The 57,671-nt window shown below is 72.2% G+C and carries 51 protein-coding genes and 2 pseudogenes (2 of these 53 cut by a window edge); 26 read left to right on the top strand and 27 right to left on the bottom strand.

Features of this window, described 5'->3' with window-relative positions:
* Positions 1-1,015 carry the 5' portion of a diacylglycerol/lipid kinase family protein gene (locus ACFV4P_RS17645; RefSeq protein ID WP_380472000.1) on the bottom strand. 314 nt of this gene lie to the left of the window's left edge, so the window shows 1,015 of its 1,329 coding nt (coding positions 1-1,015); the start codon lies at positions 1,013-1,015; the stop codon falls past the left edge of the window.
* Between the two features lie 69 nt (positions 1,016-1,084).
* Here ACFV4P_RS17645 and ACFV4P_RS17640 point away from each other — a divergent pair, with 69 nt between their 5' ends.
* Positions 1,085-1,744, top strand: coding sequence for a response regulator (locus ACFV4P_RS17640; protein ID WP_380471998.1), 660 nt, complete (start codon positions 1,085-1,087; stop codon positions 1,742-1,744).
* A complete protein-coding gene (locus ACFV4P_RS17635; protein WP_380471996.1) occupies positions 1,741-2,835 on the top strand; it encodes a sensor histidine kinase in 1,095 nt (364 codons plus the stop codon). The genes ACFV4P_RS17640 and ACFV4P_RS17635 overlap by 4 nt, the downstream gene beginning before the upstream one ends.
* A gap of 64 nt (positions 2,836-2,899) precedes the next feature.
* Here the strand turns inward: ACFV4P_RS17635 and serS are convergent, their stop codons facing one another.
* The 3 genes from serS to ACFV4P_RS17620 form a co-directional block, all read right to left on the bottom strand.
* Entirely contained in the window at positions 2,900-4,195 is a 1,296-nt protein-coding gene (gene serS / locus ACFV4P_RS17630) for a serine--tRNA ligase (protein ID WP_380471994.1), read from the bottom strand.
* A gap of 110 nt (positions 4,196-4,305) precedes the next feature.
* Positions 4,306-5,100 (bottom strand): alpha/beta fold hydrolase, encoded by a 795-nt coding sequence (locus ACFV4P_RS17625; protein ID WP_380471992.1) that lies wholly within the window; start codon positions 5,098-5,100, stop codon positions 4,306-4,308.
* Between the two features lie 34 nt (positions 5,101-5,134).
* A complete protein-coding gene (locus ACFV4P_RS17620; RefSeq protein ID WP_380471990.1) occupies positions 5,135-5,338 on the bottom strand; it encodes a DUF4287 domain-containing protein in 204 nt (67 codons plus the stop codon).
* A 152-nt stretch (positions 5,339-5,490) separates the two neighbouring features.
* Between ACFV4P_RS17620 and ACFV4P_RS17615 the strand changes: the two genes are divergently transcribed.
* Positions 5,491-6,393 carry a hypothetical protein gene (locus ACFV4P_RS17615; RefSeq protein ID WP_083646429.1) on the top strand — a complete coding sequence of 301 codons (903 nt, stop codon included), beginning with the start codon at positions 5,491-5,493 and terminating at the stop codon, positions 6,391-6,393.
* 4 nt (positions 6,394-6,397) lie between these two features.
* On the opposite strand, the gene ACFV4P_RS17610 is transcribed toward ACFV4P_RS17615, so the two are convergent.
* The 3 genes from ACFV4P_RS17610 to ACFV4P_RS17600 form a co-directional block, all read right to left on the bottom strand.
* On the bottom strand, positions 6,398-6,841 hold the full coding sequence (locus tag ACFV4P_RS17610) for an iron chaperone (RefSeq protein ID WP_380471988.1): 444 nt from the start codon (positions 6,839-6,841) through the stop codon (positions 6,398-6,400).
* 178 nt (positions 6,842-7,019) lie between these two features.
* Positions 7,020-9,272, bottom strand: coding sequence for a heavy metal translocating P-type ATPase (locus ACFV4P_RS17605; RefSeq protein ID WP_380471986.1), 2,253 nt, complete (start codon positions 9,270-9,272; stop codon positions 7,020-7,022).
* A 53-nt stretch (positions 9,273-9,325) separates the two neighbouring features.
* Positions 9,326-9,598, bottom strand: a complete 273-nt coding sequence (locus ACFV4P_RS17600) for a heavy-metal-associated domain-containing protein (RefSeq protein ID WP_073807462.1) — start codon at positions 9,596-9,598, stop codon at positions 9,326-9,328.
* A gap of 444 nt (positions 9,599-10,042) precedes the next feature.
* On the opposite strand from ACFV4P_RS17600, the gene ACFV4P_RS17595 reads away from it, so the two are divergent.
* The 4 genes from ACFV4P_RS17595 (at position 10,043) to ACFV4P_RS17580 (ending at position 14,214) form a co-directional block, all read left to right on the top strand.
* Positions 10,043-11,017: a hypothetical protein gene (locus ACFV4P_RS17595; RefSeq protein ID WP_380471984.1), complete on the top strand. Its 975-nt coding sequence runs from the start codon at positions 10,043-10,045 to the stop codon at positions 11,015-11,017.
* A gap of 92 nt (positions 11,018-11,109) precedes the next feature.
* Entirely contained in the window at positions 11,110-12,537 is a 1,428-nt protein-coding gene (locus ACFV4P_RS17590; RefSeq protein ID WP_380471982.1) for an MFS transporter, read from the top strand.
* Between the two features lie 109 nt (positions 12,538-12,646).
* A complete protein-coding gene (gene nth, locus ACFV4P_RS17585; RefSeq protein WP_380471980.1) occupies positions 12,647-13,522 on the top strand; it encodes an endonuclease III in 876 nt (291 codons plus the stop codon).
* Positions 13,519-14,214 carry an NUDIX hydrolase gene (locus ACFV4P_RS17580; protein ID WP_380471978.1) on the top strand — a complete coding sequence of 232 codons (696 nt, stop codon included), beginning with the start codon at positions 13,519-13,521 and terminating at the stop codon, positions 14,212-14,214. The genes nth and ACFV4P_RS17580 overlap by 4 nt, the downstream gene beginning before the upstream one ends.
* Before the next feature lie 7 nt (positions 14,215-14,221).
* On the opposite strand, the gene ACFV4P_RS17575 is transcribed toward ACFV4P_RS17580, so the two are convergent.
* Positions 14,222-15,028, bottom strand: a complete 807-nt coding sequence (locus ACFV4P_RS17575; RefSeq protein WP_380471976.1) for a DUF4389 domain-containing protein — start codon at positions 15,026-15,028, stop codon at positions 14,222-14,224.
* A 145-nt stretch (positions 15,029-15,173) separates the two neighbouring features.
* Here ACFV4P_RS17575 and ACFV4P_RS17570 point away from each other — a divergent pair, with 145 nt between their 5' ends.
* Positions 15,174-16,358 (top strand): MarP family serine protease, encoded by a 1,185-nt coding sequence (locus ACFV4P_RS17570; RefSeq protein WP_380471974.1) that lies wholly within the window; start codon positions 15,174-15,176, stop codon positions 16,356-16,358.
* A gap of 125 nt (positions 16,359-16,483) precedes the next feature.
* A complete protein-coding gene (locus ACFV4P_RS17565) occupies positions 16,484-17,185 on the top strand; it encodes a metal-dependent hydrolase (RefSeq protein WP_380471972.1) in 702 nt (233 codons plus the stop codon).
* A 427-nt stretch (positions 17,186-17,612) separates the two neighbouring features.
* On the opposite strand, the gene ACFV4P_RS17560 is transcribed toward ACFV4P_RS17565, so the two are convergent.
* The 4 genes from ACFV4P_RS17560 to acs form a co-directional block, all read right to left on the bottom strand.
* Entirely contained in the window at positions 17,613-18,560 is a 948-nt protein-coding gene (locus tag ACFV4P_RS17560) for an alpha/beta fold hydrolase (RefSeq protein WP_380472070.1), read from the bottom strand.
* 99 nt (positions 18,561-18,659) lie between these two features.
* Positions 18,660-19,136: a phage holin family protein gene (locus ACFV4P_RS17555; RefSeq protein ID WP_380471970.1), complete on the bottom strand. Its 477-nt coding sequence runs from the start codon at positions 19,134-19,136 to the stop codon at positions 18,660-18,662.
* A 125-nt stretch (positions 19,137-19,261) separates the two neighbouring features.
* Positions 19,262-20,551 (bottom strand): Na+/H+ antiporter NhaA, encoded by a 1,290-nt coding sequence (nhaA, locus tag ACFV4P_RS17550; RefSeq protein WP_380471968.1) that lies wholly within the window; start codon positions 20,549-20,551, stop codon positions 19,262-19,264.
* A 228-nt stretch (positions 20,552-20,779) separates the two neighbouring features.
* Positions 20,780-22,732 carry an acetate--CoA ligase gene (acs, locus tag ACFV4P_RS17545; protein WP_380471966.1) on the bottom strand — a complete coding sequence of 651 codons (1,953 nt, stop codon included), beginning with the start codon at positions 22,730-22,732 and terminating at the stop codon, positions 20,780-20,782.
* 308 nt (positions 22,733-23,040) lie between these two features.
* Here acs and ACFV4P_RS17540 point away from each other — a divergent pair, with 308 nt between their 5' ends.
* The gene (locus ACFV4P_RS17540; protein WP_380471965.1) at positions 23,041-23,562 is read left to right on the top strand and encodes a hypothetical protein; all 522 of its coding nucleotides are present in this window, start codon (positions 23,041-23,043) and stop codon (positions 23,560-23,562) included.
* 96 nt (positions 23,563-23,658) lie between these two features.
* On the opposite strand, the gene ACFV4P_RS17535 is transcribed toward ACFV4P_RS17540, so the two are convergent.
* Both ACFV4P_RS17535 and ACFV4P_RS17530 read right to left on the bottom strand, forming a co-directional pair.
* Positions 23,659-26,013, bottom strand: a complete 2,355-nt coding sequence (locus ACFV4P_RS17535) for a SulP family inorganic anion transporter (RefSeq protein WP_380471963.1) — start codon at positions 26,011-26,013, stop codon at positions 23,659-23,661.
* A gap of 371 nt (positions 26,014-26,384) precedes the next feature.
* A complete protein-coding gene (locus ACFV4P_RS17530; protein WP_380471961.1) occupies positions 26,385-27,371 on the bottom strand; it encodes an ATP-binding protein in 987 nt (328 codons plus the stop codon).
* Positions 27,372-27,616: 245 nt separating this feature from the next.
* Here ACFV4P_RS17530 and ACFV4P_RS17525 point away from each other — a divergent pair, with 245 nt between their 5' ends.
* Positions 27,617-28,498: an oxidoreductase gene (locus tag ACFV4P_RS17525; RefSeq protein ID WP_380471959.1), complete on the top strand. Its 882-nt coding sequence runs from the start codon at positions 27,617-27,619 to the stop codon at positions 28,496-28,498.
* Between the two features lie 519 nt (positions 28,499-29,017).
* Here ACFV4P_RS17525 and ACFV4P_RS17520 read toward each other — a convergent pair.
* Positions 29,018-29,818: an HAD family hydrolase gene (locus tag ACFV4P_RS17520; protein WP_380472068.1), complete on the bottom strand. Its 801-nt coding sequence runs from the start codon at positions 29,816-29,818 to the stop codon at positions 29,018-29,020.
* A 678-nt stretch (positions 29,819-30,496) separates the two neighbouring features.
* On the opposite strand from ACFV4P_RS17520, the gene ssd reads away from it, so the two are divergent.
* The gene (gene ssd / locus ACFV4P_RS17515) at positions 30,497-31,597 is read left to right on the top strand and encodes a septum site-determining protein Ssd (protein ID WP_380471957.1); all 1,101 of its coding nucleotides are present in this window, start codon (positions 30,497-30,499) and stop codon (positions 31,595-31,597) included.
* Positions 31,598-31,822: 225 nt separating this feature from the next.
* A pseudogene (locus ACFV4P_RS17510) lies at positions 31,823-32,731 on the top strand (TadA family conjugal transfer-associated ATPase); the annotation flags it as partial.
* A 116-nt stretch (positions 32,732-32,847) separates the two neighbouring features.
* Here ACFV4P_RS17510 and ACFV4P_RS17505 read toward each other — a convergent pair.
* From ACFV4P_RS17505 to ACFV4P_RS17455, 11 genes are all read right to left on the bottom strand, one after another.
* Positions 32,848-34,047, bottom strand: a complete 1,200-nt coding sequence (locus ACFV4P_RS17505) for a methyltransferase domain-containing protein (protein WP_380471955.1) — start codon at positions 34,045-34,047, stop codon at positions 32,848-32,850.
* A gap of 3 nt (positions 34,048-34,050) precedes the next feature.
* The gene (locus tag ACFV4P_RS17500; protein ID WP_380471953.1) at positions 34,051-34,194 is read right to left on the bottom strand and encodes a hypothetical protein; all 144 of its coding nucleotides are present in this window, start codon (positions 34,192-34,194) and stop codon (positions 34,051-34,053) included.
* Between the two features lie 351 nt (positions 34,195-34,545).
* Positions 34,546-34,746 carry a hypothetical protein gene (locus tag ACFV4P_RS17495; protein WP_380471951.1) on the bottom strand — a complete coding sequence of 67 codons (201 nt, stop codon included), beginning with the start codon at positions 34,744-34,746 and terminating at the stop codon, positions 34,546-34,548.
* Complete coding sequence (locus ACFV4P_RS17490) at positions 34,743-34,925, bottom strand: hypothetical protein (protein ID WP_380471949.1); 183 nt, start codon at positions 34,923-34,925, stop codon at positions 34,743-34,745. The genes ACFV4P_RS17495 and ACFV4P_RS17490 overlap by 4 nt, the downstream gene beginning before the upstream one ends.
* The gene (locus tag ACFV4P_RS17485; protein WP_380471947.1) at positions 34,922-35,122 is read right to left on the bottom strand and encodes a hypothetical protein; all 201 of its coding nucleotides are present in this window, start codon (positions 35,120-35,122) and stop codon (positions 34,922-34,924) included. The genes ACFV4P_RS17490 and ACFV4P_RS17485 overlap by 4 nt, the downstream gene beginning before the upstream one ends.
* Positions 35,123-35,216: 94 nt before the next feature.
* Entirely contained in the window at positions 35,217-36,065 is an 849-nt protein-coding gene (locus tag ACFV4P_RS17480; RefSeq protein WP_380471945.1) for a helix-turn-helix domain-containing protein, read from the bottom strand.
* A gap of 6 nt (positions 36,066-36,071) precedes the next feature.
* Positions 36,072-36,590, bottom strand: coding sequence for a DUF6879 family protein (locus ACFV4P_RS17475; protein ID WP_380471943.1), 519 nt, complete (start codon positions 36,588-36,590; stop codon positions 36,072-36,074).
* Entirely contained in the window at positions 36,571-36,834 is a 264-nt protein-coding gene (locus tag ACFV4P_RS17470; protein ID WP_380472066.1) for a hypothetical protein, read from the bottom strand. Before ACFV4P_RS17470 ends, ACFV4P_RS17475 begins: the two co-directional genes overlap by 20 nt.
* 1,492 nt (positions 36,835-38,326) lie before the next feature.
* Positions 38,327-39,085, bottom strand: coding sequence for a hypothetical protein (locus tag ACFV4P_RS17465; RefSeq protein WP_380471941.1), 759 nt, complete (start codon positions 39,083-39,085; stop codon positions 38,327-38,329).
* Positions 39,086-39,139: 54 nt separating this feature from the next.
* Entirely contained in the window at positions 39,140-39,508 is a 369-nt protein-coding gene (locus ACFV4P_RS17460) for a hypothetical protein (protein WP_380471939.1), read from the bottom strand.
* 862 nt (positions 39,509-40,370) lie between these two features.
* Complete coding sequence (locus tag ACFV4P_RS17455) at positions 40,371-41,903, bottom strand: recombinase family protein (RefSeq protein ID WP_380471937.1); 1,533 nt, start codon at positions 41,901-41,903, stop codon at positions 40,371-40,373.
* Positions 41,904-41,963: 60 nt separating this feature from the next.
* Between ACFV4P_RS17455 and ACFV4P_RS17450 the strand changes: the two genes are divergently transcribed.
* The 6 genes and pseudogenes from ACFV4P_RS17450 to ACFV4P_RS17425 form a co-directional block, all read left to right on the top strand.
* Positions 41,964-42,386, top strand: coding sequence for a hypothetical protein (locus ACFV4P_RS17450; protein WP_380471935.1), 423 nt, complete (start codon positions 41,964-41,966; stop codon positions 42,384-42,386).
* A 97-nt stretch (positions 42,387-42,483) separates the two neighbouring features.
* Positions 42,484-43,578, top strand: a complete 1,095-nt coding sequence (locus ACFV4P_RS17445; protein WP_380471933.1) for a type II secretion system F family protein — start codon at positions 42,484-42,486, stop codon at positions 43,576-43,578.
* A gap of 140 nt (positions 43,579-43,718) precedes the next feature.
* Entirely contained in the window at positions 43,719-44,501 is a 783-nt protein-coding gene (locus ACFV4P_RS17440; protein WP_380471931.1) for a type II secretion system F family protein, read from the top strand.
* A gap of 44 nt (positions 44,502-44,545) precedes the next feature.
* A complete protein-coding gene (locus ACFV4P_RS17435) occupies positions 44,546-44,794 on the top strand; it encodes a DUF4244 domain-containing protein (protein WP_380472064.1) in 249 nt (82 codons plus the stop codon).
* Positions 44,775-45,170 (top strand): TadE family type IV pilus minor pilin, encoded by a 396-nt coding sequence (locus ACFV4P_RS17430; RefSeq protein ID WP_380471929.1) that lies wholly within the window; start codon positions 44,775-44,777, stop codon positions 45,168-45,170. Before ACFV4P_RS17435 ends, ACFV4P_RS17430 begins: the two co-directional genes overlap by 20 nt.
* A 23-nt stretch (positions 45,171-45,193) precedes the next feature.
* Positions 45,194-45,511 (top strand): annotated as a pseudogene (locus ACFV4P_RS17425) (Rv3654c family TadE-like protein); the annotation flags it as partial.
* Positions 45,512-45,613: 102 nt separating this feature from the next.
* Here the strand turns inward: ACFV4P_RS17425 and ACFV4P_RS17420 are convergent.
* A complete protein-coding gene (locus ACFV4P_RS17420; RefSeq protein WP_380471927.1) occupies positions 45,614-47,980 on the bottom strand; it encodes a DEAD/DEAH box helicase in 2,367 nt (788 codons plus the stop codon).
* Between the two features lie 222 nt (positions 47,981-48,202).
* On the opposite strand from ACFV4P_RS17420, the gene bldG reads away from it, so the two are divergent.
* From bldG to tmk, 7 genes are all read left to right on the top strand, one after another.
* Entirely contained in the window at positions 48,203-48,544 is a 342-nt protein-coding gene (gene bldG, locus ACFV4P_RS17415) for an anti-sigma factor antagonist BldG (protein ID WP_073807489.1), read from the top strand.
* Between the two features lie 155 nt (positions 48,545-48,699).
* A complete protein-coding gene (locus ACFV4P_RS17410) occupies positions 48,700-49,116 on the top strand; it encodes an ATP-binding protein (protein WP_380471925.1) in 417 nt (138 codons plus the stop codon).
* 253 nt (positions 49,117-49,369) lie between these two features.
* Positions 49,370-50,086 (top strand): small secreted protein, encoded by a 717-nt coding sequence (locus ACFV4P_RS17405; protein ID WP_380471924.1) that lies wholly within the window; start codon positions 49,370-49,372, stop codon positions 50,084-50,086.
* Positions 50,087-50,171: 85 nt separating this feature from the next.
* Entirely contained in the window at positions 50,172-51,698 is a 1,527-nt protein-coding gene (locus ACFV4P_RS17400; RefSeq protein WP_380471922.1) for a methyltransferase, read from the top strand.
* A 268-nt stretch (positions 51,699-51,966) separates the two neighbouring features.
* Entirely contained in the window at positions 51,967-52,455 is a 489-nt protein-coding gene (locus ACFV4P_RS17395) for a DUF3592 domain-containing protein (protein ID WP_380471920.1), read from the top strand.
* A 498-nt stretch (positions 52,456-52,953) separates the two neighbouring features.
* Positions 52,954-55,863, top strand: a complete 2,910-nt coding sequence (topA, locus tag ACFV4P_RS17390; RefSeq protein WP_380471918.1) for a type I DNA topoisomerase — start codon at positions 52,954-52,956, stop codon at positions 55,861-55,863.
* 78 nt (positions 55,864-55,941) lie between these two features.
* Positions 55,942-57,671 carry the 5' portion of a dTMP kinase gene (gene tmk, locus ACFV4P_RS17385; RefSeq protein WP_380471916.1) on the top strand. Its footprint extends 1,390 nt past the window's final position, so 1,730 of the gene's 3,120 nt are visible here — the first part of the coding sequence; it begins with the start codon at positions 55,942-55,944; its stop codon lies beyond the right edge, outside the window.

Here is a 57,671-nt window from a genome sequence, read left to right as displayed (position 1 = left end):
CCCCCAGCCGGCCCAGATCCAGCCGCGAACGCCGCCCCGGATCCAGCAGGTCCCCGGCGTCGTACGGGTTGTTGCTGACCAGCACCGCCTGCGGCCGCTCCAGCACCTCCCCGCCCACCTCGGCCCGCAGCTCCGCGCCCGCGTACCCCACCAGCAGGTCCGGCAGCATCGCCAGCGCCGTCGACGCCTTCGCGTCCCGGTAGTCCGGATTCCGCACCACCTCCGCGTACGTGCCGAACGACACGTTGTTCACGAAGGCCCGGCCCGCCACCTCGCCCAGGTCCACCCGCAGCTCCACGCCGTCCGTCAGCGCGTCCAGGCCGCTCGCCGGATCGTCCCGGTCCAGGCCCAGATCCAGCGCGAAGTGGTTGCGGGTGCCCGCCGCCACCACCAGGAACGGCAGCCCGTGCCGGGCCGCGACCTGCGCCACCAGCGCCTGCGTGCCGTCCCCGCCGGCCACCCCCAGCAGATCCGCGCCGTCGGCCACCGCCCGCTCCGCCAGCAGCGCCACGTCCTGCTCCGGCCCGGCCGAGGGGTCGAGCAGCACCACCTCGGCCCCCAACTCCCGTGCCCGGTCGGCCAGCCGGAACTCCCGCACCTTCCCGCCGCCGGACTCCGGATTCATGATCAGCACCGGCCTGCGCGGCCCCGGCGCCTCCCGCTCCCGCACCTCGCGCGGCCCCCGGGCCGACCGCAGCGCCGACCGCCCCAGCGACAGACCCGCCGACCACAGCGCCACCGCGCCCAGCACCCACGGCCACGTCCCCGCCCCGACGACCAGCGCCACCGCACCCGCCGGCGCCGCCACCGCCAGCAGCGCCCCGAGCCAGCGCACCGGCCCGCGCCGCGACAGCGCCCACCACACCCCCGCCGCGATCAGCGCCAACGCCGCCACCCCGACCGCCACCACCAGCGCCCCGCGCAGCCCCGCCCCCGCCGCCAGCACCCCGACCGCCGCCGCGCCGCATCCGATCGCGGCCCGCGCCAGCCACTTCGCCCGCACCACCTCAGCCATCCCCCGACCGTAACGCCCCGTCAACCATCGCGCCCGGCGCGACAATCGGGCTGTGGCAGAATCCGCCGGGTGACCATCCGGGTACTGCTCGCCGACGACCAGGAGATGGTGCGCCGCGGACTGCGCCGCATCCTCGAAACCCAACCCGACATCGAGGTGGTCGGCGAGGCCGCCGACGGCGTCGCCACCGTCGAGGCCGCCCGCGCGCTGCGGCCCGACGTCGCCCTGGTGGACGTCCGGATGCCCCGGATGGACGGCCTCGAAGTCGTCCGGCAGCTCTGCGGGCCCACCGCCGACCCGCAGGTCAAGGTGGTCGTGGTGACCACCTTCGACCTCGACGAGTACGTGTACCCGGCGCTGCGCGGCGGCGCCTCCGGCTTCCTGCTCAAGCGCTCCGGACCGGCCCTGCTGATCGAGGCCGTCCGCGCCGCGACGGCCGGCGACAGCCTGATCAGCCCGTCCGTCACCGTCCGCCTGCTCCAGCACGTCACCGGCCGCCGCCCCGAGACCGCGCCGCTCGCCGAACCGCTCACCACCCGCGAACAGGAGATCGCCCGCGAGGTCGCCGCCGGGCGCACCAACGCCGACATCGCCGCCGCCCTGTTCATCTCGGCCGGCACCGTGAAGACCCACGTCGCGCACATCCAGCGCAAACTCGGCGTCCGCAACCGGGTCGGCATCGCCATGCGCGCCTTCGAACTCGGCTACCTCACCGACCTGCCCGCATGACCGGCGCCCGCCCCGCCCTGACCGCCGTCGCGGCCGCACTGCTGCTCCTGCCCGCCGCGTTCGCCCACGGCTCGGCCTGGCTGCCCGCCGCCACCGCCGCCCTGGTCCTCGCCCTCACCGGGCTCCGCCTGCCGCCCGTCCTCGCACCCGTCGCCGCCGCGCTGCTCTCGCTCGCCGTCGACGCCGGCTACTTCGGCGACCACGGCCTCGAACTGGTCTGGATGCCCGTCGAGTTCGCCACCCTGCTGGTCCTGGTGGTGCGCACGGTCCGACGGCTGCCGGCCCGCCCGGCCTGGGCCGCCGGCACGCTCACCACCGCCGCCGCGCTGGCCCTGCCGCTGCGCTTCGCGCTGCGCCAACCCGTGCCGCTGGACGCCTCCGTGGCCGGGCTGCTGCTCGCCGTCGTCCCCGTCGCCGCCGCCCTCGGCGCCGCCCTCTACCTGCGCGGCCAGGACGACCGCCGGGTCCGCGCCGTCCGCGACGCCCGCCGTGAACAGCGCCTCGCCGTCGCCCGCGACCTGCACGACTACGTCGCCCACGAGCTCACCGGCATCCTGCTGGAGGTGCAGGCAGCCCAGGTCAGCGGCTACGACGAGGCCGAGAACGCCCGGCTGCTGGCCCGCCTGGAGGCCGCCGGGCAGCGCGCCCTCACCTCCATGGACCACACCCTGGACACCCTGCGCGCCCCCGACGACGCCGCCCCGCGCCGCCACACCCTCACCGAACTCCCCGCCCTGCTCGACCACTTCCCCGACCGGCCGGCCCTGCACGGCCGCGCCGAACTGCCCGCCCTGCCGCCCGCCGTCGAGGACGCCGCCTACCGGGTCGCGCTGGAGGCCCTCACCAACATCCGCCGCCACGCTCCCGCCGCCGACCTGATCACCGTCGCCCTCGTCCACCACCCCGGCGCAGGGCTCACCGTCACCGTCACCGACGCCGGCCCCGCCCATCCCCACGCCCACGCCCGACCCGGCGGCGGCACCGGCCTCGCCGCGCTGCGCAGCCGGATCGCCGACCTCGGCGGCGAACTCACCGCCGGCCCGCACGGCACCGGCTGGCAGGTCGCGGCGACCCTCCCCACCGGGGCCTGAACACGCCGACGGCGCGCGGCCCCCCGGCCGCGCGCCGTCAACTCGACTGTCTAGAACGGAAGTTCTACTCCTCGACCGGGGTGCCGTCGGCCGCGATCCGGGCGAAGCCGAGGTACTTGTGCAGCGCCTTCGGCAGCAGCACCGAACCGTCGGCCTGCTGGTGCTGCTCCAGCACCGCCGCGATGGTCCGGCCCAGCGGCAGACCCGAACCGTTCACCGTCGCCGCGGGCGTCGGCTTCCCGTTCTCGTCCCGGGTGCGGATGCCCGCCCGGCGGCCCTGGAAGGTGCCGAAGTCCGACACCGAGGAGATCTCCCGGTAGGTGTCCTGGCTGGGCAGCCACACCTCCAGGTCGTACGTCAGCTGCGACGAGAACCCGGTGTCACCGGCCGCCAACGTGACGACGCGGTACGAGAGTTCGAGCTCCTGGAGGCACGCCTCGGCGTGCGACACCATCAGCAGCGCCTGCTCGCCCGACTCGCCGGGGGCGCAGATCCGCACCATCTCCACCTTCGAGAACTGGTGCAGCCGGATCAGCCCCCGGGTGTCCCGCCCGTACGAGCCGGCCTCCGAACGGAAGCACGGCGTGTGCGCGGTCAGCGCCAGCGGCAGCTCGGCCGGCGGCACGATCTCGTCCGCGTACAGGTTGGTCAGCGGCACCTCGGCGGTCGGGATCAGGAACAGGTCCCGGTCGGCGACCCCCGTCCGGAACAGGTCCTCCTCGAACTTCGGCAGCTGCCCGGTGCCGGTCATGGAGCGCCGGTTCACCAGGTACGGCACCGCGTGCTCGACGTAGCCGTGCCGGCGGGTGTGCAGGTCCAGCAGCAGCGCGACGATCGCCCGCTCCAGCGCCGCGCCGGTGCCGCGCAGCACGCTGAACCGCGAACCCGAGAGCTTGGTGGCCCGGGCGAAGTCCATGATGCCCATGGTCTCGCCCAGGTCGACGTGGTCCTTCGGCGCGAAGTCGAACGACTGCGGCTCGCCGACCCGGCGCACCTCACGGGCGTCCGCGTCCGAGAAGCCGTCCGGCGACCCGTCCAGCGGCAGGTTCGGGATCGTCAGCAGCAGCTCGGTCAACTCCTGCTGGACGGCTTCGAGTTCGGCCTCGTTCCGCTGGATCTGCTCCTTCAGCGAACGGGCGCTCTCCTTCAGCTCCGAGACGTCCCCGCCCTGCTTCGCCGTCCGCTGCACCTCCTGCGCGACCTGCTTCGACCGCGCCCGCAGCTCGTCGCCGCTCTGGATGCCCGCGTTGCGCCGGGACTGCAGGCCCTCCAGCGCGGACAGGTCGAGCCGGTAGCCGCGACGTGCGAGCCGCCGGACGGCTTCGTCCCCCAGGTCGATCAGGGCGCGGGCATCATGCATCGGAGTCTGCTCCTCGGGACAGCCAGGTGAAGTTCCCCGACGGTAGCAGGGGCGCGGATCGCACGGCATCGCGTTTGCCGCGGGCCCGGCGGCCCGCCGGCTCGCGGCGATCAGCCCTTGGCGACGAACTCCGCGAGCACCGGCGCCAGCGCCTCCGGCGCCACCTCGTGGGTCTGGCCCTCCAGGGTGCGGTACTCGGCGTGCGCGGCGGCGGCCGTCTCCCGGGCCGCGTCCCGCAGCGATTCCGGGCTGAGCCCGCCGTCCAGCACCAGCACCGGCACGGTCAGCGCGGCCAGCCGCTCGACCGGCACCGGCGCGCCGCCCGCGCCGTCCAGCGCCTCCGCGTCCGTGACCAGCGTCGGCGCGACCGACTCGAACACCGGCCAGCCGGGCGACTGCCGCATCCCGTCGATCATCGGCTCGGGCATCCCGACGAACGCCATGAAGCGCGCGACCGCCGCCCCCCGCTCACCGGCCGCGACATCCTCGCCCACACCCGCCCGGTACGCCGAGAACCGGGCCCGCTGCTCCTCGGTGGTGCTGAACGGCGGCTCGTACACCGCGACCCGCTCCACGCCGATGCCCGCACCGGCCGCCCGCAGCGCCAGCGCCCCGCCGGAGGACAGGCCGAACAGCGTCGCCGAGCCGCCGGCCGCCGCGACCAGCGCCGCCAGGTCCTCGATCTCCCGCTCGACGGCGTACCCGGCGCCCACCCCGCTCTCCCCGCGCCCGCGCCGGTCGTAGCCGAACACCCGGTGCCCGTCGGCCAGCCGGTCGGCGATCCCGGTGGACGGGCCGAACGCGCGGTGGCAGAGCGCCCCGTCCACGATCACCACGGCGGGGCCCTCGCCCACCGCCCGGTACGCGATGCGGGTGCCGTCGGCGGACGTCACGAACTCGGTCATCTTCGAACTCCTGAGGTGAGGTGCGGTGCGATGGTCAGCGGGCGAGCGTGGCGAGCGTGTGGACGACGAGCGCGTTGGCGTGGCCGTGGCCCAGCCCGTGCTCGCTCTTCAACCAGCCGACCAGCTCCATGTGCTTGGTCAGCGGCGAACTGCGGATCAGCTCCTGCCAGTCCGCGATCGGACGCCCGTACTTCTGCTCGATCGAGGGGAAGTAGCTCGCCGGTCCCTTGACGCTCATTCCGAGGTCCTCCGCACTGTCGTCGTTGCCGTCGTCGCCGTCACAGGAAAGGACGACCGGCCCCGGCGGAACTCATCGGTCCCCGCGAAACTTTTTCCGCGCCACCCCGCAAAGACCGCCCGCCGCCCGCCGCGGCCGCCTACGGTCGGCACATGGCATGGATCGACGACAGCACGATCGAGCGCGCCGGCGACTACCTGTGGACCGCGGGCCGGGTCCTGGAACAACGGCGCTTCACCCACCTGTTCGACGCCCCCGACCCGGCGGGCGTCCTCGCCGCCCTGGACGCCTACCGCACCCCCGACGGCGGCTGGGCGTACGGCCTGGAGCCCGACGTCCGCGGCCCCGCCGCCCAACCGCTGGCGGCCGGCGCCGCCGCCCGCATCCTCGGCGAGGCCGGCGCACTGAACGGCCCGCGCGGACGCGAACTCTGCGACTGGGTCGCCACCTTGACCACCCCCGACGGCGGCGTGCCGGCCGTCCTGCCCAGCCTGCGCCGCTACCCGCACCCGCCGTTCCTGCCGATCGCCGACGACCCGCCCGCCGAACTCCTCTCCACCGGCCAGATCGCCGCCCCGCTGCTGCGCCACGGCGTCCGGCACGCCTGGCTGAAGGGCGCCGAGGAGTTCTGCCGCCGCGCCGTCGAGGCGATCGACACCACCCATCCGTACGAGGTGTTCACCGCCGTCGGCATCCTGGACGCCGCTCCCGACCGCGCCTGGGCCGCCGAACAGGCCGCCCGCCTCGGCGAACTGGTGCGCCGCCGGCAGCTGGTGCTGCTGGACCCGGCCCACCCCGAGCAGGTCCGGATCGCCCCCGGGTACGCACCGCGCGAGTACCACCTGCCGCACGACTTCGCGCCCCGCCCGGACAGCCTGGCCCGCGCCTGGTTCACCGACGCCGAACTGGAACGCGGCCTCGTCCACCTGGTCTCCGCCCAACTCCCCGACGGCGGCTGGCCGATCAACTGGGCCCGCTGGTCCGAGTCCACCGAGCACGAAGCCCGCCCGGGCGTCACCCTGGCCGCCCTGCTCGCCCTGCGCGCCTACTCCTGAGGAGTCAGCCGACGGCGCGCTTCACCAGTTCGGCGATGCGCGCCGCCTCGGCCTCGCCCAGCTCGGCGACCGCGTAGTACACCGGCCACAGGTCGCCGTCGTCGAGCCGGGCGTGGTCGCTGAAGCCGATCGTCGCGTACCGGGACTTGAACTTGGCGGCGCTCTGGAAGAAGCACACCGGCTTGCCGTCCTTGTTGTTGTACGCCGGCATCCCGTACCAGGTCTTCGGGGCCAGCTCCGGCGCGACCTCGGTGACGATCGCGTGGAAGCGCTCGGCCAGCACCCGGTCCTCGGCCGGCATCTCGGCGATCTTCTCCAGCAGGTCCCGCTCCGCCTCGGCCGCCTTCGCGGCGGACGACGCCCGCTTCGACTCCGCCTTCAACTCCTTGGCGCGCTCCTTCATCGCCGCGCGCTCGTCCGCCGTGAAACCCTCGTGCTTCTCCGCCATGACCGGCTCTCCCGTTCCGCTGCCTCGCTGACGTTCCTCATCGTAGGAACGGGGCCGCCCACCCGGCTTCTCGGAAACTGATCGCTTGCGCCCACGCGAAGCGGCCCGGTCCGGGAGACTCCCGGACCGGGCCGCTTCGCGTGCTGCCCCGTGCTCCCGTGGTGCTCGGCGGGCCTGGTCAGCGGGCCTTGAAGGTCCGCAGCCGCAGGCTGTTGCCGACCACGAAGACCGAGGAGAAGGCCATCGCGGCACCCGCGATCATCGGGTTGAGCAGGCCGGTCGCCGCCAGCGGCAGGGCCGCCACGTTGTAGGCGAAGGCCCAGAACAGGTTGCCCTTGATGGTGGCCAGCGTCCGCCGCGACAGCCGGATCGCGTCCGCCGCCGAGCGCAGGTCGCCCCGCACCAGGGTCAGGTCCGCCGCCTCGATCGCCGCGTCGGTGCCGGTGCCGATCGCCAGGCCCAGGTCGGCCTGGGCGAGCGCCGCCGCGTCGTTGACGCCGTCGCCGACCATCGCGACCGTCCGACCCTCGGCCTGCAACCGCTGCACGGTCGCCACCTTGTCCTCCGGCAGCACCTCGGCGATCACGTCCTCGGCGGGGATGCCGACCTCGGCCGCCACCGACTCCGCCACCAGCCTGTTGTCACCGGTCAGCAGCACCGGACGCAGACCCAGCGCCCGCAGCTCGGCGATCGCCTCCGCACTGGTCGGCTTCACCGCGTCCGCCACCTCCAGCACGGCCCGCGCCGCACCGTCCCAGCCGACCGCGATCGCGGTCCGGCCGGCCCGCTCGGCCTCGGCCTTCGCGGCCAACAGCTCCGCCGGCAGCTGCTGCGCCCAGTCGGCCAGCAGCGCCTCCCGTCCGGCGACCACCGCGTGGCCGTCGACCACGCCCTGTACGCCCAGACCCGGGACGTTCTCGAAACCCTCGACCGGCTCCAGCTCGCCGAACCTCTCCTGCGCGGCGGTCGCCACGGCCTGCGCGATCGGGTGCTCGGAGGCGTGCTCCAGCGCGCCGGCCAGCCGCAGCGCCTCCTCCTCGGTGGTGCCGGCGGCGGTGTGCACGCCGACCAGGGTCATCCGGCCGGTGGTCACGGTGCCGGTCTTGTCCAGCACGACGGTGTCGACCTTGCGGGTGTTCTCCAGCACCTCGGGGCCCTTGATCAGGATGCCCAGCTGGGCGCCGCGACCGGTGCCGACCAGCAGCGCGGTCGGCGTGGCCAGACCCAGGGCGCACGGGCAGGCGATGATCAGCACGGCGACGGCGGCGGTGAAGGCGGCGGTCCAGCCCTCGCCGGTGCCCAGCCAGTAGCCCAGGGTGGCCAGCGCCAGGGTGATCACGACCGGCACGAACACGCCGGAGATCCGGTCCGCCAGCCGCTGCGCGGCGGCCTTGCCGTTCTGCGCGTCCTCGACCAGCTTCGCCATCCGCGCCAGCTGGGTGTCCGCACCCACCCGGGTCGCCTCGATCACTAGCCGGCCGCCCGCGTTCACGGTCGCCCCGGTCACCGCGTCGCCCGGACCGACCTCCACCGGCACCGACTCGCCGGTCAGCATCGACGCGTCCACCGCGGAGCTGCCCTCGACCACCGTGCCGTCCGTGGCGATCTTCTCGCCCGGCCGGACCACGAACCGGTCCCCGACGGCCAGCTGCCCGATCGGCAGCCGCACCTCGCGGCCGTCCCGCAGCACCGTCACGTCCTTCGCGCCCAGCTCCAGCAGCGCCTTCAGCGCCGCGCCCGCCGTCCGCTTCGACCGGGCCTCGAAGTACCGGCCGGCCAGGATGAACGCGGTGACGCCGGCCGCCGCCTCCAGGTAGATGTTCGACGCGCCGTCGGAGCGGGCGATGGTGAACTCGAAGCCGTGCCGCATGCCCGGCATGCCCGCGTCGCCGAAGAACAGCGCCCACAGCGACCACAGGAACGCGGCGCCGGTGCCCAACGAGACCAGGGTGTCCATGGTCGCCGCGCCGTGCTTGGCGTTGGTCCACGCGGCCCGGTGGAACGGCCACGCCGCGTACGTCACCACCGGCGCGGCCAGCGTCAGCGACAGCCACTGCCAGTTGTCGAACTGCAGCGCCGGCACCATCGCCATCGCGATCACCGGCACGGCCAGCGCCAGCGCCGTGATCAGCCGCTGCCGCAGCGGCGCCAGCTCGTCGACCGTCTCCTCGGCCGCCCCGCCCCGCTCCTCGGCCGGCGGCTCCGGCAGGGCCGCCGTGTAACCGGTGGCCTCCACGGTGGCGATCAGGTCGGAGACCTCGACGGGCCCGTCGATGACCACCTTGGCCTTCTCGGTGGCGTAGTTGACGCTGGCCTGCACGCCGTCCATGCGGTTGAGCTTCTTCTCGATCCGCGCGGCGCAGGAGGCACAGGTCATGCCGCCGATGCGGAGTTCCACCTCGGTGGAGGCGGGTGCTGCCTGGGTGGTCATCAGAGGCTCCTCGTGGTCTCGAACATCCCGGCCGTCGGCCGGGCTCATCTCTCTCAGGCGCGGCCGGTCAGCTCGTAGCCGGCCTCGTCGACGGCGGCACGCACCGTCTCGTCGTCGAGCTCGACCGTCGACCCGACGGTGACGAGCCCGCTCTTCACGTCCACCTGTACGGCCCGGACGCCCTCAAGGGCCCCGATCGCCTTGCCGACGCTCTTCTCGCAGTGCCCACAGGTCATCCCCGACACCGCGAACACGCTGGTCACGGCCGCCGGCGCGTCGACGGTCACGGTGGTGGAGCAGGTGCCGTCGCTGGAGCAGCAGGACATGGGATTCCTCCGTTGTCGTTCTCGATACCCAGAGGGGGTATCCCTCCCGGTGACTCCATTTATACCCCCAGGGGGTATGTAGTGCAAGCACCCACCGCCCCCTCTCGCTCTCCCGTGCGCCAGGGGCGCGGGGAACTCCGCGAGGCGGAAGGCGAAGTCCCAGGCCTCGCGGCACCTCAATGGCCTGCATGCGGCTGCGCCCCTCCCGGCGGGTGTGAGACCTCCCCGGCCCGCCTGCGTCCTGGCCTGCGGTTTCCCTCTCCTCGGCGGCCTGCGCGCGGCGGCGCCCCTCTCGAAGGGCGCGAGATTTTTCCGCCCGTCCTGACCTCGCCTTTCCCCCCGGCTGCCCCTGTGAGAGGACTCTGCTGCGCTTGACACATACCCCCAGGGGGTATCTACTCCGTCGTGTCGCCAGGTACCCCACCCACCCAAAGGGAGTCCGCCATGAACACCGCACTCAAGGTCGCCGTCTTCGCCTCGGGCCTCGCCCTCGCGTTCGGCACCGCCTACGGAGTCGGCCACGCGGTCGGCCGCACCCCGACCCCGGCCGCGGGACACGCCCACGACACCGCCGGTCACGCCGCGCACGACGAGCGCGCCGCGCAGGACGAGCACGCCGGCCACGACGACCACCCCGTCGGCGGCCTGCAGATCTCCGACCGCGGCTACACCCTGAGCCTCGACCGCACGATCGTCCCGGCCGCCGGCCCGACCGAACTGAGCTTCCGCGTGCTGGCCCCGGACGGGCGCCCGCTCACCGCCTACAAGCCGGCGCACGAGAAGGAACTGCACCTGATCGTCGCCAGCCGCGACCTGACTTCGGTCCAGCACCTCCACCCGGTCCGCGCGGCCGACGGCACCTGGACCGTCCCGGCGGACATCGCCAAGGCCGGCGACTACCGCCTGTTCGCCGACTTCGTCCCGGCCGCCGAGACCGAGTCGCTGACCCTCGGCGCGGACCTGCACGCCACCGGCGACTACCGGCCCGCCGCCCTCCCGCAGACCGGCCACTCGGTGACCGTCGACGGCTACACCGTGACCCTCACCGGCGACCTGGCGGCCGGAAAGGCGGGCCGTCTCGCCTTCGCGGTGTCGAAGGACGGCCGTCCGGTCGACGACCTCGACCCGTACCTCGCCGCCTACGGCCACCTGGTGGTGCTGCGCGCCGGCGACCTCGGCTACCTGCACGTCCACCCGGACGGCGAGCCCGGCGACGGCGTCACCAAGCCCGGCCCGGAGGTCGACTTCACGGCCACCGCGCCCAGCGCCGGCGACTACCGCCTGTTCCTGGACTTCCAGCACGCGGGCACCGTCCACACCGCCGCCTTCACCCTCACCGCAGGCGCAGGCGCAGACGCAGGCGCAGGCGCGGACAACGCCCCGACCCCCGCGCCCACCGAGCCCGCGCACCACCACTGATCCGCCGCTCCGCCCCCCGCGCGGGAAATCCCCGCGCACACCCACGTGCCCCACATACCCCCTCCCGGTATATGCCCAAGGAGTCCCCGGCCATGTCCGACCTCAGCGCACCACCCGCACCGCGCCGTTGGACGGCGCTCGCCCTGATCGCCCTCGCCCAGTTCATGGTCATCATGGACACCTCGATCATCGGCGTGGCCCTGCCGAAGATGCAGTCCGCGCTCGGGTTCTCGCAGGAGAACCTGTCCTGGGTGTTCAACGCCTACGTGATCGCCTTCGGCGGCCTGCTGCTGCTCGGCGGACGCCTGTCCGACCTGCTCGGCGCGAAGCGCGTCTTCGCGGCCGGCTGGACGGTCCTCGCCGCCGGCTCCCTGGTGGCGGGCCTGGCCGGCACCGCCTGGGTCGAACTGGTCGGCCGCGCCGCCCAGGGCGCCGGCTCGGCACTGATCGCCCCGGCCGCGCTCACCCTGCTGATGACCCTGTTCGGCGGACGTCCCACCGAACTGCCCAAGGCCTTCGCCCTGTACGGCGCGGCCGCCCCGGCCGGCGGCACCGCGGGCGTCTTCCTCGGCGGCCTGATCACCCAGTACGCCAGCTGGGAGTGGGTGTTCTGGGTCAACCTCCCGGTGGCGCTGCTGGTGCTCGCGATGAGCCCGTCCGTGATGCCCGCCGCCGCGGCCCGCCGGGGCTCGATCGACTGGCTGGGCGCGATCACCGTCACCGCCGGCCTCGCCGTCACCGTGTTCGCGATCGTCCGGGCCCCCGAGATCGGCTGGGGCTCCGCGCAGACCTGGCTGGTGCTGGCCGCCGGCCTGCTGCTGATCGCCGCGTTCGTCGCGGTCCAGTCCCGCCGCAGTGAGCCGCTGATGCGGCTCGGCATCTGGCGCAGCCCGAACCTGGCCGGCGCCAACCTGGCGCAGTTGCTGATGGCGGCGGCCTGGATCCCGATGTGGTTCTTCCTCAACCTCTACCTGCAGCAGGTGCTCGGCCTGAAGGCCTTCGCCTCCGGTGCGGCGCTGCTGCCGATGACCGCCGCGATCATGGTGATGATGATCGTCCTGGCGCCCCGCCTGATCGCCCGCTTCGGCCCGAAGCCGCTGATCGTCACCGGCCTGGCCGCGCTCGCCGCCGGCATGTACTGGCTGTCGCTGGCCCGCCCGAACGGCAGCTTCGCGGTCGACGTCCTGCCGGCCTCGCTGCTCGCCGCCGTCGGCATGGCACTCGCCTTCATCCCGTCGCTGGGCACCGCGCTCGCCGTCCCGAACCCCGCCGAGGGCGGCCTCGCCTCCGGCATCGTCAACACCTCGTACCAGGTCGGCTCCGCCCTCGGCCTGGCCGCCATGACCGCCGTCGCCGCCGCCAACGGCTCCCGCGAACTCGGCGACCCGGTCGCCCTGACCCACGGCTTCTCCGCCGCCTTCGTCGGCGCCGCCGCGCTGGCCCTGCTCGGCGCCCTGGCCTCGCTGCTCACCCTGCGCACTCCGGCCCCCGCCGCCGAGCCCGCGGAGGCCGCCGCCTGACCCGTCCCGCCGCACCGACCGCCCGACGCTCCCCGACGGAGCGCCGGGCAGTGCGTCGTCCCCCGGGCAAAGCGGCCGTGGGCCCCGCGGATCGGCGTAGCCTTCGTGCATGGCAGAGAGCAAGGTCGCGAAGGCCGGGCGGAAGAAGCCCGAGACGCACCTGGGGATGGTGCGCCGGGCCCGGAAGATCAACCGTGAACTGGCGGAGCTGTACCCGTACGCGCACCCCGAGTTGGACTTCGACGGGCCGTTCCAGCTGCTGGTGGCGACCGTGCTGTCGGCGCAGACCACCGACCTGAGGGTCAATCAGACCACCCCGGCGCTGTTCGCGAAGTACCCGACGCCGGAGGACCTCGCGGCGGCCGTCCCCGAGGAGCTGGAGGAGATCATCCGGCCCACCGGCTTCTTCCGCGCCAAGGCGAAGTCGCTGATCGGCCTGTCGATCGCCCTGCGCGACCGCTACGACGGCGAGGTCCCGCGCAAACTGGAGGACCTCGTCACCCTCCCCGGCGTCGGCCGCAAGACCGCCAACGTGGTGATCGGCAACGCGTTCGGCGGGGCCGGCATCACCGTCGACACCCACTTCGGACGCCTCGCCCGCCGCTTCGGCTGGACCACCGCCGAGGACCCGGAGCAGGTCGAGGCCGACGTCATGGCGATCTTCCCGAAGTCGGAGTGGACGATGCTCTCGCACCGGGTGGTCTTCCACGGCCGCCGCGTCTGCCACGCCCGCAAGCCCGCCTGCGGGGCCTGCCCGATCGCACCGCTCTGCCCCTCGTACGGCATCGGCGAGACCGACCCCGACCAGGCCCGCAAGCTGCTCAAGTACGAGCTCGCCGGGCAGCCGGGCCAGCGCCTGCGCCCCCCGGCCGACTTCCCGGGCGAGGTCGCGGCCCGCGCCGAGGTCGCGGCCGGACACCCACTGCCCGACACCGCCCCGGACGCGGTCCGGGCGGCCCGGAAGAACGCCGGAGGCCAGGAATGACGGAACCCGCGGTGCTCCGGGACGGCCTGCCCGACTGGCTGCTGCCGGTGCGCGACGCCGCCGAACGCGCCGTGCCGGAACAGCTCAGCCGCTTCCTGCCGCCCGCCGAGGGCGGCCGCCCGTCCGCCGTGCTGATGCTGTTCGGCGAGGGCCCGACCGGCCCCGACCTGCTGCTGATCGAACGGGCCCGCAGCCTGCGCTCGCACGCCGGCCAGCCGTCCTTCCCCGGCGGCGCGCTGGACCCGGAGGACGGCGACCCGGCCACCACCGGCCCGCTGGCCGCGGCGCTCCGCGAGGCCACCGAGGAGACCGGCCTCGACCCGTCCGGCGTGCAGCTGTTCGCCCGCCTGCCCGCGCTGTACATCCCGGTCAGCGGCTTCGTGGTGACGCCGGTGCTCGGCTGGTGGCGGCGCGAGTCGCCGGTCGCGGTGGTCGACCCGGCGGAGACCGGCGCGGTCTTCCGGGTGCCGCTGGCGGAGCTCACCGACCCGGCGAACCGGGCCCGGCTGCGCCACCCGTCGGGGTTCACCGGCCCCGCCTTCCAGGTGGCCGGCCGACTGGTGTGGGGCTTCACCGCCGGGGTGATCGACCGGGTGCTGCACTTCAGCGGCCTGGAACGCCCCTGGGACGGCGGCCGCACCGTCGAACTCTCCGAGGAGGCCGTGGCCCTGTCGCTGCGCTCCGGCTCCTGACCGCCGCTCAGCGCCCGACGGGCAGCGGGGCGAGCGTCGAGACCACGTCCCCGGTGTAGGGGTTGTCGTCCTCGGACTGCCACTGGTCGCTCGCCGAGCCCGCCGCCCAGGACGCCGCCCCGAGCACCAGGTAGATCACCAGCAGCGCCTTCGCGGCCCCGGTCAGCACCAGCGGCCGGGTCGCGGAGCGCTCCGGCTCGGCGTTCGGCGGGTCGCCGAACACGCCCTTCGGGTAGGTGGAGGTGAGCATCAGCAGGTACGCCTGGAACCGCATCCGGTACCGCAGCACCGCGGCGGTGGCCTCGAACAGCGCCTGCGGCATCCGCCCCATGATCAGCACCACCAGCCAGTGGATCACCGACACCGTCCACCAGCCGGCCTGCAACAGCCCCTGGACGATCGCCGCCGGAGCGACCAGCACCAGCCGGAAGAACACCGCGAGCCGGTTCAGCGGCTCGCCGGGCCGCAGCTCGATCCGCACCGGGTGCTCGGGCGCCTGGAAGCGGAACGGCGGATAGCGGTCGACGATCAGCAGCATCGAGGCGTAGACCCTGGTGTCGTACGCGACGAATCCGGCGAGCCACTCGGCGGCGAACCGGGGGAGCCGACCGCCGAACAGCGCCCCGAACCAGCCGATCACCGCGACCACGAACGCGACGATCGACAGCAGCCACAGCACGATGAACTGCGGGATCAGCAGCAGCAGTCGCAGCAGCACGGTCAACCGGTTCTGGCGTGCCGACGGCGGGAGGTCCAGGGCGGGCCGGAATTCGGTGCGGTCCACGACCGGCACGTCCCACCTGGGCTGTTCCATGACACGACTCCCTGATCCCTCGTCAGCTGTCCGGATGGTCAGACAGTCGCAACCTTCCCGGGCGCGGTGCCTGCCGGGCTGACCCGATCGGGCGACCACCGGCGGCCGGTGTCCCCCGCCCGGTGGGACGTGGGAGGGTATCCGGGTGAATGTCCTGGATCTCCTGCTGATCGCCGCCGCACTGGGCTTCGCCGTCTCCGGCTATCGGCAGGGCTTCGTGGTGGGCGTGCTCTCCGTGCTCGGCTTCCTCGGCGGCGGCCTGATCGCCGTCCAGCTGCTGCCGCTGCTCCTGCGTCACCTCTCCCAGGGCACCACGGCCTCGGTGGTCGCGGTCGTGGGGGTGGTCCTGCTCGCCGCGGTCGGCCAGGCGATCACCACCCACTTCGGCTGGAAGCTGCGCGGACGGATCGGCCGCGGCAAGGTCAAGATCCTGGACGCCGTCGGCGGCTCGCTGGTGAACGTGCTGTCCATGCTGCTGGTGGCCTGGCTGATCGGCCTGCTGCTGGCGGGCACCTCGCTGCCCACCGTCTCCAAGCAGGTGCGCAACTCCGCGGTGCTCGGTTCGGTGCAGGCGGCGCTGCCGCCCGACGCCCCGAACTGGTTCTCCGACTTCAGCAAGGAACTCGCCCGCAACGGCTTCCCGCAGGTGTTCAATCCGTTCGAGCAGGAGCCGATCACCGAGGTGGAGCCGCCCGACCCGGCCCTGGCCGGCAGCGCCGGCGTCCGCCGGGCCATGGGTTCCCTGGTGAAGGTGCTGGGCACCGCCCCCTCCTGCGGCAAGACCCTCGAAGGCTCCGGCTTCGTGTTCGCCCCGCACCGGGTGATGACCAACGCGCACGTGGTCGGCGGCGTCGACGAGCCGACCGTGCAGATCGGCGGCATCGGCCAGCTCTACGACGCCACCGTCGTCCGCTACGACTGGCAGCGCGACATCGCCGTGCTGGACGTCCCCCGGCTGAACGCCCCGCCGCTGACCTTCGCCGGCGAGGCCCGGAGCAACGACTCGGCGATCGTCGCGGGCTTCCCCGAGAACGGCGCGTTCAACGTCCAGCCCGCCCGCATCCGCGGCCGCATCCAGGCCAACGGCCCGGACATCTACCACCGGGGCCAGGTGGTCCGCGACGTCTACTCGATCCGCTCACTGGTCCGCCAGGGCAACAGCGGCGGCCCGCTGCTCACCCCCGACGGCCAGGTGTACGGCGTGGTGTTCGCCAAGTCCCTGGACAGCCCCGACACCGGCTACGTGCTGACCGCCGACGAGGTGAAGGACGACGTCGCCCAGGGCGCCACCGCCTCCGGCAAGGTCGACACCGAGGGCTGCGCGCTCTGACCGGCCGCCCGCCGCGCAGCCTCTGACGACCCGTCGGCCTCGCCTGGTAGCGTCGGCCGAGCTCACCCGAACGGCCCAGCCGGGCCGCCCCGGCGGAGCTCCACGGGAGAGGTTCGACACACGTCATGATGGGTCACTCGCACGCGGTCAGCGGCGCGCTGCTGTTCGCGGCCACCGCGCCGTTCGTCCCACCGCTGATGGGGATGCACCTGACGCCCGCCGACGTGCTGATGGGCACCGTGCTGTGCGCCGGCGCGGCACTGCTGCCGGACCTCGACCACCACGACGGGACGATCGCCAACTTCCTCGGCCCGGTCTCCAAGATGCTGTGCCGCTTCGTCGCCTGGGCCTCCGGCGGCCACCGGCACGCCACCCACTCACTGCTGTTCGTGGCCCTGATGGGCGGCGGCAGCTGGGCCGGCATCACCTTCCTGGGCCGGTACTTCACCATCGGGCTGAGCTTCTTCCTGCTCGCCATGGCGATCAAGGCGCTGCGCATGCACCCGCCGGGCCACGGAGCGGTGTCCTGGATCACCGTGGTCGGCCTGGCCGCGCTCGGCACCTTCGGCATGCTCACCTGGCTGCCCAACGCCCCGGGCTGGCTGCCCTACGCGGTGGCCCTGGGCACCCTGGCGCACCTGCTCGGCGACTGCCTGACCAAGCAGGGCTCGCCACTGCTGTGGCCGCACAAGGAGCGCTACGAGATCGTCCTGATCAAGCGCACCGGCAACGACATGGAGACGAAGATCCTCGTCCCGGTGATGACGGTGGCGACCTTCGGCCTGCTGCTCTGGTCCACCGCGATCTCGCCGACCGTGCTGGGCTGAGACCTCTTCGCCGACACGGGAGGGAGCACCACCGGGGTGGTGCTCCCTCTGCTTTGCGCCGGTCCGTTCGATTCCGCCCGGGTTCCGTGCCGACAGGCTCTGTCAGCCCTCCCGGCGCAACCTCGCGCCGACCCAGCGGGCGCGCCGTCCGATGATCTTTGGAATGCCGAGCCGGTACCCCGTGCTGCGTGGCGTCCGCTCGGCGGGCTGGTAGGGCCACTCCGGCTGCGGAACGTGCTGCTGCGAGCTGCTGCTGCCACGGCGGCCTCGGCGCGGCTGGGCTTCTCGATCGGGCATCCAGGTCATACCGGAGGGATTCCCTGGGGCCGCCCGGAGTAACCGCCCTGGCGGCATGCGACTGGCTTATGCGCTTGTCATATGAACGCTGTCAAGTCTCAGGAAGCACACCGGTGTTGACGCCGAGAAGTCAGCCGTCCTTGTGCTGCCTGACCCACCCGATCAGCTCCGCCGCGAACTCCTCCGGCACCTCCTCGTGCGGGAAGTGCCCCACCCCCGGCAGCAGCCGCCACCGGTACGGCGCGGAGACGAACTCGCCCGCCCCCAACGCCGTCCGCGACAGCAGCACCGGATCGGACGCGCCCTGCACGTGCAGGACCGGCGCGGTGATCTGCTTCTTCATCCGGCGCGCGAACTGGATGCCGTCCGGCCGCGCCATCGAGCGCATCAGCCAGCGGTACGGCTCGATCGAGCAGTGCGCGGTGCTCGGCACCTGGATCGCCCGGCGGTAGGAGGCCACCGCCTCCTCGGACAGCATGTTCGGCCCCGTCCAGGCCCGCAGGTAGTCGCCCACCAGCGCCCCGTCGTCCGCGACCAGCCGGCGCTCCGGGATCCACGGCCGCTGGAAGCCCAGCACGTGCTCGAACGCGGCGATCTGCTTCCGGTCCGTCAGCAGCGCCCGCCGCAGGTGCCGCGGGTGCGCGGCCGACACCACCGTCAGGCTGCGGATCACCGAGGGACGCATCACCGCGGCCACCCAGGCCAGCGTGCCGCCGGTGCCGTGCCCCACCAGGTGCGCCTGCCGCTCGCCCAGCGAACGGATCACGCCGGTGACGTCCAGCGCCAGGTTGCCGGGGTCGTAGCCGCGCGGGGTGCGGTCCGAGCCGCCCATCCCGCGCAGGTCCAGCGCCACCGCCCGGAAGCCCGCCTCGGCGAGCGCCGTCAGCTGGTGCCGCCACGCCCACCAGTACTCCGGCCAGCCGTGCACCAGCAGCACCAGCGGCCCTTCGCCGATCTCGGCGATGTGGAAACGCGCGCCGTTCGCGGCCAGATCGCGGTGCGTCCACGGCCCGGCCGAGCGGACGCTCCACGGCTCCCCGGCAGCCGGCCGGACGGGAACGGAGGCGGGCTCATCCACGGGCTTCTGGTCCAACGACATACCCGCAGCCTGTCATACCCGCGCCCTCCGTACCTGCCCGGCACTCGCACCCGGGCGCAAACCGTTACCGGCCGTAGGTCACTGGATCCGGCCCAGTGCCCGGTCGATCTCCTCCTTGGTGGCCGGTCGCGGCCTGGCGTTCTTCAGCACCTGCGCGGTGGCCTGCGCACCGGCGATGGTGCGCTCCGGCTTCCGGACCTTCTTGAAGTACCGGATCATCATGAACGCCAGCAGCAGCGCGATCAGCACGTACGCGCCGCCGACGATGGCGAAGGACCAGCCGGTGGTGATGCCCAGCGCCTGCAGGCCCCAGGCGAAGGCGAACGAGAACATCGGGATCGACGCCAGGGCCACCACGCCGGCCACCACGCCGGCCGCGGTGCCGATGCCGCCGCGCACGACGTCCGCCTTGATCTCGGCCTTGGCCAGCGCGATCTCGTCGTGCACCAGGCTGGACAGTTCGGCGGAGGCCGCGGCGAACAGCTCGCCGACGGTGCGCTCGCCCTCGTGCGGGATGCGGCCGTTGCCGTTCGGGTTGGTGGCTCCTGCGGCCATCGGCGTCTCCATTTCGGGGGCTGGGCGTGCGGCGTGCTGAGGGTGCGTCACGCACCGGTGTCAGCTCAGCATCATGCCCCTACCGGTGAGTCGGGCACCACTCCGGGTCCCCGCCGGACGGCGTGTCACCGCCTGCGTTGGTACACATCGGGGATGCCGTCGCCGTCCGAATCGCGGTCCTCGTCCTCGCACAGCTGCCGGTAGTACCGGTTGCGGCGCTTGAGCAGCAGGGTGCCGACCACCGCACAGGTCAGCGAACCCACCAGGACGGCCTCCTTGCACAGCTCCGCCAGATGCGGGTCGTCGACGAACGCCAGATCGCTGATCAGCAGCGACACCGTGAAGCCGATGCCCGCCACGGTGGACAGCGCGAACATGTCCGACCAGGTCAGCTGCGGGTTCAGGGTGGCCCTGGTGTAGCGGGCGGCCAACCAGGTGCCGCCGAAGATGCCCACCGACTTGCCGATCAGCAGGCCGATCACGATGCCCAGCGGCGCCGCCTCGGTGAACACCTCGCCCAGCACCTTCGCGGACACCGGCACACCCGCCGCGAACAGCGCGAACATCGGCACCGCGAACCCCGCCGACAGCGGCCGCACCAGGTGTTCGACGTGCTCGCCGGGGGAGTGCTCCTCGCCCTCCTCGCGGTGGCAGCGCAGGATCAGGCCCATCGCCACACCGGCCACCGTCGCGTGGACGCCGCTCTCGTGCATCAGCGCCCAGATCACCACGCCCAGCGGCACCATCACCCACCAACGGCCCAGCCCGCGCCGGTGCAGGAACCAGAACAGCACCAGCCCCGCCAGCGCCGCGCCCAGCGCCCAGAAGGTGATCCCGGACGAGTAGAAGACCGCGATGATCAGGATCGCGATCAGGTCGTCCACCACCGCCAGGGTCAGCAGGAACGCCCGCAGCGCGGACGGCAGATGGCTGCCCACCACGGCCAGCACGCCCAGCGCGAACGCGATGTCGGTGGCCGTCGGGATCGCCCAGCCCGCCGGATGCCCGCCGCCGACCACGTTCACCACCGTGTACAGCACCGCCGGCAGCACCACGCCGCACACCGCCGCCACCACCGGCAGCAGCGCCGCACTCGGCGTCCGCAGTTCCCCGGCCACGAATTCGCGTTTCAGCTCGATGCCCGCGACGAAGAAGAAGATCGTCAGCAGCCCGTCCTGTGCCCAGGCCTCCAGCGGCAGGTCCAGGTGGAGCGGCGCGGACGGGCCGAAGGTCAGCCCCCGCACCGTCTCGTAGGCGTGCGGCCAGACGTTCGCCCAGATCAGCGCGACGATGGCGGCGCCCAGCAGCAGGATTCCGCCGACCGTCTCGGTGCGCAGGGCGTCCGCGAGGAAGCGGCGTTCGGGCAGCGGGAGCAGGCCGAGGAACTGACGGCGCTCGTTGGACGGGCTGGCCACGGGGGACCTCCTGAGGCGGGCGGCATGCGGACACACGGGTGGTGCAGTGCCGACCAGACTTCCCGGCGCGCCTCAGAACCTTGATGGTTCCTTGACATCCTACGGGGCGCGGCAAGAGGTATGTCGTTCTGTCTTACTTTATGAGGATTCGTTCCCGGGGGAACGACAACGGGCCGGGCCCGCTCCGATGTCTCACGGAGCGGGCCCGGCCCGGTGGCTGAGGGAAGGTCAGCTCTCGTTGCTCGCCGACTGCTGGGACTGGATCAGGTTCATCACCGAGGAGTCGGCCAGCGTGGTGGTGTCGCCCACCTCGCGGCCCTCGGCGATGTCGCGCAGCAGACGGCGCATGATCTTGCCCGAGCGGGTCTTCGGCAGCTCGGAGACCACGTTGATCTGCTTCGGCTTGGCGATCGGGCCGAGCGTCTTGCCCACGTGGTTGCGCAGCTCGGCGACCAGGTCGGCGCTGTCGGAGGCCGACCCGCGCAGGATCACGAACGCCACGATCGCCTGGCCGGTGGTGGCGTCGGTCGCGCCGACCACCGCCGACTCGGCCACCGCCGGGTGGCCGACCAGCGCCGACTCGACCTCGGTGGTCGAGATGTTGTGGCCGGACACCAGCATCACGTCGTCCACCCGGCCGAGCAGCCAGATGTCGCCGTCCTCGTCCTTCTTCGCACCGTCACCGGCGAAGTAGCGGCCCTCGAACCGCGACCAGTAGGTGTCGATGTAGCGCTGGTCGTCGCCCCAGATGGTGCGCAGCATGGACGGCCACGGCTCGGTCAGCACCAGGTAGCCGCCGGAGCCGTTCGGCACCTCGCGGGCCTCGTCGTCCACCACGGTGGCGGAGATGCCCGGCAGCGCGCGCTGGGCGGAGCCCGGCTTGGTCTCGGTGACGCCCGGCAGCGGGCTGATCATCATGGCGCCGGTCTCGGTCTGCCACCAGGTGTCGACGATCGGGGTCTTGCCCGCGCCGATGTGCTCCCGGTACCAGACCCACGCCTCCGGGTTGATCGGCTCGCCGACCGAACCCAGCACCCGCAGGCTCGACAGGTCGAAGCGGGCCGGGATGTCGTCGCCCCACTTCATGAAGGTGCGGATCGCGGTGGGCGCCGTGTAGAGGATGGTGACGCCGTACTTCTGCACGATCTCCCAGAACCGGCCCTGGTGCGGGGTGTCCGGGGTGCCCTCGTAGATCACCTGGGTCGCGCCGTTGGAGAGCGGGCCGTAGGTGATGTACGAGTGGCCGGTGACCCAGCCGATGTCGGCGGTGCACCAGTAGACGTCGGTCTCCGGCTTCAGGTCGAACACCGCGTGGTGGGTGTAGCTGGCCTGGGTCAGGTAGCCGCCCGAGGTGTGCAGGATGCCCTTGGGCTTACCGGTGGTGCCCGAGGTGTACAGGATGAACAGCGGCTGCTCGGCGTCGTGCGCCTCGGGGGTGTGCTCGGCGGACTGCGCGTCGACCAGCTCGTGCCACCAGACGTCGCGGCCCTCGGTCCAGGCCACCTCCTCGCCGGTGCGGCGCACGACCAGGACGTTCTCCACGCCGTCGACCTTGGTCAGCGCCTCGTCGATGGCCGGCTTCAGCGCGGACGGCTTGCCGCGGCGGTAGCCGCCGTCGGCGGTGATCACCACCTTGGCGTCCGCGTCCGTGATGCGGGAGGCCACCGCGTCGGCCGAGAAGCCGCCGAAGACCACCGAGTGGGCGGCGCCGATGCGGGCGCAGGCGAGCATCGAGACCACCGCCTCGGGGATCATCGGCAGGTAGATCGCGACCCGGTCGCCCTTGGCCACGCCGAGCGCCTGCAGGGCGTTGGCCGCCTTGGAGACCTCGTCCTTCAGCTGCGCGTAGGTGATCGCCCGGCTGTCGCCCGGCTCGCCCTCGAAGTGGATCGCGACCCGGTCGCCGTTGCCTGCCTCGACGTGGCGGTCGACGCAGTTGTACGCCACGTTGAGCTTGCCGTCCGCGAACCACTTGGCGAACGGTGGGTTCGACCAGTCCAGGGTCTCGGTGGGCTCGACCGCCCAGCTCAGCCGCCGGGCCTGCTCGGCCCAGAAGGCCAGCCGGTCCTCGGAGGCCTGGGCGTAGGCGTCGGCGGTGACGTTGGCGGAGGCGGCGAGCTCCGCGGGCGGGGCGAAGCGCCGCTCCTCCTTGAGCAGGTTGGCCAGGCTCTCGTTGCTCAACGCGCACTCCTCATCGAGTCTCAAATACCGGGAACCTCGTGCGGAGGATGGTCCCGTGTGTCCCAGCGCACAGCTCACCAGGCCAAGAGCCGTGTTGACAAGAGGCTCCGGAAAATTGGTGTAGACCTTTGATCGGCAGCAGGCCGCGCCCCCGATGGACGCCTCCGGTGTCGCTCGCCCGGTCCTCCCGACGCCTTCCCGCCCCCGGGTCGGATCAATCCCGCACAGCACCTTGACGACCCCCCGCCCCGGTACTCCACTGACGGTACGCAACCCATCACCGTACGCGACAGTGACGGGGGTTCTGCATGACCGACACCTCACCCCGGCCCGGCGACTTCGCGGTCGTCCGCATGGACGGACGCACCGGCCGCCTGATCCGGATCGGCCAATTCCTCAACGGCGACGGATTCTCCGACTACGAACACGCCTTCGTCCTCGTCGGCGACGGCCTCCTGGTCGAGGCCCAACCCGGCGGCGCGGCACTCAATCCGCTCGGCAACTACGACGGGCGACACGTGCTCTGGTCCACCGACCGCATACCGCTCACCGACGACCAGCGCACTGCCGTCACCACCGCTGCCCGCTCCTACATAGGCACCCCCTACTCCTTCGCCGACTACCTCGCCCTCGGCGCGCACCGCCTGCACCTTCCCGCGGGCCCGCCGCTGCGCAAGTACGTCGCCTCCACCAAGCACATGATCTGCTCGCAACTCGTCGATCAGTGCTACCGGGACGCCGGCGTCCACCTGTTCGACGACCACCGCTGGTCCGGCTACGTCACCCCTGCGGACCTGGCCAACCTGCTCACCCGCCGCACCGGCGGCTGACGCACAACCAGGGGCGCTGGAGAACTCTCCACGCGCCCCTGTTCCTTCTTCACGACCGTCGGTCGGCCGTCCCCGGTTCGCCCTTCGGGCGGCCGGTTACGCCGCCAGCTCGGTCTCCGGTCCCGGCGTCTGCCCGGCCTCCGCGTGCACCGGCGCGAAGCGGTTGGATTGACGGTCCATCACATAGGCCTGGGCGGCGGCCAGATCGAAGTACATGCCGACCAGCCGCAGCGACCCGTCCGCGACCCGGCGTTCCACGGCCGGGTTGGCCATCAGCTGGTCGAGCTGCTGCACCACATTCGTGATGCACAGCTGCTCGACCACGTCTGACGCCGCGCGGCCCTCGAACTCCGCCGGGGCCCGCCGCAGTCGGGCCAGCGAGCCGCGCCCGTTGCGCAGCCACCGGGCCAGGGCGGTGGGCGGCCCGGGCTGCTCTGTCACGCCGTCCAGCAGGGCCTTCATCGCGCCGCACCCGGAGTGCCCGCAGATCGTGATCGAGGTGACCTCCAGCACCTCCACCGCGTACTGCACGGCCGCGGCCACCGAGTCGTCCGCCGCGCCCGGCTCGTAGGGGGCGGGTACCAGGTTGCCGACATTGCGGACGGTGAAGAGGTCTCCCGGGCCGGAGCTGGTGATCATGCTGGTGACCATCCGGGAGTCCGCGCAGGTGAGGAAGAGCTGTGAGGGCGCCTGACCGTCGCGGGCCAGCCGGGCCAGCTCCTGGCGGACCAGCGGGGCGGTGTGCTGCTGGAAGCCGCGCACGCCGTGCAGCAGCCGGCCGTGCGGATCGTCCGCGCTCGGCTCGATGCAGTGGTGGCCGACCCAGGGCGTCCACGCGCTGCAGCGGTGCGCGCCGGGGGCATCGTCGACCAGGACGGTGCCGTCGGGATCGAGCACCTCCTGCGCCTGATGGTCCGTCGACATGGAGACCTGGGCCCCCGTGGCCTGGTGGTCGGCGCGCCAGGCGTGCAGCGCCTCGAACGCGGCGTGGTCGAGGAAGGAGCCGTCGTGCCGGACCGTCACCCGGGTACCGGCGGGGATCCGGGCGAACGCCCGGCTCAGCCGGGGGATGGCCACGAACGTCAGCGGGCCGTGGGTGCGGACGGTGCAGGAGCCGTCCGGCTCGGCGACCACCTCGACATGGGCCTGCGTCAGCCGGTACAGGGCGAGCAGCACGGCGACCGAACCGCCGAGGACCACCCCGAGCGGGACGCCGAGCAGCACCACGCCGAGCACGGTGGCCAGGTAGACCGGGAACTCGCGGTGCCGGTGCACCCGCCGGATGTGCGCGAAGCTCACCATCTGCACGCCGACCACCAGCACCAGCGCGGCGAGCGCGGCCAGGGGGATCCGGCGCAGCCCGGCCGTCAGCACCAGCGCCGCGACCGCCACCCAGCAGCCGTGCAGCACCGCGGACGCCCGGGTGGCCGCGCCGGCCTGCACATTGGCAGTGGAGCGCACCGCGCCGCCGGCCACCGGGAGGCCGCCGAGCAGCCCGGAGAGCAGGTTGGAGACGCCCTGGGCGCGCAGTTCACGATCCAGGTCGCCGACCCGGCGGGTCATCCGGTCGACGGCGACGGAGGACAGCAGGGACTCGACGCCGGCCACCGCGGCGACCGTGAGCACCAGGCCGAGCAGCGCCGCCCAGTGACCGGCCAGCACGCCCGGCGAGGGCGGGGAGAAGAACTGGTGGTGCTCCCAGACCGGGAGTTCGACCCGGGCCAGCCGCAGTTCGGCGATCAGCGAGAGCGTGGTGGCGGCGGCGATCGCCACCAGTGCGGCGGGCAGCCGGGCCAGTCGGGCGCCGACCCGGCCGACCGGGCCCGGCAGCCGGCCGAGCTTCGGCCAGCCGAACAGCACGGCGAGCGCGAGCAGGCCGACCATCAGCGCGGGCGGGTGCGGGCCGGCCAGCTCGGCGGGCAGCGAGCGCAGGTCGGCCAGGGCCGAACTCTGCGGCGAGCCACCGAGGATGACGTGCAGTTGGGCGATCGCGACGGTGAGGCCCACCCCGGCCAGCAGGCCGTGCACCACGGCGGGGGAGACCGCGAGCGCGGCGCGGGCCACCCGCAGTGAGCCGAGCAGCAGTTGCAGCAGCCCGGCGGCGACCGTCACCAGGCAGGCGATCTGCCAGCCGTACTGGGCGATCACCCCGGCGGTGACCACGGTGAGCGCGGCCGAGGGCCCGCTGACCTGCAGGTGGGTGCCGCCGAGCAGTCCGGCCACCAACCCGCCGACGGCGGCGGCGACCAGACCGGCCGTCAGCGGCGCGCCGGTGGCCAGCGCGATGCCGAGCGAGAACGGCACCGCGATCAGGAACACCGCGAGCGAGGCCGGCAGGTCGTGCACCAGCAGGGCGCGCACCCGCCGCCCGGCCAGCGCGGCCACCCCGGGCGGCGGGGCGTGGTCCGTGGTGTCGGAGGCGATGGGGGCGCTGGAGATGTCGAGGGGCATGTCTCTTCCCGTCTTCTTCCGGTGGTTTCCGGGGGAGCGGACGCAGCCGCGCCCGCTGGTGGGGTCTCTCTGATCTCTCGGGTCTCTTGGCCGGATCGGCTGTCGCGGGTCGCAGGGGGCGTGTCGGCGGCGACCGGGCGATGGGTGGCTGCGCGAGGCCCGGACGGCGCGGCGACGGCCAGTGGCGATCCGGGTTCAAGACTTGGTAAACCGAGAGTAATGAGACCTTTGCACAGCGTGTGTGTCGGGTGGTAGCGCAAAAAGGGCTTTTCACCACATCGTGTGGTACCCGAACCGACCGGGAATGCGATGAAACGCCGAGGGGCCGACCCGTCCAGCTGGACGGGTCGGCCCCTCGGGGCGGGTGCGATTCAGACTCCGGCGGTCCGGGCCTGTTCGACGCCCAGCACGTAGGCCGGGTCCACCTGGGTGGCCAGGTCCGCGCCGATCTTGGCGTTGCCCCAGCTCTCCGCGTTGCGCAGGTGGAAGCGGACCGCCTGGGCGCTGTAGCGGCCGGGGTCGCGCAGCTGGTGGGCGGCGTCCGCGGCGGTGCGCAGCCGGCCCAGCACCTCGCGGTTGGCCGGCTCCAGCGCGCGCAGTGGCGGCTCGTCCCCGCGCTCCAGCCGCCGCACCCAGTCGGAGTGCCCGAACACGGCGTACAGGTCGTCGCCGACCTCCCGGCGCAGGAACTCGAGGTCGTCCGGGCTCTGCACCTTGTTGCCGATCACCCGCAGGTGGACGTCGAAGTCCTGGGCGTACTCCTTGTACTGGCGGTACACCGAGACGCCCTTGCGGGTCGGCTCGGCGACCAGGAAGGTCAGGTCGAAGCGGGTGAACAGGCCGGAGGCGAACGAGTCGGAGCCGGCCGTCATGTCGGTGACCAGGTACTCGTCCGGGCCGTCCAGCAGGTGGTTGAGCAGCAGCTCCACCGCGCCCACCTTGGAGTGGTAGCAGGCCACCCCGAGGTCCTCCTCGGTGAACGCGCCGGTCGCCATCAGCCGTACCGAGCCCTCGTCCAGCGCGATCGGCCGGGCGCAGGCCGCGTAGACCGGGTTCTCCTCGACGATCCGCAGCAGCCGGGAGCCGGGGCCGGGCGGGGTGGTCTTGATCATCTCCTCGGCGGAGCGGATCAGCGGGTTGGCACCGCGCAGGTACTCCTTGATCTCCGGCAGGTGCGCGCCGAGCGAGGGCAGTGCCGCGGCCTGGGCGTCCGTCAGGCCCAGGGCCGGGCCCAGATGTTGGTTGATGTCCGCGTCGACGGCGACCACCGGACAGCCGGCGGCGGCCAGATGGCGGATGAACAGTGCGGACAGGGTGGTCTTGCCGCTGCCGCCCTTGCCGACGAAGGCGATCTTCATCTGAGTCTCCGGCTCTGTGGCTCTGTAGCTCTGTGGTGCATGGCTCTGTTCGCCGCGCGCTGCCGCGGGGGTGCGGTGGCACCACTGTCGCGGTTGACGCTTGTTGGAAATCGTTATCGTCACCGATTGCGGCTCATGCTAGCGGTGGTTTGGGGTGTCGCACATGGGGGAAGGGCGGATTGCCACGAAAGGGTGACCCGGGGGTTGCTGCCCGGTCGCCCCGTCGATTCATTACTCTCGGGTAGGTGACCACAGGAACAGACCCGCTCGCCCCGCTGGCCCAGCTGTCCGGGGTCCCCGAGGCCGTCGCAGAGGTGCGCAAGAACGTCGACCGCCTCTACGGACACCGCGTGATGCGACGCCGGGCGGGCGAGGTGACGTCCGAGTCCGCACTGCGCGGCGCGCGCGCCTCCGCCGCCCTGGAAGGCGCCGACTGGCCGCTCGAAGAAGTCCGCCGCCGCACCGACTTCGGCGCCGACCCCGAGGCCCGCACGATCGGCGCGGCCCTGCGCCTCTCCGCCGAGGCCGGCCAACTGCTCAGCGTCTGGCGCACCTCCCCGCTCCAGGTGCTGGCCCGCCTCCACCTGCTCGCCGTCGGCGACGCCGACCCGTCCGCCGGCCGCCCGCGCCACCCCGGGGAGAGCACCGCACCGCTGTTTCCGCGCGAACTCGCCGCCACCGAGGGCGCCGCGCCCGACGGCCCGGTCGGCGAACTCCCGCCGCCGCCACCCGCCGACGAGGCGGCCGCCCGCCTCGACCAGCTCGCCGGGCTGCTGGCCGCCCGCGCCGAACGCCCCACCGGCGGCGCGCCCGCCCTGGTGGTCGCCGCAGTCGTGCATGGCGAACTGCTCGCGCTGCGCCCCTTCGGCACCTACAACGGCCTGGTCGCCCGCGCCGCCCAGCGGATCGTGCTGACCGCCGAGGGCCTCGACCCGAAGGCGATCTGCCCCGCCGAGGTCGGCCTCGCCGAACTCGGCACCGCCGCCTACCGGCAGGCGCTGCTGGGCTACCTGGAGGGCACCCCCGAGGGCATGGCCCGCTGGCTCCGCCACTGCGCCACCGGGCTCGGCCTGGGCGTCCGGGAGAGCACCGCGGTGTGCGAGGCGATGCAGCGCGGCATGGTCTGAACCGGCAGGGGCCCCGGCGCGGTTGCGCCGACTCCGCGCACGCGGTCGGGGCTCATGCGGTCGAGGCTCATGCGGTCGGGGCTCATGCGGTCGGGGCTCACGCAGTCGGGTCGCACGCGGTTGCGGCGCACGCGGTTGTGGCGAACGCGGTTGCGGCGACGTCCGAGACTTCCGGGCGTCGCCGCTGGCACGGAGACCGGGTTACCAGTGCATGCACCGTTCATTGCCCATCAGGCGGGATCCTGTTGCCCTTCGCCTGGTGCGGCGGCCCGACAGCGGGTCGGCTGCATGTGGGTGCCCGATTGTCCGCGCAAGGGTCCGTGGGGCCTGAACTGCGTTGTCGGAACGACCCTGTTGGGTCCTGACCGGGTCTCGCGGGCCTAATCCATTTCTACCGCAGATCAGACGGAAGGGGAACCCGGAAAATATAGGTTTGCCGGGTTCCCGTATGGTTTGTCCGATTTAGTGAACCGCTGCCCCGTGCAGGACCGTTCCGCCCGGCACTGCGCGGCTCGCGGCTCAGGCCGTCGGGCGGCGCCGCCGTGCGCTGTACCAGAGCACCCCGGCCGTCAGCGCCGCCGCGCCGACCGCCACCGCGGCCAGCACCGAACGGCTCGGCGCGCGGAACTCCGGGAGCCGACGCGTCAGTTCGACCGGCCGGCTGAACACCAGCACCGGCCACTCGCGCGCCACCGCCTCCTTGCGCAGCGCCCGGTCCGGATTCACCGCAGCCGGGTGGCCGACCGTCTCCAGCATCGGCAGATCGGTCGACGAGTCGCTGTACGCATAGCAGTTGGCGAGGTCGTAGCCCTCCCGCTCGGCCAGCTCGCGGATCGCGGCGGCCTTGTTCTCGGCGTACGCGTAGTACTCGATCTCGCCGGTGTAGCGGCCGTCCTCGACGTGCAGACGGGTGGCGATCACGTGGTCGGCGCCCAGCAGTTGGCCGATCGGCTCGACCACCTCGGAGCCCGAGCTGCTGACGATCACCACGTCCCGCCCGGCCGCGTGGTGCTGCTCGATCAGCGAGGCCGCCTCGTCGTAGATGATCGGGTCGATCATGCCGTGCAGGGTCTCCGCGACGATCTCCCGTACCTGCTGGACGTTCCAGCCCCGGGTGAGCGCCGACAGGTAGGCCCGCATCTTCTCCATCTGGTCGTGATCGGCGCCGCCGACCAGGAAGACGAATTGGGCGTAGGCGCTCTTCACCACCGAGCGGCGGTTGATCAGGCCGCCCTGGTAGAACGGGCGGCTGAAGGCGAGTGCGCTCGACTTGGCGATGATCGTCTTGTCGAGGTCGAAGAAGGCGGCGGTCCGCGGCACGCCGTACCCGGGTCGGGCGGGCGCTGTGGTGTCCGTTACGGGCTCGGTGGAGTCCGGTGCGTCGGAGTCGGCACCGCGGTCGGCGAAGTCGGCGTTCTCGGTGGTGTCCACGGGAACCGAGGATAGAGGGACCGGCAAAACAGGCGGCCATTCGGTGGACCCGGAGGCGTGCGGGTTTGTGTTTCTGGGCGGTCGGGTACACCATGGAAGTCACGGATCGTTCGCGCGACCGTGCTAACCCGGTCCGGCTCCTCCCCCCCGAGCCGGGCCGTGGATAGACGACCCCCGCTCTCCCCCCCGGCGGGGGTCGTCGCATGTCCGGGGCCATTTTCCTAGGCAATTGAGCCCCCAGGGAGTGGCGTGACGGGCGGTTCAGGGGGGCGCTCCAGCGGTTTCCGAGTCGCTGTCGAGGGTTCTCTGCACCCCATCGATTTGTCACTCTCCGTAGTGGATCGAACGTCATATCGGTATACCCGATGCGTCAATTCCGAACTGATTTGACCCCCGTCCGAGTGAGCCTGGTTATCCACAGGGGCGGGTTATCCACAGGCATTGCGAACTCCGCTGACACATTCCGCGCCGTCCCCCACCGTGGTGTCCGCGACGCCGCGCCGGCCCACCCGGGCTGACGCGTCCGACGCGCCGTCAGACCCGTCCCGCACCACGCGGAGGCCCGCCTTGTCCGCATTCCTCACCGACCCGCACGCCACCGGCCCCGAGCCCCCGCTCGGCCCGCTGATCCTCACCGCCGACGAGAACCTCGCCGAGCAACTCACCCGCCTGTGCGCCGCCGCCGGAGCCGAACCACGGCTGCTCAGCGGCGCCCCACCGCCCGCCCGGCTGTGGGAGAACGCCCCTCTGGTGCTGGTCGGCGACGACCTCGCCGAACGGTGCGCCGATCTGCCCCGCCGCCCCGGCGTGCTGCTGCTCGGGCTCGACCTCGACGACGGCGAGATCTGGGTCCGCGCCGTCCGGCTCGGCGCGGAGCACGTGCTGTTCCTGCCCGACGCGCAGTCCTGGCTGTTCGACCGGATCGCCGACGCCACCGAAGGCGTCGGGCCGCCCGCGCTCACCGTCGCCGTGCTCGGCGGGCGCGGCGGCGCCGGGGCCTCCACGCTGGCCTGCGCGCTCGCGGTCCGCGCCGCCCGGGCCGGGCACCGTACGATGCTGATCGACGGCGACCCGCTCGGCGGCGGACTCGACGTCCTGCTCGGCGCCGAACAGACCGGCGGCCTGCGCTGGCCCGACCTGGCCGCCTCGCGCGGCCGGATCAGCGGCACCGAGCTCGCCAAGGCACTGCCCGAACTGCACCGGCTCAGCGCCCTGTCCTGGGACCGCTCGGACACCCTGACCATCCCCGCCGAAGCCATGTGCAGCGTCCTGGCCGCCGCCCGCAGACGCGGCGGGCTGGTCGTCCTCGACCTGCCCAGACACCTCGACGCGGCGGCTGCCCAGGCGCTCGAACAGGCCGACACCGGGCTGCTCGTGGTCCCCGCCGAGCTGCGCGCGCTGGCGGCCGCCGACCGGGTCGCCGCAGCCGTCCGGATACGGCTCGCCGACCTGCGGGCCGTCGTCCGCACCCCCGGGCCGTCCGGTCTCACCGCCGCCGACATCGCCCGCGGCCTGCAACTGCGCCTGGCCGGGGAGCTCGCCCCCGAGCCCGGCCTCGCCCTGGACGCCGAACGCGGCGCCCCGCCCGGCCTGCGGGACGGCGGGCCGCTGGCCCGGTTCTGCGGGCGATTCCTGACCGAAGCGATGCCGCCCGTCGTGGCGGCCTGAGGAGAACCCATGGCCAACCGCCTGCACGCCGTCGACACCCACCCCGTCGACGCCGGCGCCGCCGGGCACACCGGGCAGCCGAGGCCCGCCCGGCACCCGATCACCCGCACCCACCGGCGCATCGCCGTACCCCGCGCCCGAGCCCTGCTCGGCGCCCCGCCGGGGCCCGCCGAGGACGTCGCCCCGGCCGAAGCCGGCCCGCGCACCGGTCCGACGGTGCGCCACCTGGTCCGCCGACGACCGCCGGCCGCACCCGAACGGGACGGGCCGCCGACGGCCGACGGGGGCGCCGAACTCGTCGACGCCGTCCGGCTCCGGCTCGTCGAATCCGGAGCCGCGCCCACCACCGGCTCGGTCGCCGCCGCGCTGCGCGCCACCCGGCCACCGCTCGGCGGGGCCGACCTGCTCAACACCGTCCGCAGCCTGCGCGCCGAGATCGTCGGCGCCGGGCCGCTCGACCCGCTGCTGGCCGAACCCGGCGTCACCGACGTCCTGGTCAACGGGCCCGACCAGATCTGGATCGACCGAGGCAAGGGCCTGGAACGCGCACCCCAGGTGCGCTTCCCGAACACCGACGCTGTCCGCCGGCTCGCCCACCGACTGGCCACCGCCGCCGGTCGCCGCCTGGACGACGCCCGCCCCTGGGTGGATGCCAGGCTGTCCGACGGCACCCGGCTGCACGCCGTCCTCCCGCCGATCGCCGCCGACTGCACCCACATCTCGCTGCGCACCTGCCGCAGCACGCCGTTCACGCTCGCCGAACTGGTGGCCGCCGGGGCCCTGCCCCCGTCCGGTGCCGACCTGCTGGGCGCCGTGCTCCGGGCCCGGCTGTCGCTGCTGATCTCCGGTGGCACCGGCAGCGGCAAGACCACGCTGCTCGCCGCGTTGCTCGGGCTCGTCCCGGTCGACGAACGCATCGTGCTGGCCGAGGACTCGGCCGAGCTGCGGCCGGACCATCCGCACGTCGTCCGGCTCCAGTCCCGCCCGCCCAACCAGGAGTCGCTGGGCGAACTGACGCTGCGCGACCTGGTCCGGCAGGCGCTGCGGATGCGGCCCGACCGGCTGGTCGTCGGCGAGGTCCGCGGTGCCGAGGTGGTCGACCTGCTGGCCGCCCTCAACACCGGCCACGAAGGCGCGTGACTATGCAAACCGTACACGGAGTGCCCGGCCACGGAGAAGCCCCGCCCGTACGCCACGGGGGAAGCGCACAGACGGGGCCGCTCAAAGGGGCTGGTCGCCCCGCGAGGGGTCTACGACGGCTGGGCCGGTTGTCCGGTTAGCCCCCGGAGTGGCACCGGGTTCTCTGGGCTGTCCAGCCACACCGTGTGGCCGTCCGGGGCCACGGTGAGTCCGAATCGATCGAAGCCGGGGTGGCCCTGTTCGTCCCACCAGCGCCACGCCGCTTCGACCTCGTCCCAGAGGTTCCGGGGCCCGGACTGCACCACCTCATAGGCCGTCCGGTCGGGCTCCCAGTCGGCGGTAGCCCACGACGTGACGGCTGTGTCATGCAGCCACAGCGTGTACGTGCCGTCGTCGTACCGCTCGGTCAGCGGGAACGCGCCGGGCACCTGCACGCCAATGGCGAACATCTCAAGCCATCCGCCAACGTCGTCCGGTGAAAGCCGAGTTGACGACTTCGAGCCGTCCGCCGGCCACGGCCCGGACAGGTACTCAAGGCTGTTCGGTCGGGGGGTGCGCTGCTGCCTCAGCCGCATGAAGGCGGACGACCCGACGAACCGGCCGCTTGCCGTGCCGTCGTTACCGACCGTGAGCCGCACCACGGCTTCCCCGCCGTACTCCGGCCCCCACGGGGCGACGATCAGCCCGCCCGGCCGGGTCTGGGTCACCCATCCGTGCGGCACCTGCCCGACCGAACAGGTGGCGATCACCCGATCGAAGGGGAGGCCGTCCGGGTGGCCCTTCGTTCCGTCGCCGACCACGGGCGTGGGGAAGTACCCAGCCCGAGCGAGACGGCGTTGCGCGTCGGCGGCGCTGTCCTGGTCGACCTCGATGGTGACCACGTTCCCGGACCCGAGCCGGTGGGACAACAGGGCGGCGTTCCAGCCGGTCCCGGTGCCAATCTCCAACACCCGGTTGCCGTCCTGCACATCCAGGGCGGCGAGCATCGAGAACACCATGGTGGGCATCGAGTTGGACGACGTGGGCGTCGTGCCCCGTGCGTCCCCGGTGTGGTTGCCGTCGTCGAACTGCGTAGTGAGCGGCACGTCCGAGTAGACGGCGTTCCACCACCCGGCAGGATCGGTGTACCGGTGTACAGCCTCCCCCTGGCGCACGCCGTCGGCCTGGCCGGGCCAGATCGTGTCAGGCACGAACAGGTGGCGCGGCACGGCGTTGTACGGCCCGAGCCAGTCCGAGGCGAGAGACCCGTTAGCGATGAGCGCGGAGGCCAGCCGGGTCCGACCGGCCTCCGCATCGTGCTTGGTGCTCACTGGCTACTTGCCGTCCGCCGGGCCCTGGCCGTCGCTGGTGTTCCCACCCTCGGAGGACCCGCCACCACCGTGCTTGTTGCCGCTGTTGCTGTCGTCCTGCTGCCCGCCGCCCTTGCCGTCGCCGGACCCGCCGCCGTGCTTGCTCATGGGTGTTGCCCCTCCGTTGTCACCTCAGGCCGAGAGGGTTCTCACGGCCCGTCGTGCACCTTGCTGGCCCGTCCCGGCCAGATCCTTCCCCAGGCGGCCGGGACGGGAGTCTGTTGGGCGCGTCAGCGCCTCGGGTGGTTGGCTTCCCGTACCCGTGCGAGCAGCGCCGCCCGCCGTCGTCGCTCCTCCGCCGTCAAGGGCATTTCGGTGTGCTCCTCCGGGGTGAGAACCGGCCGAGGCCCGACGGGCCGTTTGCGGGGCCATGGGTGGGCCCTGAGCCACTCATACGGGTCCACGGGCGCAGCACCCCCGGGGAGGTCACCCACGGCCGTCTGCGGGTCGTCCTGGCCGTCACTCATCCGGTCCCGCCTCGGGGGTGTCGCACTCCCCGTCGTCGGCATGCTGCTGCCGCCACCGGACCAGGTGCCGCGCAATGGTCGGGTTCGTCTCGGCCGAGTACTGCCGCTCGATCCCATCGAAGTAGGCGCACCCCACACAGGGGTTCTCCGGCGCGCCGTCGGCCAGCACCGGGGGTTCAGAGAGCGTCGTCACGGCGCACACCCCCTGACGCACTCCGCGTTGTGCTTGTCGCGGAGCGCCTGAATGTCGCTCTCGGCGTCCGCGTCCTGATGCCCCTCGGGGGCCTCTGCGAAGACCTTGGCCATGCGGTCGAACGACCGGGCCACCGGGCAGGCTGCGGGGGCCGTGGTGGGCGTTTCGGGCAGCGTCATGCGGCCCCCTTGTCGGGGCACATGTCCGCGTCGCAGGTGCACAGCGGCCAGTCCTGCGGGATGCCCCGCCCCATGGCCTTGGCGGCGTACGCCGGGTCGTAGTCGGCCAGCGCATCCCCGGCGGGGGCGCGCTTCCGCTGCTCCGCCCGGTACTCCTCGCGGGTCTTGATCTTGCGGGCGTTGGTGCTCACCGCCATGCGGGCCACTCCCTCGGCGTCGCTGGAACCGATGGCAACACGCTAGGAAGTCAGGCAAGTTGGGAGCTACGAAATTCTACGAGATTGCACGCCATCACCCGAGAGCATGAATGGCGGCTGTGATCAGCGCACGTGCCTTCGGGCCATAGGCCGCCATGTCAGCCAGCGTCGCGAAGGTGTCGGCGTACATCGCCACCTCACTGGGCTGCGTCAGGGTGAGATGCCCGGAGACAAGCTCGACGTTCACCTGCGCCGTATCGAAGATCCAGAACCCTTCGACCGGCATCCGCGTACGGTGCAGCCGGGCGGGGACGATCCCAACACTGACGTTGGGCAGCGTGCTCACGGTGATCAGCCGCTCAAGCTGTTCGGCCTGGGTATCAGCGTCGCCGAGCCCGTTGAAAAGTACGGACTCCTCAAGCAGGAACGCGAAGCGTCGTTGCCCCTCGCGGAGCACCCGTTGGCGTTCCATCCGCACGGCCACGGCATCGGCCACGTCATCGACCGTTACCCGCCTCTGCTGGACGGCGCGCAACACGTCCTCGGTATAGCCGTGAGTCTGAAGAAGTCCGGGCACAAGCCACGACGAGTAGGCCCGGAACCAGTGGGTTCGTTCGAACAGGGGTAGAACGGCCTGCTGCGCCCTTCTCAGCCCTGCACGCTCCATGCGGCGCCACTCAACCCACATGCCTTCCACGGCCCGCAGGGAGGCGACCAGATCCGCCGCTTCGCCCTCCCTGCCGCACGCACTGCACCACGCGCGGAGGTCATCGGCGGACGGGGATGTTCTGCCGGTGGAGATCCGGGAAACCTTGGACGGGTGCCAGCCGCACAGCACCGCCAGTTGCTTGCCGTCCAACCCGGCGTCCTTGCACATCTCCCGCAGGCGATCTGCAAGGACCTGCCGGGCTGCTTGGACGTGAGAGGAACCAGACACGGACATGATCGGTCAGGCCAGCTTGTAATCCTCGTGCGGCGTGGCCCGCTCCCACACCGCTTCGAAGGCAGAACTGACCAACTCCACAACGGCCGGCTCGGTGCGCCATTCCCGGTCCACTACCTCGCCCGCACCGGAGAAGTACGTGAACAGCACCGCCGACCCGTCGAACATCCACAGGTCCGTTCCCGGCAAGGCGATGTCGGCAGCCTTCCGCCGGGGCAGCCAGCGGACAAGCTCACCCGCTGCGACGTTGGCGAACGTCAGGTCATGCTCATATCGGATGTAGTCCGTCACCGGCTCCGAGACGATCCGGGCACGCCGCATGACCACTCCGCGCCCGATGGTCTCGGCCGCTAGGTCAGCCCAAGAGCCCCACCAGTCAGGCAAGTTCGCCGGATCATTGTCATACCGGTGACCCGCCCGCCAGCGAGTGAACTCCGGATCGTCAGGCGTATAGCTGTCACGCATCTCCAAGTGCACGGCGGAGCGCTGTGCACTGGCCAGGCCCTCACGTACGGGGTACTTCACCGTTTCCGCCCTCCGGTCGCGGGATGTACTGCAGCATCACAGCCGGGAGCCGGATGATCGTCTCGTGTGCGGGAACGTCCGTGCTGTGACCGGGAATTGACCCGATCTCCTGGCACGCCTTCACCTCGTCGTCGGTGGCCTTGTAGGACTGGATCAGGAGATCACCAGTGGCCTCATCCAGCCAGATCGTCGGCGAGTCGTCGACGGGGGTGTTCGGAATGATCCCGAGGAAACGCAACCTCATGACATCTCCCTGTGTCGAGCCGATTGCAGTCAGTTGCACGACTATCGCTCCGTCAGTCGATCAGCACAAGAGGGCGTCAGGGCAAACGACAGAAGGCCCCCGCCCGACCCTGTGAAGGGTCAGACGGGGGTGCGGGACCACTCAGCAGTCTCGGTACGGCTTGCGATGCCAGAGGCCCCGAGCGTCCTCCCAGAGACCGGCCGTGGCCGGTGGCAGGCACCTGCGGGCACCGTACGGGCCTGAACGGTGGGCGTCACCGGCCCTGGTACTGGCGAAGGTCTCGCAGCAGGCGGGACAGTGCTGGGCACGCAAGCCGGACCACTCCCGGCCGCAGGGTGGATGGACGATCTTCAAAAGGGGCCTTTCGCTGGGCTTCAGAACTGATATTTGAGGGCTCCAAATGGTTGGGTTGACCCATTTCCCCAGACCTCACCTGAAAAGCCGCCCATGGTCTGCCCTGGCATTGATTAGATGGCATTCTGACGTTCGGCCTCCCTCGCGTGCGCGCGCCCACGTGCACCCGCATGTGCACCCGCGCGTCAGGCCCGCTGTTTCTGGGCAGCGAAATGCGGTCTGACTAGGCATTTCACGGAGAAGGCGGCTCAACCCGAAAGTCCCAGACCCGTACAGAGGCCGATTCCTGCTAAGGCGCTGCGGTACAGAGATAGGGGGGAGGGGGACACCCCCCAGGGGGAGGCGCGAGTTTAGATCTCACGCGGCAGCAGGCACGCCCTTTCGGCGAAGGCGGTAAGCCTTGGCCTTATGGGCATCCGAGCAAAAGGACCGAGCCCTGCCCATTCCTGTCCAGCCAGCCTCATTGGAGCAGTCGGGAAGCTGGCAGGTAGCCGACCAGCGCGCGTCTTCTCTCCCCTCCTCCTGCTCTGCCTTCGACTCTATGCAGTCGGTGCAGAAAACCCCGTGCTGATTCCTGAATTCAGGATGACTTTGCCCGCAGCGCGAGCAGACTCCCTGCCCCTCGCACTGCTTGGGCTGTGACGCTCGGTAGTCAGCTTGCCTGCAAGCGCCGTTGCAGTATCGCTTATTCCTCCTACCGTTAAGGGACTTGTCGCACCAGTTGCAGGCGTGGCCAATGGTCAGCACGTATCGCGCTCCATGTGTTGATAATCATCATGACACTCTCTCCTTTTTCAGTTCTCTCTGACTTTTGGTGCGGCAAAGGGCCCGGCGAATATGCCGGGCCCAACCATTGCGCTTGACTGTTATGCGCCCGCTAGCGCGAAGTGTGCTGGCTCAACACACCGGGCGTCGCGGCAAGTGCGACGCAGTTCCTCATTGGCAGCGAGCGGCCGGTAAAGGACTCGGTAGATCGCGCGGTGTGCAAGTTCCCGCTTTGTGTTCCCCTCCACGTAGTACCGGACCGTCGCGCGCCCCTTTCGGTCCAGTCTTCCCGAAATGAGGCAGCCAGTTTCGAAATCCCGGGTTACGTGGCTTAGCGCCTTGAGTCCGATCTCTCGGTCAGTCAGTACGTAACTCACCGGTTCCACGGCTCCATTTCGTTTGCGGGCGACGACGGGCCGGCCGCCGGGTCCCATGCCGATTCGGGGTCGGCATTCTGGTCCAGTCGGCCGGGAAGTCCACCGAAATAGCTGCCGCTGTACTCCAGCCGGTCAGTCACAATTCGGTCCAGGGCATCACGGTCCGCACGCCAATTGATGCCCCCGCGCGGCGCCATGTGCCGCCACTGCTGCTCGTTCGCGTTCCACGGATTGCCCAGGTCCGCGTCAAGGTCCTCGACGGTGTCGGCCAGGGCCGTCAACTCATCCATGAGACAGGCAAGTTGAGTTGCTGCGACTACAGCGGCAGCGCGCTTCTCCTCGGCCAGGCCGGTCACGTCAGAGCGCCACTCAGCACGCACGGCGACCGCAGCAGCACGAATCTCCGAAGCGGCCTCAGCGGCAAGCTCATAGGCGGCCATCTGGACGCGCTGAGCCTCCGCAAGGCGGGCCTCCAGCGGGCCCCGATTGGTCGGCTTGGGAAGCGGCTTTCCCTGCGCAAGGGCCACCTTGACAGCGAGCTGATCCCTACCCTCCACGTTGGCAAGGTCAGCCTCGGCGAAGGACACGGCGTCGTCAGATTCCGCACGCTTGCGCAGCATTTCGTCAAAGTGAGCAAGAGCGTGCTCCACGCTCTCTGGCGTGCACGTGTAGGTGTAGCGCGGGACATCCCGAGACGCCTGGTCGTACAGCGAATTGAGGCGAGCAGATCGGGCATCGGGGGCAACGTAAGGCATTGATCACATTCCTTTTCGGCGAGAAGTTGGCGTGATTGGATTTGACGTCATGGCCTAGCTAGCCATTCGGCGCTGAAGGATTCGGGCGGCGAGCTTCACCGGGTCGATTTCTCCGCTATCAGGATTGGGCTCGGAAGCGCCTCCACCCTTTACCAGCGAGCTAGGCTGAGTCCGGAGACTAGAGCGGAAGTGTCCCGCGAGATTCTGAGCGTCAGCCGTGATTTCCTCGACAGTCGAGCCGTTAAGCCGGTCGCGCAGCGTCTCGGGAATGGAGAACTTCGCACCGATCTGCTGACGCAGCGCGGATAGGTCGGTGGCCGGCTGCGGGGACTCACCTTCGTGCTTGGCGTTGGCGGCGCTCTCCGCCTCCACTTCGGCACGGGCGTTGTTGACATGCTTGGCAATTTCGGACCGTCGGTCCATTGGTCAGCTCCTAGTCGGATTTGGGTACAAAAAATGGCCCCGCATCACGAGTGCTGCACGTCCATCGGTCTCCGACATGACCGTTGGGAAAGCAGCACCCGAAACACGGGGCCTACCGACAGGCGACGAAATCCCTATCGGCGAGTGTCCGGCGGGACGACAGCGTGTCGCCATGCCGGGGCTCAATATTCAGTTGATCAATTGTTGGGGCGCGTCGGAACGCTCCCGGGCCGTTGGTTCGCTGGGCTGACATTCAGCGCCTATCCGGCCTAGTGCTCGGGGTGAGTCTCCCTCGCAGTTGGAGTAACCGGGGAAAGTTAATGAGCACTCCGGGCCTCCACATGTATCTACGGCGGCTAGTTAAGAAACCTCCGCAGTGATCTACGCGGAGCGGCTAACACTTCGCCCTGTTCCCACCTTGATTGACTTGGAGTGGTGAACGGCTGCACACCGAGGGGCCAGAGCGCCGCGTAAGGGCCTTGGTGGGGTCGAGTGGCGCAGCACCCCACCCCGCTGCCCTACGGGCCTCCTAGGCCCCCTCCTGCGCCTCTCGCACCCCTGCTGGGGCAGCGCATGAGCGGACCGTCCGTGAGCCCGTCACGAAACTCCATGGTCACGTTACGGTTCCCGTAGTTCCCTTATAGGGCCAGATGAGAAGTGCTTAGTGTGGTTCTCAATGTGTAACTACCCCTCAGAGAAACGTGACAGATGTGCTCTGACCTGGTGTTTTGCGCTCTCGCGCTGGCGACCAAACTGCATGCCGGGGCCACAGCCGGCCAGCCTGTCGAACCGCTAGCACGCACAGCGAAGCCCCGCCCGACCAACGAGGGTCGAACGGGGCTGTGCACGGACCTGAGAGGCGCTAGGGGAGCAGTTCTTCTCCAGCGATCGCCGCCAATGCGGCTGCCGCCGGATCAACGTCACGCACCCATGCCGGGCCTTCGAAGTCGACGGACACCCGCAAGGGGTTGAACCGCTTGGGTGCCCCCGGTACCGGGGGCGATATCACCACCCGTGTGCCCAGATCGGTGAGCAAGCCCCGTCGCCCTTCCTCGCTTGCCCGCCGGTTCCACTCCTCCGCCACGCTGCCGCCGGTGTCCACCCAACGTCCCTCGGCGTGCTCTGCCTCAGCACGTAGCTCTGCCTGTCGGCGCTCAAGCGCGTTCAGCTGCGTGATCGCCAGCCGTGCTGCCGCTCCACCGGGCTCAAGGTGCACCAGGTTTCCGGCCAAGCGCTCAATCTGTCCCGTCACCTCCGAGAGCTGGAGCACCGCGCTGCCGTCGGGCTCGGCCCAATGCATGAACGTGCCACGCCCGAACCTCTTGAGGAAGTCAGCAGTCACCATGGCCTCAACTGGAGCGGCAACGATCACGTTCGGTCGGTGGATGCCTTGCTTACCGACACCGCTTCGGCACACGTATGTGCTGTAGTCCTTCCCGCGTTCCTCGCGACGCTGCCGATACATCGGCCCGTCGCACTCGGAGCAGCGCGCCACGTGCAGCAACAGGGCCTTCCCGCTTCGCTCCACGCCTCGCCCCTTGGCTTTCTCATCCAGGATCGCCCGTACCGCAGACCAGGATTCGGCGTCCAGGATTGCTGGGCCAGCAGACAGCGGGCGGCCCTCAGCGTCAAGGACCGGCTGATTGGTCAGCGCCCCCCGCTTCTCGCCCGGAACGGCCTGTACGAGCCAGCCACGGAGCGCAGGTGTGTAGAGCACGTCCCGCACCGTCGTCGTGTGCCAGCGCTGCCCCCTCACCTTGCGTCCGTCGCGCTGTCGCGCGTGATCGGCAGGGGGCAGTACGCCCCGCTCGTTCAGGCTCCGGGCCAGACCAGCCATCGAAGCGCCGTGCTGCGTCACCTGCTCCGCACACTCGCGGACTATGGAAGCGGCGGTCTCGTCGATGGTCCACCGCTTGTTGTTCACCGGCCCATCGACCGCGTAGCCGTAGGGCGCGAGACCGCCCAAGTGGTTTCCGCGAGCCTTGAAGTGATCTTTCGATGCCTGGATGCGGGCCGTGATCATGTCCCGCTCGTACTCGGCGAACGCAGCCAGGACGTTGATGGTGATCGAAGCGTTCTCCGGCGACACCACGCCGTCGGCGGTGACCACAGTGGCGTGGGTGGAGTCCGCTGCCTTCAACAAGCGCTGGAACTCCAAGACGCTGCGGGCGTACCGGTCCAGCTTTGCGGCGAGCACGTAGTCAGCGCGCGGGAGCCAGGACAGGACCTCCCGCATACCGGGGCGGTCTTCCAACTTCGTAGCGCCGGACACGTTGGTGTCGGTGGCTATGTGGATCACCTGCCACCCGCGCTGCTCGGCGTACGCCTTGCATGCGTTGATGCGATGGTCGGGAGCCTCTTCCGCGAACAAGCGGGACAAGCGGTCGTAGATCACAACGGTTGGCACAGTGGCCCTCTCTCTTGATCGGGTGGGCCACGGCCCGGCACAGCATACGTGGATGGTTATGCCAGTCATCCGGGCGGCTGCGGCACCGTCCACGCCAACACCGCCGCCGATGTGCCCGCCCGGCTGGAGGCCCTCGGCGCGCTCGCCGGACTCGACCGGCAGTCGCTGCACAGCCAGCTCCGGGCCGGGCTCGACGCCGTCGTCCACCTCGGTCGTGACCGTGCCGACGGCCGCCGCCGGGTCACCGGCCTGCACCTCCTGGTCGCCGCCCCGGACGGACTGACCACCACCACCGCCGCCGTCCACTTCGACCGCGACGGACGCAGCCGACCCGGTCCCGGCTGGGCCCGGCTGCGGGAGGTCTGCGCCGAACGCGGCGTCGAACTGCCCCCGCACCCCGAAGCGAGCGCCGAGCCCGATCCGGGCCCGAGCGGCGCTCCCTCCGACGAGACCCCGGTGGAGGTGTCGTGACGCCGGGCCGGATCGAGCTGGTGTGGGCGATCGCGCTCTGCGTGATCGGAGTGGTGGCGTGGCGACTGCTGCTGCGCTCGGAAGTCAGGAGGTCGTGATGGCAGAGGAGTTCGAGGCCGTGGCAGTGATGGCATCGGCCGGCGGTGCCACCTGCGCGGCGACTCTGCTCGGTGCGGCCGCCGGACTCGGCGCGGCGCTGTTCGGGGCGGTCTGGCTGAGGGCGGCCCGCCACCGGCAGCACGGTGACGGGCGGCTGCGGCAGATGCTGAATCGCCATCGGGCACCGGACGCCCGCCCGGCCCGGATCCGGGCCGGGTGGCGGCGACGGCCGCGCTGGCTGGTGCCCGAACTGCTGCTGCTCCCGATCGGAGCGGCGGCCGGGCAGGGCACCGCCTCGGTGCTCCCGTTGATCGGGGCGGCCTGCGCCGTGCTGCCGCTCCGCCGATGGCGGGCCCGGTACGCCGCAGGAAGGGCGGCGCGGCGAAGAGCCGCGGCGGTGATCGACCTGTGCGCCGGCCTTGCGGCCGAACTGCGCAGCGGCGCGACGCCCGAGCAGGCCATGCACGCGGTGGTCTCCCGGTCCGCTCCCGACTGGGCCCGTCGGCTCGGCCCCGAACCGACGGCCCGGCTGGCGGCGGGCCGCTACGGGGCAGACCTGCCCGCCGCCCTCCGGCAGGTGGCCGAACTGCCCGGTGGGGAGGGCGCGGTGGCGATCGCGGCCTGCTGGCGGGTGAGTACCGAGAGCGGCACGGGGCTGGCGTTCGGGCTGGAACAGGTCGCGGACGCGCTGCGCGCCGAGCGGGCCCTCGCCGAGGAGATCGCGGGCGAACTCGCCGGTCCACGCACCACCGTGATCGTGCTGGCGGCCCTGCCCGCCGTGGGCATGGGCCTGGGCGGCGCACTCGGCGCCCACCCGGTCCAAGTCCTGCTGCACACCCCGGCCGGACTGCTCAGTCTGCTCGCCGGGGCGGCCCTGGAGGCCGCCGGCATCGTCTGGACCACCCGGATCGTCCGGGCGGCCGAGGATGCCCCGGCCCGACCCCGCCCGGTCGAACGCGCGGCCCGACACGGTCCGGTCCGGGCCGCGGCCGGCGGCTGCGGGATCTCCCGCTCGCGGCAGGACCGGTGGCTCACCGCCGTACCGCCCCTGACGGGTGATCACCTGGCTGTTCGGGCGGACCGGTGGGAGTGAACAGGTGCGCCGGTCCGGTCCGGGTCCGGGGCGACCCACCGGACGGCGCCGGGAGGCGCGCCGATCGACCGACAGATGACCTGAGTTCGAGTGGCCTGAGTTCGAGCTGATTCCGATGCGACGGAGGTGAGGTGGACGTCATGGTGATCCTGCTGCCGGTGGCCGCCGTCGGCCTGGCCGGCGAGGTGCTGGCGAGGGCACGGGGTAGGGCGGTGCGCCGCAGGGCCGGGCACTGCGTCCCGGCGGCGGTGGCGGCCGTCCCGGCACCGGATGGGCGGGCTGGGGCGGCCGTACGGCGGGCGATCGCTTGGGTGGCGGGCGACCGGCCGCAGGCCGTGCTGTTCGGGGCGGCTGCGGCCGTCCTGGTCGGCGGCTGGGCGGGCCCGGCGGTCGGGTTGGCGGTGGGCTGGGCGGGGTGGCGGCTGCTGCCCCGAGTCCGGTCGCCCGGCGAACGTCGGCGGGCCACCGAGCGGGACTGGCTGGTGCGTCAACTGCCGCTCACCGCCGACCTGCTGGCGGCCTGCCTCGGGTCGAGCGGTTCCCCGGCCGGGGCGGCCTTCGCGGTCGCCGAGAGCGTGCCGTCCCCGATGCGGGAGCGCCTGACCGGCGTGGCGGCCCAACTCTCCCTCGGTGCCTCCCCGGAACGCTGTTGGGAGCAACTGGCCGCCGACTGCCCGCCGATGGCGCCGCTCGCCCGCTGCCTGGCCCGCACCACCCTCAGCGGCGCACCGCCGGCCACCGCCCTCGTCGGCCTGGCGCAGTCCCAACGGGCGACGGCCGCCCGGGCGGCGCACGCGAGGGTCCGCCGGGCCGGCGTCCTGGCGACCGCGCCGCTCGGGCTCTGCTTCCTGCCCGCGTTCGTGCTGATCGGAGTCGTTCCGGTGGTGATGGGACTGACCGGCGCCTTCTCCCAGCGACTCTGACCGACCTGTCGAATCTCCGACCCTCTGAAGGGACTTCACCGATGATGACGCTCTCCCTGCCGGTCCGCCCGGCATCCGCGATCCGCGCCGTACGCAGGCTCGGCGGCTGGCTGCGCCGGCGGTACCGAAAGGTCGCGGAGGGGCCGCCGGACGCCGGAATGAGCACCGCCGAGTACGCGATCGGCACGGTGGCGGCGTGCGCCTTCGCGGCGGTGCTCTACAAGGTGGTGACCAGCGACACGGTCTCCGGCGCGCTGTCGGAGGTCCTCGACCGTGCCCTGCACGCGGCCTGAGCGCCGGGCCGGCCGCGGCCGGTCGTCGGACGCGGGGACGGTCACGGCCGAGACGGCGGTGGCCCTGCCCGCCCTGGTGCTGCTCGCGGCGATGCTGATCTGGGGCGTGGTCGCCGCGGGCGCCCAGATCCGCTGCGTGGACGCGGCCCGGGCCGGTGCCCGGGCCGCCGCCCGAGGGGACGGCGACGCCGCCGCGCTTGCCGCGGCAGCCGCTCCGAAGGGCGCGAAGGTCGCCGTCGTGCTGGACGCCACCACCGCCCGCGTCACCGTCGAGGCCCCCTGTCCGGGCCCCGGCCGCCTCGCCGCCCTCCTGACGGTCCGCCTCACCGCCACCGCGGTGAGCGCCCGCGAGGACGTCCTGACCGACGACAGCTGAGATCCGAGAGGAGGTGACCCGCCGTGCGGGAGCGAGACACCGCGCCGGGCCGGGCCGACGCGTCCGACCGCGGGTCGGCGACGGTGTGGCTGGTCGCCCTGGGGCTGCTGGGCGTGGTGGTGTTCTCGGCCTGCCTGATGGTCGGGCAGGTGGTGGCCGCCCGGCACCGCGCCGAGTCGGCGGCGGACCTGGCCGCACTGGCCGCCGCCGACCGTCTGCTGCTCGATCCGGACGGCGGCTGCGGTCGGGCGGCCGAGCTGACGCGGGCCCAGGAGCGCGCCGAGCTCGTCTCCTGCCAGGTCCTGTCGGGCCAGGACGCCGTCGAGGTGGTGGTCCAGGTCCCGATCCGGGGCCTGCCCGTCCCGCTCGGCCCGGCCCGGGCACGTTCCCGGGCCGGCCCGCTGTGGGCCTGGGGCGACAGCGCCCCGGAAACGGACGCCCCGTCAGCCGGTCGAGCCGCCGGCCGAGTCGGACGCGTCGGCGGCGTCCGGTCGGGTGGGGGCGTGGGCGAGCAGGACGGTGAGCAGGCGGATCGCGGCGGCCTTGTCGAGGGGCTCGTTGCCGTTGCCGCACTTGGGGGACTGGACGCAGGACGGGCAGCCGCGGTCGCACTCGCAGGCGACGATGGCGTCTCGGGTCGCGGTCAGCCACTCCACGGCGCGGTGGAAGCCGCGTTCGGCGAAGCCCGCGCCGCCGGAGTGGCCGTCGTAGACGAAGACCGTCGGAAGGCCGGTGTCGGGGTGCAGGGGGACGGAGACGCCGCCGATGTCCCAGCGGTCGCAGGTGGCGAACAGCGGGAGGAGGCCGATCGAGGCGTGCTCGGCGGCGTGGGCCGCGCCGGGGAGCTGGTCGAACGGGATGGTCGCGTCGAGGAGTTGGTCCTCGGTGACGGACCACCAGACGGCCCGGGTGCGCAGTGTCCGGGGCGGCAGGTCGAGCTTGCTCTCGCCGAGGATCTCGCCGGTGGAGATCCGCTTGCGCAGGTAGCCGACGACCTGGTTGACCACCTCCACCGAGCCGAAGCTGAGCCGGGCCTCGCCCCACTCTTCGGTGGTGTCGGTGGACAGGATCGAGATCGAGGTGACGTCCCGCGCGGAGGTCGTGTACGGCGGGTTCGCGGGGGAGACCAGTGCGACCGAGGACTCCAGGTCGAACTCGCGGACCAGATAGGTGCGGCCCTGGTGCAGGTGGACGGCGCCGGTGTGCACGGTGGTGTGCGCGGCCTCCGCGTCCACGGTGCCGAGCAGCCGCCCGGTGTCCGCCTCGACGATCTGCACGGGGCTGCCGCCGCTGCCTCGCAGGTCGACGTTGTCCACGGCACGCTCCCGACGGGTCCAGTACCAGGAGCCGTCGCTCCGGCGGCGCAGCAGCCCGCGCCGCTCCAGTACCGGGAGCAGCGGCTCGCTGGACGGGCCGAAGAGCTCCAGGTCGGCGTCGGTGAGCGGCAGTTCCGCGGCGGCCGCGCACAGGTGCGGGGCGAGCACGTGCGGGTTGTCCGGGTCGAGGACGGTGGCCTCCACCGGGGTGGCGAACAGCGCGTCGGGGTGGTGGACGAGGTAGGTGTCCAGCGGGTCGTCGCGGGCGATCAGCACCGCCAGCGCGCCCTGGCCCTCGCGGCCGGCGCGCCCGGCCTGCTGCCAGAGCGAGGCCCGGGTGCCGGGGTAGCCGGCCAGCAGGACGGCGTCCAGGCCGGAGACGTCCACGCCGAGTTCCAGCGCGGAGGTGGAGGCCAGACCGAGCAGCCGGCCGGTGTGCAGGTCGCGCTCCAGGGCACGCCGCTCCTCGGCCAGGTAGCCGCCGCGGTAGGCGGCGACCCGGGCGGCCAGCGGCTGGCCGAGCTGCTCCTGGGCCTGCAGGGCGACCAGTTCGGCGGCCCGGCGGGAGCGGACGAAGACCACCGTCCGGGTGCCGTCGTGGACCAGGTCGGTGAGCAGGTAGCCGGCCTCGGCGGTGGCGGAACGGCGGACGGGCGCGCCGTGCTCGCCGACGTTCTCGGTCAGCGGGGGCTCCCACAGCGCGAACACCAGCGGGCCGCGCGGCGAGCAGTCCTCGGTGACGGCGGTGGCCGGCAGCCCGGTCAGCCGCTGCGCGGTGACGGCCGGCTCGGCGGTGGTGGCGGAGGCCAGCAGGAAGGTCGGCGAGGCCCCGTAGCGGGCGCACAGCCGCCGCAGCCGACGCAGCACCTGGGCGACGTGCGAGCCGAACACCCCGCGGTAGGTGTGGCACTCGTCGATCACCACGTACTTCAGCGCCTTCAGGAAGGACGACCAGCGCGGGTGGGCGGGGAGTATGCCCCGGTGCAGCATGTCGGGGTTGGTCAGCACGTACGACGCGTACTGGCGGACCCACTCGCGCTCCTGCGGCGGTGTGTCGCCGTCGTAGAGCGCCACCCGGACCCGGTCGGGGACGAGTTCGGCGGCGCGCCGGCGCTGGTCGGCGGCCAGCGCCTTGGTCGGGGCGAGGTACAGCGCGGTGGCGCCGCGCCCGTTGCGGGCCTCGGTGCCGGTCAGCAGCTCGCTCAGCACGGGGGCCAGATAGCCCAGCGACTTCCCCGAAGCGGTCCCGGTCGCGATCACCGTGGTCCGCCCGGACCCGGCCAGGTCCATGGCCTCGGCCTGGTGCGCCCACGGCAGCAACACGCCGAGCTCGGCGGCGGCCGCCACCACCTCCTGCCGGATTCCTTCCGGCCAAGGGGCGTAGCGTGCCTCACGGGCGGGCAATTGCTCCGTATGGGTGAGGCGATCCGACCTGCCGCGCTCGGTGGAAAGGGTCGCGAGCAGGGCCTCGGGCTGGTGGTGACGGGGCGGCATGAAGACCCAGTGTGTCACCGGCGTGACGGAGAATCGCTGTTAACCATCGTGCGCCCATGGTCGCAAGTGGTTGAATGAAGCCCGTGACGGCCGCACGGCCGAGGGCCGCAAAACCGAGGCTCCGACCTGCCGGTTTGCCGCGCCCTGGGCCTGCGACCATGCGGTTGCAGCCGCCAGGCTGAAGATCGCAATGACGTAGCAAGGCAAGGTGCTGGAGGTTCCGTGGACCTGTCCCTGTCGACCCGTACTGTCGGCGATCGAACGGTCGTCGAGGTTGGCGGCGAGATCGATGTGTACACCGCCCCCAAGTTGCGCGAGCAGCTTGTCGAGCTCGTCAACGACGGCAACTACCACTTGGTCGTGGACATGGAGGGCGTGGACTTCCTCGACTCCACCGGCCTCGGTGTGCTGGTCGGTGGCCTGAAGCGGGTGCGTGCGCACGAGGGTTCGCTGCGCCTGGTGTGCAACCAGGAGCGCATCCTGAAGATCTTCCGGATCACCGGTCTGACCAAGGTCTTCCCGATCCACAACTCGGTGGACGACGCCGTCGCGGCGACCGACTGACGTTCCGTCGGTCCGCCGTTCCAACCGAATCTTCTCGATCGACCTCCGCCGGTCGGCCGGGCATTGAGCCCTGCCCGGCCGGCGTGGTCGGTGTTCCCGCCCCCGCCGTGCGGGCCGGTGTGCCCGGCGGCAGGGAGCAACCCCGGAGGGGAGACATGGCAACCGTCGAACTTCGATTCAGCGCACTTCCCGAGCACGTGCGCACCGCCCGGCTGGTGGCCGCCGCGGTGGCCAGACGCGCCGGGGTGGACGAGTCGGTGCTCGACGAGTTGCGACTCGCCGTGGGCGAGGCCTGCTCCCGGGCGGTGGCGCTGCACCAGCGCAACGGCAGGGACGGCGCGGTCCGGGTCGCGCTGACCGAGCAGGAGAAGCGTTTTCTCATCGAGGTCGCCGACGAGGCCGGCCCGGCGCACGCCGCCGGTGCCGCGGGCGGCGCCGGCCCGGAGGACGAGGACGCCCTCGGCCTGGCCGTCATCACCGGTCTGGTCGAGGACGTCGAGGTCGGCCACGGTGACGACGGCGGCGTGATCCGGATGAGCTGGACGATCAGTCCGGCCTCCGCCGACGCCTGAGCCCTGTCGCGCCCGCGCCTCAGCCCGCGCCCTGCTGCGTTCGAGCCCTGCTGGGTTCGACCCCTGTCGCGCCCGCGCCCGTACAGCCCGAGCCCCCGTACATCCGTGCACCGGACCCTGAACGGACCCTGCCGGGCCCGCTGAGCTGCGCGGATGCGCTCGGCTGCGGCCTTCCCGGTCGGCGGGGGCGGGCGGCCGTGTAGGTTCGCTGGTCGATGCCCGGGACCGGGTGTCAGCGACCGAAAGGGCCCCGGTGAAGAAGCGACCGGTCACCGTCTCCGCGCTCGGCGCGCTGCTCGCGCTCGCCGCCGTCGGCTGTTCCGCCGATGACTCGGCGAAGCTCGACGGCTGGGCGAAGAACGTCTGCGACGCCGCGCGGGACCCGATCTCGCAGTCCCGGGCGGCGCTCGCCGACACCGGGAACGTCAAGGAGGGCGAGTCCCCCGTCGACCTGCAGAAGCGGCTGTCCACCGACCTGGCCGCGCTGGCCACCACCAACCAGCAGCTGGCGGACGCGGTGCAGAAGGCCGGCGTGCCGAAGATCGACAACGGGGAGAAGGTCCAGCAGGACGCCGTCAATGAGCTGAAGCAGGTGGCGCAGGGCTTCCTGGACGCGCAGAAGAAGTTGGACGGGCTGACCAACGCCGATCAGGCCAAGTTCGCGGACGGTCTGCGCAGTGTCGGCGACCAGGTGCAGCGGCTGTCCCAGGTGTCCACCGGCGCGCTCGCCACCCTCCAGAGCGGCCCCCTCGGCGACGCGATCAAGAAGCAGCCCGGCTGCAAGGCGGCCGCCCCCGGCGCGCCCGCCGCCGAACCGTCCGGCAGCGCCAACCCGTCGACCGGCGCCAACCCGTCCGGTGCCGCGTCCGGCGGTGGCAGCGCCAACCCGTCCGGCGCGCCGTCCTCTGGTGCCCCGTCCTCCGGCGCGCCCGGGCAGGGTTCCGGATCGCCCTCCCCGAGCAAGAGCTGACGGTCGGTCGGCCCGCGGCAGGTGCGGTGGGCGGGCCTGGGCGGGCCTGAGCGGGGCGGGCCGGTGGACGGGGGAGAATGGCGGGGTGACGAACAGCCCCGTTCTTGATTCCCGCCGGATCGCGGAGTTCCGGGAGGCGCTGCTGAAGGCCTCCTTCACCGCCGACGGATTGCTCGACCTGCTCGGCCCCGCCGCCTACGCGGCACTGGCCCGCAGCGAGGCCGTGCCGGCGCTGCGGGCGACCCGCGGCGGCTCGCCGTTGGAGACCCTGGCGCGGCTGTTCCTGCTGCAGCGGCCCGTGGAGGAGACCGCCGCCGCGGCCGCCCTGCCCGTCGAGGGCCTGCTGGCCGACGGCTGGCTGGTGCGCGACGGCACGGAGCTGCGCGCCACCGTGGACGTGCGGCCGTACGCCGACGAGGTGGCCGGCCTGCCCAGCGCGGACGCCTGGGTGGTGTCCGACCTCGGATGCGCCGTCGGCGGCGCGGGCGGCATCGGCTCCGGCCGCACCGACGCCGGCGTCGAACGCCGCGACCTGGTGCTCGGCGTGGGCGGCGCGTCCACCACGCTGGCCAACCTGACGGTGCGCCGCCCGGCCCGCGAAGTGCTGGACCTGGGCTCCGGCTCCGGCGTGCAGGCGCTGCACGCCGCCCGACACGCCCAGCGGGTCACCGCCACCGACCTCAACCCGCGCGCCCTGCACTTCACCCGGCTGACCGCCGCGCTGTCCGGTTTCGACAACGTCACCACCGCCGAGGGCAGCCTGTACGAGCCGATCGGCGAGCGGCGCTTCGACCTGATCGTCTCCAACCCGCCGTTCGTGATCTCCCCGGCCGGTCGGTTCACCTACCGGGACGGCGGCATGGCCGGCGACGAGCTGTGCCGCAGTGTGGTTCGCGGTGCCGCCGCCCACCTGGAGCCCGGCGGCTACTGCCAGCTGCTGGCCAACTGGCAGCACGTCAAGGGCGAGGACTGGCGCGACCGGGTGGCCGGCTGGGTGGCCGGCACCGGCCTGGACGCCTGGGTGGTGCAGCGCGAGGTGCAGGACGTCGCCCAGTACGCCGAGCTGTGGCTGCGCGACGGCGGCGACCACCGCGGCGACGACTACCGGGCCCGGTACGAGGAGTGGCTGGACAGCTTCGAGGCGGCCGGCGTGGAGGCCATCGGCTTCGGCTGGATCACCCTGCGGGCGTCCGGCGCGGACGACCCGGTGGTGCGGATCGAGGAGTGGCCGCACCCGGTCGAGCAGCCGCTCGGCCCGCACATCGAGGAGTGGTTCGCCCGCCAGGACTTCCTGCGCGGCCACGACGACGCGGGGCTGCTGGCCGCCCGCTACCTGCTCGCCGACGAGGTCGTGCAGGAGCAGATCGGCGCACCCGGCTCCGAGGACCCCGAGCACGTGGTGCTCCGTCACAACCGGGGCATGCGGCGCGCCACCAAGGTGGACACCGTCGGCGCGGGCTTCGTCGGCGTCTGCGACGGCACGCTGGCCGCCGGGGAGATCGTCGACGCGATCGCCCAGCTGCTCGGCGAGGACGCGGCGCAGCTGCGGGCCCGGGTGCCCGAGTCGCTGCGGCTGCTCACCGAACAGGGGTTCATCGAGCCGGTCCGCTGAACCGCCCCCCGGAGGCCGCGGCGCGGTGACATTGATCACCCGCCGGGCCGTCGCATCCCCCGGGATTCCCCTGGATTCTCCGAGGTTCCCCGGCGCCCCCAAGTGACCGGCGGGGCCCGGCCGCGTTGAACACCCAGGCACTCCGGCAGCCGCGTTCACCCGGGCGTTCCCCCGGCGTGGCCCGGCGGACGCCGGGTGTCCGCCGCAGGTTGTCCACCGACTGCCAGGGTGCTGTCCACAGGCTGTGGACAGTGCGGGGGAGGACCGGGTGGAGACGCCGACGACGCTGGTGGGCGGGGTGGTGCTGGCGGCCTTCGGGAGCGCACTGCTGCTCTGGTGCGCCGTGGAAGTGCGCCTTCGCCACCACCTGCGCCGCAACGGCGTGCCCGCCACCGCCCAGGTCGTCGCCGACCGGGACCGCTCCGAGGCGATGGACAGCAGCCCGCTGCTCTCCTACCCCGTGGACACGGCCGGCGGACCCGCCGACGCCGGACTCGGCACTGTCCACGAGCTGCGCCCCGACCCGGTGGGCCGCCTGGTGGTGTCCCGGCCGCGCGGGCACACCCCCCTGCGTCGCGCGCCGCGGCTGGCCGCCGGGGCGGCCGTCCAGGTCGCCTACGACCCGCGGCGGCCGGACCGGGTGGTGCTGGCCGCGCACGAGGAACTGCCCTCGCTGCCCGCCGATCTGTTCTGGACGCTGCTCGGCAGTTCGGCACTGGCGGGTGGCCTGAGCCTGCTCGCCCTCGCCCTGCGCTGAGCGAACAGGCAACGCTGAGCGAACCGGCAGCCGACCGAACCGGAGCCGGGTGAGCCGGATCCGCGCGCACCGGCCTTTCAGGCCCGACCGTTCAGGCCCGCCCGAGGCCGACGCCGATCACCGCGGCCCGTTGGCCGCGGCCCGTTCGCCGCAGCCCGTTTCGCCGCGGCCCCGACTGGTCGAGGCCCGCCCGCCGTGGCCCGTCCGGTTACGGAGCGCACTGTTCCGTTCCCCTTTCTCCCACCGTGTCCGGCACCCGAAGAGGCCGGTCACACCGCGTGGCCCGGCCCCGCCGAAGGCTCGCTTGCCCGGGAAAGACATGCCCGAAGAGCGGACATCGGGTTACCGTTCGAGTGGCGTCGGTCGGCCTTGCCGGTGAAAACGCGGCATCCGTCCGTTTGACAAGGGTGGCCAGGGTACGGTCACACTCCGCTGGTGGGACCGTCGCTGTGCGACTGCCCAGGAGCTTTGGTAAACGACCGGGAGAGAAGAGCGAAGGTGTCCCCGAGCAGCGAGACCGCCCACGGCAAGCGACTCGTCATCGTCGAGTCGCCGGCCAAGGCCAAGACGATCAAGGGCTACCTCGGGCCCGGCTACATCGTCGAGGCCAGTGTCGGTCACATCCGCGACCTGCCCGGCACGGCCGCCGAGGTCCCGGACGAGTACACCGGCGAGGTGCGTCGCCTCGGGGTCGACGTGGATCACGACTTCGCTCCGATCTATGTGGTCAATGCGGACAAGAAGTCCCAGGTCACCAAGCTGAAGTCGCTGCTCAAGGAGTCCGACGAGCTCTTCCTCGCCACCGATGAGGACCGCGAGGGCGAGGCCATCGCGTGGCACCTGCAGGAAGTGCTGAAGCCCAAGGTGCCGGTGCACCGGATGGTCTTCCACGAGATCACCAAGGACGCCATCCAGGAGGCCGTGCGCAACCCGCGCGACCTGAACAAGCGCCTGGTCGACGCGCAGGAGACCCGCCGCATCCTGGACCGCCTCTACGGCTACGAGGTCTCCCCGGTGCTGTGGAAGAAGGTCATGCCGAAGCTGTCGGCGGGCCGCGTCCAGTCCGTCGCCACCCGCCTGGTGGTCGAGCGCGAGCGCGAGCGGATCGCCTTCACCTCCGCCTCCTACTGGGACCTGGTGGCCACCTTCGGCACCGGCCGCACCGCCGCCGACGCGGCCAACCCCGAGACCTTCGGTGCCCGGCTGGTCTCGGTCGACGGCAAGCGCGTCGCCACCGGCCGCGACTTCGGCACCGACGGCCGACTGAAGAACGCCGCGAACACCCTGCACCTGGACGAGCAGGCCGCCCGGGCGCTGGCCGCCGCGCTGGAACAGACCGCGTTCAGCGTCCGCAGCGTCGAGTCCAAGCCGTACCGCCGCTCCCCGTACGCGCCGTTCCGCACCACCACGCTGCAGCAGGAGGCCAGCCGCAAGCTGGGCTTCGGCGCCAAGCGGACCATGCAGGTCGCGCAGAAGCTGTACGAGAACGGCTTCATCACCTATATGCGTACCGACTCGACCACGCTGTCGGACACCGCGATCACCGCCGCCCGCGCCCAGGTCACCCAGCTCTACGGAGCCGACTACCTGCCGGCCGCGCCGCGCACCTACGCCTCCAAGGTGAAGAACGCGCAGGAGGCGCACGAGGCGATCCGCCCGTCCGGCGACCGGTTCTGCACGCCCGCCGAGACCGGGCTGTCCGGCGACGACTTCCGGCTGTACGAGCTGATCTGGATGCGCACCGTCGCCTCCCAGATGAAGGACGCGGTCGGCCAGTCCGTCACCGTCAAGGTCGGCGGTCGCTCCGCCGACGGCCGGGACGCCGAGTTCTCCGCCTCCGGCAAGATCATCACCTTCCACGGCTTCCTGAAGGCCTACGTCGAGGGCGCCGACGACCCGAACGCCGAGCTCGACGACCGCGAGCGCCGGCTGCCGCAGGTCTCCGAGGGCGACCCGCTGGCCGCCGAGCGCCTCACCCCCGAGGGCCACGCCACCAAGCCGCCGGCCCGCTACACCGAGGCCTCGCTGGTCAAGGAGCTGGAAGACCGCGAGATCGGCCGCCCGTCGACGTACGCGTCGATCATCGACACGATCATCAACCGCAAGTACGTGTTCAAGAAGGGCACCGCCCTGGTGCCCTCGTTCCTCTCCTTCGCCGTGGTCAACCTGCTGGAGAAGCACTTCGGCCGGCTCGTCGACTACGACTTCACCGCGAGGATGGAGGACGACCTCGACCGGATCGCGGCCGGCCAGGCCGAGTCCGTGCCGTGGCTCAAGCGCTTCTACTTCGGCGAGGGCGAGGCCACCGGGGCCGCCGTCGGCGCCGCCGACACGGGCAACGGCGACGGCGACCACCTCGGCGGCCTGAAGGAACTGGTCACCGACCTCGGCGCGATCGACGCCCGGGAGATCAGCTCCTTCCCGATCGGTGACGGCATCGTGCTCCGGGTCGGCCGCTACGGCCCGTACGTGGAGCGCCCCACCGCCGTCGAGGGCGAGCCCGGCCAGCGCGCCGACGTCCCCGACGAGCTGCCGCCGGACGAGCTGACCGTCGAACTCGCCGAGGAGCTGTTCGCCAAGCCCAGCGGCGAGCGCGAACTCGGCACCGACCCGATCAGCGGCAACCCGCTGGTCGCCAAGGCCGGCCGGTACGGCCCGTACGTCACCGAGGTGTTGCCCGAGGGCACCCCGAAGACCGGCAAGAACGCCGTCAAGCCGCGCACCGCCTCGCTGTTCACGTCGATGGACCTGGACACCGTCACGCTTGAGGACGCGCTGCGGCTGCTGTCGCTGCCGCGCGTCGTCGGCGCCGACGCCGAGGGCAACGAGATCACCGCGCAGAACGGCCGCTACGGCCCGTACCTCAAGCGCGGCACCGACTCACGCTCGCTGACCAGCGAGGACCAACTGCTCAGCATCACCCTGGACGAGGCGCTGGCGATCTACGCCCAGCCCAAGCAGCGCGGCCGGGCCGCCGCGGCCGCCCCGCTGAAGGAGCTCGGCAACGACCCGGTCAGCGAGAAGCCCGTGGTGGTCAAGGACGGCCGGTTCGGCCCGTACGTCACCGACGGGGAGACCAACGCGACGCTCCGCAAGGACGACGAGGTGGAGACCATCACCCCGGAGCGGGCGTTCGAGCTGCTCGCCGAGAAGCGCGCCCGCGGACCGGTGAAGAAGACCGCGAAGAAGGCCCCGGCGAAGAAGACCGCCACGGCCGCCAAGAAGACCACTGCGGCGAAGACCACCGCGGCGAAGAAGACGGCGGCCAAGAAGACCACCGCTGTGAAGAAGACCACGGCCGCGAAGAAGACCACCGCGAAGACCGCTGCCGCGAAGACCACTGCTGCGGCCAAGAAGACGGCGGCCACGGAGTCCGCCACCGCGGAGAACACATTCGAGGAGAGCTGACGGACACTGCGTAACGGGCCTGTTCGAATCCGGGCGGGCCCGTTAAGGTCGGGGCCGCGCACTCGCTACGCTGACGGTATGACGAGCGAGGAGCTGCCCCCCACCGCACGCGCCGGCGCCCGCGGCCTCCTTGAGGTCGCGCCCGCCGGGACACCAGGCGAACGGGCTCGCGCGCTGCTCCGCCTGAAGCCCTACCGGAAGCTCTGGACGACCCAGCTGCTCGGCGGCACTGCCGACCGGCTGTCGATCCTGGTGCTCGTCCCGCTGACCGTGGTCGCCGCCGTGCTCGGCGGACAGTTCGGGCACGGGTACCGCTCCCTGGCGCTGGCCGTCGCCGCCCTGTTCGCGGCCCGGCTGGTCGCCTCCGGCCTGATCGGGGCCGCCCTGCTCGGTCCGGTGCACGCGCTGGTCGGCGGCCGGATCGACCGGCGGTGGAGCCTGCTCGGCGCCGACCTGGCCCGCGCCCTGCTGATCGGGCTCGCCCCCTGGTGGGTGGTCTGGGCACCCGGCTCCGCCACCTGGGCGCTGCTCGGCACGGTGTTCCTGGCCGGCGTCGCCGAACGGGTCTGGACCATCGGCAAGGCCGCCGCCGTCCCCGCCCTGCTGGCCGTCCCCGAGCAGCCCGGCCCGCCGGCCGCCGCCTCGCTGGACGCCGTCCGCACCCTCGACCTGCGTACCGGCTGGGCCGCGCTGCCGCTGGCGGCCACCGGACTGGTCGGCTTCACGCTGGTCAACAACGTGCTCGCCGCGCTCGGCGTGCACTGGCTGCACGACCACCAGCTCACCGTCGCCGCGCTCGGCACCGCCGCGCTGTTCGCCGTCAACGCCGCCCTGCTGTACTTCCAGGAGCTGCCCGCCGGCGCGAACACCACGCCGCGCTCCCCCCTACAGGGGCTGCGCGCCCCCACCGACGCCACCCCCGGCCCGTCGCTGAAGAAGGGCCGCACCGGCTCCGCCCCGTACTTCACCTTCTCGATCGCCGCCGCCTACGCCTCGATGGCGGGCGTCGCCGCGCTCGGACTGCTCACCGCCGTCGAGCACCTGGCCGGCCCGATCGGCTACGGCCTGCTGGTGCTCGCCGCCGCCGGCGCGCCCGCCGTCGGCATCCGGCTCAGCCGCGCCACGCTGCCCGGCCTGTCCCGCCGCCGGCTGCTCGCCCTCGGCCTGGTCACCGCCGGCGTGGCGCTGATCCTCGCCGGACTGGTCCTCGACTTCGTTCTGGTGCTGCTGTTCACCGTGCTGGCCGGCCTCGCCGCCGGCGTGGTCATCGCCACCGGACGGGGGCTGCTCGCCCAGGAGATCGAGGAGATCCGCCTCGGCAAGGTCACCGAGCACCTCTACGCCGTGCTGCGGGTGGTCGTCGCCGTCGCCCTGATCGGCATGCCGCTGCTGGCCGCCGCCTACGGCGAGGTCTCGCTCGGCGAGGTCCGCACCGGCAGCTTCACCTTCATCCACGGCGGCGGCGCGCTCGCCGTCTCCACCGCCGGACTGCTCACCCTGGTGCTCGCCGCCGTCGTCCTGCTGAAGACCGACGACCAGCGCGGGGTCGTCCCGTTCGGCCGCGAGCTCGCCCAGGCCGTCCGCGGCGGGGCCGAGGCCGCACCGCACCGGGTCGCCGGCAAGGGCTACTTCATCGCCCTGGAGGGCGGCGACGGCGCCGGCAAGTCCACCCAGGCGCAGGCCCTCGCCGAATGGATCCGCGCCAAGGGCCACGAGGTCGTCCTCACCCGCGAACCCGGCGGCTCCCCGATCGGCCAGCGGCTGCGCGCCCTCGTCCTGGACGTCGGCAACACCGGCCTGTCGCACCG

Origin of the sequence: Kitasatospora sp. NPDC059795 (genome assembly GCF_042732175.1) — a bacterium.
In the GTDB taxonomy this organism is placed as follows: domain Bacteria; phylum Actinomycetota; class Actinomycetes; order Streptomycetales; family Streptomycetaceae; genus Kitasatospora.
This window is presented reverse-complemented; position numbering and strand designations above follow the sequence as displayed.

Coding starts and splice junctions, on each gene's coding strand:
- ACFV4P_RS17635 (WP_380471996.1), top strand. CDS start 1,741: ATGACCGGCGCCCGCCCCGCCCTGACCGCCGTCGCGGCCGCACTGCTG.
- serS (WP_380471994.1), bottom strand. CDS start 4,195: ATGCATGATGCCCGCGCCCTGATCGACCTGGGGGACGAAGCCGTCCGG.
- ACFV4P_RS17625 (WP_380471992.1), bottom strand. CDS start 5,100: ATGACCGAGTTCGTGACGTCCGCCGACGGCACCCGCATCGCGTACCGG.
- ACFV4P_RS17620 (WP_380471990.1), bottom strand. CDS start 5,338: ATGAGCGTCAAGGGACCGGCGAGCTACTTCCCCTCGATCGAGCAGAAG.
- ACFV4P_RS17615 (WP_083646429.1), top strand. CDS start 5,491: ATGGCATGGATCGACGACAGCACGATCGAGCGCGCCGGCGACTACCTG.
- ACFV4P_RS17610 (WP_380471988.1), bottom strand. CDS start 6,841: ATGGCGGAGAAGCACGAGGGTTTCACGGCGGACGAGCGCGCGGCGATG.
- ACFV4P_RS17605 (WP_380471986.1), bottom strand. CDS start 9,272: ATGACCACCCAGGCAGCACCCGCCTCCACCGAGGTGGAACTCCGCATC.
- ACFV4P_RS17600 (WP_073807462.1), bottom strand. CDS start 9,598: ATGTCCTGCTGCTCCAGCGACGGCACCTGCTCCACCACCGTGACCGTC.
- ACFV4P_RS17595 (WP_380471984.1), top strand. CDS start 10,043: ATGAACACCGCACTCAAGGTCGCCGTCTTCGCCTCGGGCCTCGCCCTC.
- ACFV4P_RS17590 (WP_380471982.1), top strand. CDS start 11,110: ATGTCCGACCTCAGCGCACCACCCGCACCGCGCCGTTGGACGGCGCTC.
- nth (WP_380471980.1), top strand. CDS start 12,647: ATGGCAGAGAGCAAGGTCGCGAAGGCCGGGCGGAAGAAGCCCGAGACG.
- ACFV4P_RS17580 (WP_380471978.1), top strand. CDS start 13,519: ATGACGGAACCCGCGGTGCTCCGGGACGGCCTGCCCGACTGGCTGCTG.
- ACFV4P_RS17575 (WP_380471976.1), bottom strand. CDS start 15,028: ATGGAACAGCCCAGGTGGGACGTGCCGGTCGTGGACCGCACCGAATTC.
- ACFV4P_RS17565 (WP_380471972.1), top strand. CDS start 16,484: ATGATGGGTCACTCGCACGCGGTCAGCGGCGCGCTGCTGTTCGCGGCC.
- ACFV4P_RS17555 (WP_380471970.1), bottom strand. CDS start 19,136: ATGGCCGCAGGAGCCACCAACCCGAACGGCAACGGCCGCATCCCGCAC.
- ACFV4P_RS17540 (WP_380471965.1), top strand. CDS start 23,041: ATGACCGACACCTCACCCCGGCCCGGCGACTTCGCGGTCGTCCGCATG.
- ACFV4P_RS17535 (WP_380471963.1), bottom strand. CDS start 26,013: ATGCCCCTCGACATCTCCAGCGCCCCCATCGCCTCCGACACCACGGAC.
- ACFV4P_RS17530 (WP_380471961.1), bottom strand. CDS start 27,371: ATGAAGATCGCCTTCGTCGGCAAGGGCGGCAGCGGCAAGACCACCCTG.
- ACFV4P_RS17500 (WP_380471953.1), bottom strand. CDS start 34,194: ATGAGCAAGCACGGCGGCGGGTCCGGCGACGGCAAGGGCGGCGGGCAG.
- ACFV4P_RS17490 (WP_380471949.1), bottom strand. CDS start 34,925: ATGACGCTGCCCGAAACGCCCACCACGGCCCCCGCAGCCTGCCCGGTG.
- ACFV4P_RS17485 (WP_380471947.1), bottom strand. CDS start 35,122: ATGGCGGTGAGCACCAACGCCCGCAAGATCAAGACCCGCGAGGAGTAC.
- ACFV4P_RS17480 (WP_380471945.1), bottom strand. CDS start 36,065: ATGTCCGTGTCTGGTTCCTCTCACGTCCAAGCAGCCCGGCAGGTCCTT.
- ACFV4P_RS17470 (WP_380472066.1), bottom strand. CDS start 36,834: ATGAGGTTGCGTTTCCTCGGGATCATTCCGAACACCCCCGTCGACGAC.
- ACFV4P_RS17465 (WP_380471941.1), bottom strand. CDS start 39,085: ATGCCTTACGTTGCCCCCGATGCCCGATCTGCTCGCCTCAATTCGCTG.
- ACFV4P_RS17460 (WP_380471939.1), bottom strand. CDS start 39,508: ATGGACCGACGGTCCGAAATTGCCAAGCATGTCAACAACGCCCGTGCC.
- ACFV4P_RS17445 (WP_380471933.1), top strand. CDS start 42,484: ATGGCAGAGGAGTTCGAGGCCGTGGCAGTGATGGCATCGGCCGGCGGT.
- ACFV4P_RS17440 (WP_380471931.1), top strand. CDS start 43,719: ATGGTGATCCTGCTGCCGGTGGCCGCCGTCGGCCTGGCCGGCGAGGTG.
- ACFV4P_RS17435 (WP_380472064.1), top strand. CDS start 44,546: ATGACGCTCTCCCTGCCGGTCCGCCCGGCATCCGCGATCCGCGCCGTA.
- ACFV4P_RS17420 (WP_380471927.1), bottom strand. CDS start 47,980: ATGCCGCCCCGTCACCACCAGCCCGAGGCCCTGCTCGCGACCCTTTCC.
- ACFV4P_RS17410 (WP_380471925.1), top strand. CDS start 48,700: ATGGCAACCGTCGAACTTCGATTCAGCGCACTTCCCGAGCACGTGCGC.